This is a genomic window from Streptomyces sp. NPDC051582 (assembly GCF_040681715.1).
Lineage (GTDB): Bacteria > Actinomycetota > Actinomycetes > Streptomycetales > Streptomycetaceae > Streptomyces.
On record NZ_JBFAZJ010000041.1, the window covers coordinates 1 to 52,893 of the forward strand.

The 52,893-nt window shown below is 73.2% G+C and carries 48 protein-coding genes, 1 tRNA gene, 3 pseudogenes and 1 riboswitch; of the genes and pseudogenes, 35 read left to right on the forward strand and 17 right to left on the reverse strand.

Annotated elements, in window-relative coordinates; translation table 11 throughout:
* Nucleotides 1-159 precede the first annotated feature (159 nt).
* The 5 genes and pseudogenes from AB0M92_RS34835 to AB0M92_RS34855 all read left to right on the forward strand — a co-directional run.
* A complete protein-coding gene (locus AB0M92_RS34835) occupies nt 160-372 on the forward strand; it encodes a hypothetical protein (protein WP_366106360.1) in 213 nt (70 codons plus the stop codon).
* Nucleotides 372-596, forward strand: coding sequence for a hypothetical protein (locus tag AB0M92_RS34840; protein WP_366106361.1), 225 nt, complete (start codon nt 372-374; stop codon nt 594-596). The genes AB0M92_RS34835 and AB0M92_RS34840 overlap by 1 nt, the downstream gene beginning before the upstream one ends.
* A 50-nt stretch (nt 597-646) precedes the next feature.
* Complete coding sequence (locus tag AB0M92_RS34845; RefSeq protein WP_327361140.1) at nt 647-871, forward strand: DUF397 domain-containing protein; 225 nt, start codon at nt 647-649, stop codon at nt 869-871.
* A 74-nt stretch (nt 872-945) separates the two neighbouring features.
* Entirely contained in the window at nt 946-1,425 is a 480-nt protein-coding gene (locus tag AB0M92_RS34850) for a hypothetical protein (protein ID WP_366106362.1), read from the forward strand.
* Nucleotides 1,426-1,726: 301 nt separating this feature from the next.
* Nucleotides 1,727-1,885 (forward strand): annotated as a pseudogene (locus AB0M92_RS34855) (ATP-dependent DNA ligase); the annotation flags it as partial.
* Here AB0M92_RS34855 and AB0M92_RS34860 read toward each other — a convergent pair.
* Together AB0M92_RS34860 and AB0M92_RS34865 are read right to left on the reverse strand one after the other, a co-directional pair.
* Complete coding sequence (locus AB0M92_RS34860) at nt 1,843-3,267, reverse strand: NAD(P)-binding protein (RefSeq protein WP_366106363.1); 1,425 nt, start codon at nt 3,265-3,267, stop codon at nt 1,843-1,845. The pseudogene AB0M92_RS34855 and the gene AB0M92_RS34860 sit on opposite strands and share 43 nt — an antisense overlap.
* Before the next feature lie 104 nt (nt 3,268-3,371).
* Nucleotides 3,372-4,406: an NAD(P)/FAD-dependent oxidoreductase gene (locus tag AB0M92_RS34865; protein ID WP_366106364.1), complete on the reverse strand. Its 1,035-nt coding sequence runs from the start codon at nt 4,404-4,406 to the stop codon at nt 3,372-3,374.
* Nucleotides 4,407-4,471: 65 nt separating this feature from the next.
* Between AB0M92_RS34865 and AB0M92_RS34870 the strand changes: the two genes are divergently transcribed.
* The 3 genes from AB0M92_RS34870 (at nt 4,472) to AB0M92_RS34880 (ending at nt 5,562) form a co-directional block, all read left to right on the forward strand.
* Nucleotides 4,472-4,957, forward strand: coding sequence for an NUDIX domain-containing protein (locus tag AB0M92_RS34870; RefSeq protein WP_366106365.1), 486 nt, complete (start codon nt 4,472-4,474; stop codon nt 4,955-4,957).
* 85 nt (nt 4,958-5,042) lie between these two features.
* A complete protein-coding gene (locus AB0M92_RS34875; RefSeq protein ID WP_366106366.1) occupies nt 5,043-5,315 on the forward strand; it encodes a DUF6400 family protein in 273 nt (90 codons plus the stop codon).
* On the forward strand, nt 5,302-5,562 hold the full coding sequence (locus tag AB0M92_RS34880; RefSeq protein ID WP_366106367.1) for a hypothetical protein: 261 nt from the start codon (nt 5,302-5,304) through the stop codon (nt 5,560-5,562). Before AB0M92_RS34875 ends, AB0M92_RS34880 begins: the two co-directional genes overlap by 14 nt.
* A gap of 13 nt (nt 5,563-5,575) precedes the next feature.
* On the opposite strand, the gene AB0M92_RS34885 is transcribed toward AB0M92_RS34880, so the two are convergent.
* The 3 genes from AB0M92_RS34885 to AB0M92_RS34895 all read right to left on the reverse strand — a co-directional run bounded on the left by AB0M92_RS34885 (nt 5,576) and on the right by AB0M92_RS34895 (nt 10,041).
* The gene (locus tag AB0M92_RS34885; protein ID WP_366106404.1) at nt 5,576-7,558 is read right to left on the reverse strand and encodes an MDR family MFS transporter; all 1,983 of its coding nucleotides are present in this window, start codon (nt 7,556-7,558) and stop codon (nt 5,576-5,578) included.
* Between the two features lie 153 nt (nt 7,559-7,711).
* Nucleotides 7,712-9,067: a 6-phospho-beta-glucosidase gene (locus AB0M92_RS34890; RefSeq protein ID WP_366106368.1), complete on the reverse strand. Its 1,356-nt coding sequence runs from the start codon at nt 9,065-9,067 to the stop codon at nt 7,712-7,714.
* Between the two features lie 101 nt (nt 9,068-9,168).
* The gene (locus tag AB0M92_RS34895) at nt 9,169-10,041 is read right to left on the reverse strand and encodes a helix-turn-helix domain-containing protein (RefSeq protein ID WP_366106369.1); all 873 of its coding nucleotides are present in this window, start codon (nt 10,039-10,041) and stop codon (nt 9,169-9,171) included.
* Nucleotides 10,042-10,377: 336 nt separating this feature from the next.
* Between AB0M92_RS34895 and AB0M92_RS34900 the strand changes: the two genes are divergently transcribed.
* The 3 genes from AB0M92_RS34900 (at nt 10,378) to AB0M92_RS34910 (ending at nt 12,852) form a co-directional block, all read left to right on the forward strand.
* Nucleotides 10,378-11,043, forward strand: a complete 666-nt coding sequence (locus AB0M92_RS34900; RefSeq protein ID WP_366106370.1) for a helix-turn-helix transcriptional regulator — start codon at nt 10,378-10,380, stop codon at nt 11,041-11,043.
* Nucleotides 11,044-11,110: 67 nt separating this feature from the next.
* The gene (locus tag AB0M92_RS34905) at nt 11,111-11,668 is read left to right on the forward strand and encodes a toxin-antitoxin system, toxin component (RefSeq protein WP_366106371.1); all 558 of its coding nucleotides are present in this window, start codon (nt 11,111-11,113) and stop codon (nt 11,666-11,668) included.
* Entirely contained in the window at nt 11,665-12,852 is a 1,188-nt protein-coding gene (locus AB0M92_RS34910; RefSeq protein ID WP_366106372.1) for an MAB_1171c family putative transporter, read from the forward strand. The genes AB0M92_RS34905 and AB0M92_RS34910 overlap by 4 nt, the downstream gene beginning before the upstream one ends.
* A 37-nt stretch (nt 12,853-12,889) precedes the next feature.
* Here AB0M92_RS34910 and AB0M92_RS34915 read toward each other — a convergent pair whose 3' ends face one another.
* Entirely contained in the window at nt 12,890-13,669 is a 780-nt protein-coding gene (locus tag AB0M92_RS34915; RefSeq protein WP_366106373.1) for a hypothetical protein, read from the reverse strand.
* Nucleotides 13,670-13,771: 102 nt separating this feature from the next.
* Nucleotides 13,772-14,356 (reverse strand): hypothetical protein, encoded by a 585-nt coding sequence (locus AB0M92_RS34920; protein WP_366106374.1) that lies wholly within the window; start codon nt 14,354-14,356, stop codon nt 13,772-13,774.
* Nucleotides 14,357-14,729: 373 nt separating this feature from the next.
* On the opposite strand from AB0M92_RS34920, the gene AB0M92_RS34925 reads away from it, so the two are divergent.
* The 3 genes from AB0M92_RS34925 (at nt 14,730) to AB0M92_RS34935 (ending at nt 18,366) form a co-directional block, all read left to right on the forward strand.
* Nucleotides 14,730-16,268, forward strand: a complete 1,539-nt coding sequence (locus tag AB0M92_RS34925; RefSeq protein WP_366106375.1) for a Na+/H+ antiporter NhaC family protein — start codon at nt 14,730-14,732, stop codon at nt 16,266-16,268.
* Nucleotides 16,269-16,330: 62 nt separating this feature from the next.
* Nucleotides 16,331-17,710, forward strand: coding sequence for a sensor domain-containing protein (locus tag AB0M92_RS34930; RefSeq protein WP_366106376.1), 1,380 nt, complete (start codon nt 16,331-16,333; stop codon nt 17,708-17,710).
* Nucleotides 17,698-18,366, forward strand: coding sequence for a response regulator transcription factor (locus AB0M92_RS34935; protein WP_366106377.1), 669 nt, complete (start codon nt 17,698-17,700; stop codon nt 18,364-18,366). Before AB0M92_RS34930 ends, AB0M92_RS34935 begins: the two co-directional genes overlap by 13 nt.
* Here the strand turns inward: AB0M92_RS34935 and AB0M92_RS34940 are convergent.
* Both AB0M92_RS34940 and metG read right to left on the reverse strand, forming a co-directional pair.
* Nucleotides 18,342-19,511 (reverse strand): hypothetical protein, encoded by a 1,170-nt coding sequence (locus tag AB0M92_RS34940; protein WP_366106378.1) that lies wholly within the window; start codon nt 19,509-19,511, stop codon nt 18,342-18,344. The genes AB0M92_RS34935 and AB0M92_RS34940 overlap by 25 nt on opposite strands.
* 208 nt (nt 19,512-19,719) lie before the next feature.
* Nucleotides 19,720-21,435, reverse strand: coding sequence for a methionine--tRNA ligase (gene metG / locus AB0M92_RS34945; RefSeq protein WP_366106379.1), 1,716 nt, complete (start codon nt 21,433-21,435; stop codon nt 19,720-19,722).
* A 559-nt stretch (nt 21,436-21,994) separates the two neighbouring features.
* On the opposite strand from metG, the gene AB0M92_RS34950 reads away from it, so the two are divergent.
* Together AB0M92_RS34950 and AB0M92_RS34955 are read left to right on the forward strand one after the other, a co-directional pair.
* Nucleotides 21,995-22,522: a sigma-70 family RNA polymerase sigma factor gene (locus tag AB0M92_RS34950; protein ID WP_366106380.1), complete on the forward strand. Its 528-nt coding sequence runs from the start codon at nt 21,995-21,997 to the stop codon at nt 22,520-22,522.
* Between the two features lie 815 nt (nt 22,523-23,337).
* A pseudogene (locus tag AB0M92_RS34955) lies at nt 23,338-24,057 on the forward strand (IclR family transcriptional regulator C-terminal domain-containing protein); the annotation flags it as partial.
* Between the two features lie 383 nt (nt 24,058-24,440).
* Here AB0M92_RS34955 and AB0M92_RS34960 read toward each other — a convergent pair.
* Complete coding sequence (locus tag AB0M92_RS34960; protein ID WP_366106405.1) at nt 24,441-25,292, reverse strand: LysR substrate-binding domain-containing protein; 852 nt, start codon at nt 25,290-25,292, stop codon at nt 24,441-24,443.
* A gap of 143 nt (nt 25,293-25,435) precedes the next feature.
* Between AB0M92_RS34960 and AB0M92_RS34965 the strand changes: the two genes are divergently transcribed.
* Both AB0M92_RS34965 and AB0M92_RS34970 read left to right on the forward strand, forming a co-directional pair.
* Complete coding sequence (locus AB0M92_RS34965; protein ID WP_366106381.1) at nt 25,436-26,488, forward strand: bile acid:sodium symporter family protein; 1,053 nt, start codon at nt 25,436-25,438, stop codon at nt 26,486-26,488.
* Nucleotides 26,489-26,497: 9 nt separating this feature from the next.
* The gene (locus AB0M92_RS34970) at nt 26,498-26,941 is read left to right on the forward strand and encodes a (2Fe-2S) ferredoxin domain-containing protein (protein WP_366106382.1); all 444 of its coding nucleotides are present in this window, start codon (nt 26,498-26,500) and stop codon (nt 26,939-26,941) included.
* Between the two features lie 46 nt (nt 26,942-26,987).
* Here the strand turns inward: AB0M92_RS34970 and fdhD are convergent, their stop codons facing one another.
* Entirely contained in the window at nt 26,988-27,824 is an 837-nt protein-coding gene (fdhD, locus tag AB0M92_RS34975; protein ID WP_366106383.1) for a formate dehydrogenase accessory sulfurtransferase FdhD, read from the reverse strand.
* Between the two features lie 222 nt (nt 27,825-28,046).
* Here fdhD and AB0M92_RS34980 point away from each other — a divergent pair, with 222 nt between their 5' ends.
* Nucleotides 28,047-28,988: a beta-ketoacyl-ACP synthase III gene (locus AB0M92_RS34980; RefSeq protein ID WP_366106384.1), complete on the forward strand. Its 942-nt coding sequence runs from the start codon at nt 28,047-28,049 to the stop codon at nt 28,986-28,988.
* On the opposite strand, the gene AB0M92_RS34985 is transcribed toward AB0M92_RS34980, so the two are convergent.
* Nucleotides 28,972-29,376, reverse strand: coding sequence for a hypothetical protein (locus AB0M92_RS34985; RefSeq protein WP_366106385.1), 405 nt, complete (start codon nt 29,374-29,376; stop codon nt 28,972-28,974). The two genes, AB0M92_RS34980 and AB0M92_RS34985, sit on opposite strands and share 17 nt — an antisense overlap.
* 147 nt (nt 29,377-29,523) lie before the next feature.
* On the opposite strand from AB0M92_RS34985, the gene AB0M92_RS34990 reads away from it, so the two are divergent.
* The 9 genes from AB0M92_RS34990 (at nt 29,524) to AB0M92_RS35030 (ending at nt 40,419) form a co-directional block, all read left to right on the forward strand.
* Nucleotides 29,524-29,985, forward strand: a complete 462-nt coding sequence (locus AB0M92_RS34990) for a hypothetical protein (protein ID WP_366106386.1) — start codon at nt 29,524-29,526, stop codon at nt 29,983-29,985.
* A 143-nt stretch (nt 29,986-30,128) separates the two neighbouring features.
* A tRNA-Leu gene (locus tag AB0M92_RS34995) sits at nt 30,129-30,216 on the forward strand.
* Between the two features lie 107 nt (nt 30,217-30,323).
* A complete protein-coding gene (locus AB0M92_RS35000; RefSeq protein WP_366106387.1) occupies nt 30,324-31,964 on the forward strand; it encodes a serine/threonine-protein kinase in 1,641 nt (546 codons plus the stop codon).
* A 256-nt stretch (nt 31,965-32,220) separates the two neighbouring features.
* Nucleotides 32,221-34,044: a long-chain fatty acid--CoA ligase gene (locus tag AB0M92_RS35005; protein WP_366106388.1), complete on the forward strand. Its 1,824-nt coding sequence runs from the start codon at nt 32,221-32,223 to the stop codon at nt 34,042-34,044.
* A 112-nt stretch (nt 34,045-34,156) separates the two neighbouring features.
* A complete protein-coding gene (locus AB0M92_RS35010) occupies nt 34,157-35,419 on the forward strand; it encodes an ABC transporter substrate-binding protein (RefSeq protein ID WP_366106389.1) in 1,263 nt (420 codons plus the stop codon).
* Between the two features lie 10 nt (nt 35,420-35,429).
* On the forward strand, nt 35,430-38,234 hold the full coding sequence (locus tag AB0M92_RS35015; RefSeq protein ID WP_366106390.1) for an ATP-binding cassette domain-containing protein: 2,805 nt from the start codon (nt 35,430-35,432) through the stop codon (nt 38,232-38,234).
* A complete protein-coding gene (locus tag AB0M92_RS35020; protein ID WP_366106391.1) occupies nt 38,231-39,007 on the forward strand; it encodes an ABC transporter ATP-binding protein in 777 nt (258 codons plus the stop codon). Before AB0M92_RS35015 ends, AB0M92_RS35020 begins: the two co-directional genes overlap by 4 nt.
* 124 nt (nt 39,008-39,131) lie before the next feature.
* The gene (locus tag AB0M92_RS35025; protein ID WP_366106392.1) at nt 39,132-39,980 is read left to right on the forward strand and encodes an aldo/keto reductase; all 849 of its coding nucleotides are present in this window, start codon (nt 39,132-39,134) and stop codon (nt 39,978-39,980) included.
* A 7-nt stretch (nt 39,981-39,987) separates the two neighbouring features.
* Nucleotides 39,988-40,419, forward strand: a complete 432-nt coding sequence (locus AB0M92_RS35030; protein WP_366106393.1) for an RICIN domain-containing protein — start codon at nt 39,988-39,990, stop codon at nt 40,417-40,419.
* A gap of 6 nt (nt 40,420-40,425) precedes the next feature.
* Here AB0M92_RS35030 and AB0M92_RS35035 read toward each other — a convergent pair whose 3' ends face one another.
* On the reverse strand, nt 40,426-40,731 hold the full coding sequence (locus AB0M92_RS35035; protein WP_366106394.1) for a 4a-hydroxytetrahydrobiopterin dehydratase: 306 nt from the start codon (nt 40,729-40,731) through the stop codon (nt 40,426-40,428).
* Between the two features lie 231 nt (nt 40,732-40,962).
* Between AB0M92_RS35035 and AB0M92_RS35040 the strand changes: the two genes are divergently transcribed.
* Nucleotides 40,963-41,772, forward strand: a complete 810-nt coding sequence (locus AB0M92_RS35040) for a helix-turn-helix transcriptional regulator (RefSeq protein ID WP_366106395.1) — start codon at nt 40,963-40,965, stop codon at nt 41,770-41,772.
* A 101-nt stretch (nt 41,773-41,873) separates the two neighbouring features.
* On the opposite strand, the gene AB0M92_RS35045 is transcribed toward AB0M92_RS35040, so the two are convergent.
* Nucleotides 41,874-42,524, reverse strand: a complete 651-nt coding sequence (locus AB0M92_RS35045) for a DUF4145 domain-containing protein (protein WP_366106396.1) — start codon at nt 42,522-42,524, stop codon at nt 41,874-41,876.
* Between the two features lie 328 nt (nt 42,525-42,852).
* Nucleotides 42,853-43,512: a histone deacetylase gene (locus tag AB0M92_RS35050; RefSeq protein ID WP_366106397.1), complete on the reverse strand. Its 660-nt coding sequence runs from the start codon at nt 43,510-43,512 to the stop codon at nt 42,853-42,855.
* Between the two features lie 208 nt (nt 43,513-43,720).
* Here AB0M92_RS35050 and AB0M92_RS35055 point away from each other — a divergent pair, with 208 nt between their 5' ends.
* The 4 genes from AB0M92_RS35055 to AB0M92_RS35070 all read left to right on the forward strand — a co-directional run bounded on the left by AB0M92_RS35055 (nt 43,721) and on the right by AB0M92_RS35070 (nt 48,039).
* The gene (locus AB0M92_RS35055) at nt 43,721-44,740 is read left to right on the forward strand and encodes a hypothetical protein (RefSeq protein WP_366106398.1); all 1,020 of its coding nucleotides are present in this window, start codon (nt 43,721-43,723) and stop codon (nt 44,738-44,740) included.
* Nucleotides 44,737-45,300, forward strand: coding sequence for a toxin-antitoxin system, toxin component (locus tag AB0M92_RS35060; RefSeq protein WP_366106399.1), 564 nt, complete (start codon nt 44,737-44,739; stop codon nt 45,298-45,300). Before AB0M92_RS35055 ends, AB0M92_RS35060 begins: the two co-directional genes overlap by 4 nt.
* 109 nt (nt 45,301-45,409) lie before the next feature.
* Nucleotides 45,410-46,852, forward strand: a complete 1,443-nt coding sequence (locus AB0M92_RS35065) for an FAD-dependent monooxygenase (RefSeq protein ID WP_366106400.1) — start codon at nt 45,410-45,412, stop codon at nt 46,850-46,852.
* Nucleotides 46,849-48,039 carry an MAB_1171c family putative transporter gene (locus AB0M92_RS35070; RefSeq protein ID WP_366106401.1) on the forward strand — a complete coding sequence of 397 codons (1,191 nt, stop codon included), beginning with the start codon at nt 46,849-46,851 and terminating at the stop codon, nt 48,037-48,039. The genes AB0M92_RS35065 and AB0M92_RS35070 overlap by 4 nt, the downstream gene beginning before the upstream one ends.
* A 30-nt stretch (nt 48,040-48,069) precedes the next feature.
* On the opposite strand, the gene AB0M92_RS35075 is transcribed toward AB0M92_RS35070, so the two are convergent.
* Complete coding sequence (locus AB0M92_RS35075; RefSeq protein ID WP_366106402.1) at nt 48,070-49,359, reverse strand: NADH:flavin oxidoreductase/NADH oxidase family protein; 1,290 nt, start codon at nt 49,357-49,359, stop codon at nt 48,070-48,072.
* Nucleotides 49,360-49,510: 151 nt separating this feature from the next.
* A complete protein-coding gene (locus tag AB0M92_RS35080) occupies nt 49,511-50,356 on the reverse strand; it encodes a tetrahydrofolate dehydrogenase/cyclohydrolase catalytic domain-containing protein (protein ID WP_366106406.1) in 846 nt (281 codons plus the stop codon).
* A gap of 109 nt (nt 50,357-50,465) precedes the next feature.
* Nucleotides 50,466-50,563, reverse strand: a riboswitch (ZMP/ZTP riboswitch).
* Nucleotides 50,564-50,642: 79 nt separating this feature from the next.
* Between AB0M92_RS35080 and AB0M92_RS35085 the strand changes: the two are divergent.
* Nucleotides 50,643-50,918: pseudogene (locus AB0M92_RS35085) on the forward strand (SAM-dependent methyltransferase); the annotation flags it as partial.
* A 226-nt stretch (nt 50,919-51,144) separates the two neighbouring features.
* Nucleotides 51,145-52,737 (forward strand): RNA polymerase sigma factor, encoded by a 1,593-nt coding sequence (locus tag AB0M92_RS35090; RefSeq protein WP_366106403.1) that lies wholly within the window; start codon nt 51,145-51,147, stop codon nt 52,735-52,737.
* Nucleotides 52,738-52,893 lie beyond the last annotated feature (156 nt).

Here is a 52,893-nt window from a genome sequence, read left to right on the forward strand (position 1 = left end):
AGCGCGAACCCCCGCTCTGCCGCGGGCGAACACCGCAATCTGAAACAGGGGACGCCTCACGTGGCGACCCACGACCTCAAAACCAGGTCACTAGGAACGCCCCTCCGCCCTGGTCACTATTGCTGCCGAAGCAGCAACGGCGACCGCGAAGGGTGCGACATGGCGAGGACCAAGAAGGCGGAGGCACCGGCGTACGACCGGGACGCCTGGGAGTACCTGACCTACGCGCCCGGACAAAAGTGCTCCGCCTGCCTGCGCACGCTCAAGCCGATGGACCCCGCCCGCCGGGGAACCATCGACCGCACGTCGGGAGCACCCGCCGTCATCTACCGGCACAACAAGTGCCCCAGCACTCAGGCGGTGGCCGCCTGATGAAGATGCAGACCTGGCGAGCCGCCTGGGGCCGGGCCGAGGACGCCTCAGAGTCCATACGCGCAGCCCTGGCATCCCTCGGTATCCCGGAGTCCGTCTGGAGCGGCATACGCCCCACGGTGACCTACAACGGCCACGCCTACGTACACATGGCGATGCTCCCCGCCGACACGGTGGAGCAGATGGCAGAGGCAATGAGGGTCGCGGAAGCTTCCGCCCGCTGAGGGCGGGAGACGGCCCTCAGCGGGCCGTCGGATGATCAGGAAGGGCAACGATGACCGACCTGTACGCGCTCAACATCGACACGGCCGCCTTCTCAAAGGCGTGCGGCGGCAACACCCACCCGGACGGCGAGGCGTGTGTGACCCTCGCGAAGATCGGCCCGGACGCGTGGGCCATGGGTGACAGCAAGCGGCCGGACGCGGAGCCGCTGCGCTTCACCACGGCGGAACTGGACGCGGCGGGAATCGACCCCGCACGCTTCGACCTCTCCGCCTAGCACCACCTGAACTGACGGCCCTGCCCTGTACGCCGACGGGCGGGGCCGTCGCCATTCCCAGGAACGGAGCACCGGTGCACCACCATGGCTACGCATGGCTCGGGGAAAAGAAGGACTTCGACAGGGAAGGCGTCCGTCGGCCTCCCGGGGAGCCCCCGACCGTAGGGAGCCCTCAAGAGGTAATCGACCGGTACCGGCAGGCAACTGCCGAGTTTCCCGTGAGCGGGATGCCCCCGATTGAGACGGCGCATTGGCTGTTGAAGCCCGCCTCTGTGATTCGGGGAACGTGGTCTGAGCCCAAGGAGGCTGGGGAGTGGCTGGGGACTCAGCTCGCAGAGTTCGCGCCCCGGTACGCCTCCGAGAGCGACCGCGACACAACCCGCCTCGCGGTACTGGTGAAAGCCGCCGTTGAGCGCCTTGCCTGGGGCTGTGACGTGTCTCTGGGGCACTACCTCAAGGGCACCGTGTTCCACTCCGTCGCCCTGGTGACGTGCTCACCGAACCGCACGGAACCTAGCCTCGCTTGCCCACTGTCCGCTAGCGCGAGTGAGTAGCGAACACACCAGAAACCGCAGGTCCTGGGACCGCCGGCATAACCCAACTCGATACAGCGAGAGGGGCCCGCCGTTGACGGGAGCGGGGCCTCGCTTGGCCATGGGGGTACCTCCTGCGGGATGTGTCGGGATGCAGGTGCGGCAGCAGAGGCGCACACCAGTAGTGAGGGGACAAGCAGGTGATGGCATGGCTGATCAAGCGCGCCCTGGCGAACCGGCTCCCCAAGACCCCACGGTGTCGTGCCCGTATCTTCGGAGGGCGGGAGTGGCTCCTCACCTGCCTGCTGGGGGTCGGTACGCGGTCGCGTACGACCACATGGAGGGCGACCGCTTCCGGCACACCGCCCAGTTCCGCCGCTGGCGGCCCGACCGCGCACCGGACAGCTGTACGTACGTCCAGCTGGAGGAGGTCGTCGGCTACGACCTCGCCGAGGTCCTCGGCCCGACCGCCGGGTCGTAGACCAGCCTCTCCCACTCCTTCCGGTCCGGCCCCACCACGTGCGGCGCGTACCCGGGCCGGGCCGCCAGCCAGTGCTCCACCCGCGCCCGCACCCGGGGGTCCGCGTACGCCCGCTCCGGCGGTTCGACCAGGTGCCGCACCCGTGCCCGGGCCCGCATCACCTCGGGGTCATCCAGCGCGCACTCGAACAGCGCCGCCACCGCGCGCGCCGACTCCCTGCGGCCCGCCCGCGTCGCGAACCGCTCCCCGATGGCCGCGTCGGCCACCACCTGGAAGTCGAACCACGGCTTCAGGGTCCGCACGGCCCACGCGTGGTACGCGGCGGCGAACCGCACCGATCCAGGGTCCTGGTGCGCCGTACGGGCCACCCTGCACGCGGCCCACAGCGCCAGCGAGGTGCCCTGCCCCAGCGTCGGGTTGGTGTGCGTGATCGCGTCCCCGATCGGCACCAGGCCGGTGGCCACCGGCCCCCGCTCGTCGACCAGCGCGCTCCACCGGTTGTCCAGGCCGCCCGTCGCCAGCACCGCGCAGAGCGGTTCGGCGCCGAGGCCCAGCCAGGCCGCACCGGGCGGAAAGGCCCGCGCGGCGGCCTCGAACACGGCGGGGTCGCGCAGCGCGGAGCGGGTGGCGTCCCGGGTGTGGACGAACAGGGTCACCGCGAACACCCGGTTGTCGGCCGGGAAGACCGCGCACCCGGCAAAGGTGTTGCCGGTCACCGCCCACGGCCGGCGGGGCCCCTCCTCCATCCCTTCGGGCAGCCGGTACCAGCGGCAGAAGTACGCCAGCCCCGTCCGGTGCCGTTCCACCACCGCCGGCCGGCAGCCCGCCGCGGGCAGCAGGCGCTCGACGCCCCCGCGCCGCCCGCCCGCGTCCACGACGAGGTCCCCCGCGTACGCACCGCCCGGCGTGATCACGCCCCTCACCCGTACGGCGGAGCCCCGCGGCTCGGCCAGCAGCCCCGTCACCGGCTCGCCGTGGTGCATGACGGCCCCCGGCTCGGCGCGCAGCGCCGTGGCCAGAGCGCTCTCCAGGACGATGCGCCGGGCCTGGATCATCACCAGGTCCTCGTCGCCGGGCCGCGCGGGCGGGCGTACGTCGAACCAGTCCAGCTCGTGCCGCTCGCGGGCCCCGAGCCGCAGCATCTCCGCGTGGACGTCGGGCAGCTCCTGCCGCAGGACGGTGCGGGCCGCGCCCAGCAGGGCGTGCGGCTGCGTGGCCTGCGGGACGCCCGGCCGGTGCCAGCCGAAGAAGTCCCGGTCGAGCGCGGCGCCGGGTGCGCGGGCATCGCGCTCGAACAGCTCGGCGGTGTGGCCGTACCGCGCCGCGAGCAGCGCGGTCGCCAGCCCTCCGACACCTCCGCCGATGACCAGCACATGTGCCATTGCGAGCCCCCCGAGCCTCTGAGCCGATGAACGGTACGAAGATCAGACCGCTCAGAGCCTGCACGGACCCGCCCCGAGCGAAACCCGCACACCCGTCCGACGAACTAGGCCCCGCCCCCGCCCCCGTCCCCGCCCCGGCCCCGGCCCCGGCCCGCGGCACGGTGGGCTTCCAGGGCCCTGCGGCCCGCCTCCTCGATCAGGTCGCCGTTGATCGCCACGGCCGCCCGCACCCCGGCCGAGGCCGCCCCGGCCAGCTGCTCCATGGGACCGGCCACGTTCCCGGCCGCCCAGACACCGCGCAGCACGGTGGCCCCGGTCGCCGGGTCCGCCTCCAGGCAGGTGCCGATCTCCGCTCCGGCCCGCTCCACCGTGGCCACGGGCAGCCCCAGGCTCGCCGCCACCCCGGCGCGCGCGGTGAACCGCGGGCCCACCACCAGGGCCGTGCACGCCACGGTCGCGCCGCCGGCCAGGGTCACCCCGGCCAGCCGGTCGCCGGGGGCGTCCAGGCCGGTCACCTCGCCCTCCACCACCGTGATGCCGAGCGCGGACAGCAGCTCCCGCTCCTCCCCCGCGAGCCGCCGGGTGTGGGTCAGCAGGGTCACGCGGGCGGTCCAGTTCCGCCACATCTGCGCCTGGTGCACGGCGAAGGGACCGGTGGCCAGCACCGCGACCGGCTCGTCGCGGACCTCCCAGCCGTGGCAGTACGGGCAGTGCAGCACGTCCCGTCCCCAGCGCTCCCGCAGCCCCGGCAGCTCCGGCAGCTCGTCGACCAGCCCGGTGGCGATCAGCAGCCGGCCGGCCCGTACGGCGGACCCGTCGGCGCACCGCACGAGGAAGCCTCCGCCGGGCAGCCGGTCGGCGGCGAGCGCGGTGCCGGGCGCCCCGGAGCGGATCCGGCCCCCGTACCCGGTGACCTCGGCCCGCCCCACGGCCAGCAGCTCCGCCGGGCTCGCCCCGTCCCGGCCCAGGTAGCCGTGCAGGTGGGCGGCCGGGGCGTTGCGGGGGCTGCCGGAGTCGAGCACCAGCACGGAGCGGCGGGCCCGGGCCAGGGTGAGCGCCCCGGCGAGTCCGGCGGTCCCGCCGCCCACGACCACCACGTCGAACGAGTCCGCCGACGTGTCGTCCCTTGCGTTGTCCATACCGCAGAGGGTGCGGCCGGCCCACCCGCTTGACAAACTCCGTTGCCGAACCGGCAAATGGAACGATGACCACACCGAACGACCGGCCCGAACGACCGGCCCGGGCCGTCCCGCGGCCCAACGCCGTCGTCGGCGTCGGCCTCGTCGTCACCGACGCCGACGGGCGGGTGCTCCTCGGCCAGGCCCACGACGGCCGCTGGGAGCTTCCCGGCGGCAAGGTCGACCCCGGGGAGAGCTTCGAGCAGGCCGCCGCCCGCGAACTGGCCGAGGAGACGGATCTGCGGGCCGCCCCCGAGGACATCCGGATCCTGACGGTCCAGCTCTCCCCGAAACCGGAGATGACCCGCCTGACCGCGGGGGCCGTGACCGGCGCCGCCGAAGGCACCCCGAGGGTCACCGAGCCGCACAAGATCCTGCGCTGGCAGTGGTTCGCCCCGGACGCCATCCCAGGAGCCCTCTACGCGCCCTCGGTGACGGTCCTGCGCGCCTGGCGCCCCGAGCTCGGACCGACCCTGCCGCCCGTCCCCTCGTACGACTACCCGACGCCGTGATGCCGCGAGCAGGCGCCGCCGACCTGCTGTGACATCTCCCACCCCCTCTTGCCACAGCAAGGAAGGCATACCTAAGTTCGTATGCATGGCCCCCCACCACCCCACACCCCCCACCGGTCCTGGCACCCCCGAGCTCGTCGACTTCCACGTCGACCTCACCGCTCAGGAGGTCCTGCGGCGGGCCCAGGTCATGGCCGCCCTCGGCCCCGACTGGGACCCGATCGAGGTTCTGCGCGGTGAGGAGGCGGCGTACGACCTGCTGTACTCCGGCCTCGACGCCGAGCAACAGCGCGTCCACGACAGACTGGTCGAGGCCGGAGTGCTCGCCCCGCGCGGGGACGGCCATGCTGCCGCTTGACCCGCAGGCGGACCCCGGACGACGTGCCTGGGTGGCCTGCCCGAGCTGCGACGACGCCCGCGGCTGCGCGCCGTGCGAGGAGCGGCGCACCTGCTCCGCGCACTGGCGCTACCTGCTCACGAACACCGGCAGCCTGCTGCACCTGCAGTGCCCGTCCTGCACCCACGTCTGGGTGCACGAGAGCGGATTCGGCGCCACGCGCTCGCTGTGGAGCCGCATCACCGGCGTCCGCCCGTCCGGGCTCTGACCGGCCTCGCGGGTCACACCCCCGCCGAAGCCTTCTGCGCGAAGTAGCCCTCGCCCAGGTCCTCCGCGAGCAGCCGCTTGGCGATCGCGTCGGCCGCCGCCCTCAGTTCCTCGCTCCGCGGCCGGCCGCGGTCCTTTTCCAGCTGGTCGCCGAGCCAGTCCCCCCACGCCTTGGACAGGGTCGCCGCCTCCCGCCGCCCCGCCGGCGTGAGCGTGAAGAAGGAGCCCTCGCGGGTCACGTACCCCTCCTGCTCCATCCGGTCGAAGACCGGCACCAGGACCTCGGGCGGCAGGGAGCGGCGCGAGGCGATGAGGCCGAGGCTCGCGTGGCCGACCGTACGGGTCATGATCTCCACCTGCATCACCGCCCACACGCCCGCGATGTCCAGCCGGGTGTCGGAGCCGTTCACGATCGCCCGCGCCGTCTCCGGCCCCATGTTCCGTACGAGCTTGCCGACCGCCAGCTCCAGCAGCTTGGCCGAATCCCCGGAGGCCGAGGCCGGTGAGGCGAAGCCGTCGCCCATGTCCGTCGAGGCCGCGCGGGCGGAGTCCCGCAGGCGGACCTGCTTGAGGAAGAGGGCGACGACGAAGCCGGCCCCGGCCACCGGCACGGTCCACAGGAACACCGTGTGCAGGGCCTGCGTGTACGCCTCGACGATGGGCGCGGCCACCGCCGGATCGAGCCCGTGCACCCCCTGGGGGCTCCCGGCCGCCTTGGCCAGCTGCGCCGGATCCGCGCCGGTGGCCCGGGCGGCCTCGGCCACGGCCTTCTCCAGCGCGGGGCCCAGGGTGTTGGCGTAGATGGTCCCGAACACGGCGGTGCCGAACGAGCTGCCGAGCGTACGGAAGAACGTGACGCCCGATGTGGCGGTGCCCAGGTCGGCGTAGTCCACCGTGTTCTGCACGGCGATCGTCAGGACCTGCATGCACAGGCCGATCCCGGCACCGAGCACGAACATGTACAGCGATTCCAGCCAGGCAGCGGTCTCGGGGCCCATCCGCGACAGCAGGTACAGCCCGATGCCCATCACCGCGCTGCCGACGATCGGGAAGATGCGGTAGCGGCCGGTCTTGCTGGTGACGTTGCCGCTGAAGACCGAGGCGATGAGCAGGCCGATGACGAGCGGCAGGGTCCGTACGCCCGAGACCGTGGCCGAATCCCCGTCGACGTACTGGAGGTAGGTCGGCAGGAAGGTCATCGCGCCCAGCATGGCGAAGCCCACGACGAAGCTGAGCACGGAGCACACCGCGAAGACCGGATTGCGGAACAGCCTCATCGGCAGCATCGGTTCGACGGCGCGGACCTCGACGAGGCAGAAGAGGGCGAGGGCCACCACGCCGCCGGCGAACAGGCCGATGATCACGGCCGAGTTCCAGGCGTACTCGTTGCCGCCCCAGCTCGTGCCGAGGATGAGCGCGCTCGAACCGATCGCGACCAGCACGATGCCCAGGTAGTCGATGACGGGCCGGCCCCCGGCCCGCACGGCGGGGATCGTGCGCGCCGCCGCGATGACCACCAGGATCGCGATGGGCACGTTGACGTAGAAGCACCAGCGCCAGGACAGGTGGTCGGTGAACAGGCCGCCCAGGAGCGGGCCGATGACGGTCGCGACGCCGAAGACCGCCCCGATCGCGCCCTGGTACTTGCCCCGTTCGCGCAGCGGCACCACGTCGGCGATCAGGGCCATGGCGGTGACCATCAGCCCGCCGGCACCGACGCCCTGGACGCCCCGCCACAGGATGAGCAGGGACATGTTGCCCGCCAGCCCGCACAGGAAGGAGCCGGTGATGAAGACGACCGCCGAGATCTGGAAGATGAGTTTCCGGCCGAACATGTCGCCGAACTTGCCCACCAGCACGGTCGCGACGGTTTCCGCGAGCAGGTAGGAGGTGACCACCCAGGACATGTGGTCGCCGCCGCCGAGATCGGCCACGATCGTGGGCAGCGCCGTGCCCACGATCGTCTGGTCGAGTGCGGCGAGGAGCACGCCCAGCATGATCGTCCCGAAGATGACGTTGCGCGTCCGCCGGTCCGGCAGGGGCGGGGCAGCGGCGGGGACGACGGGGGCAGTGGTCACAGTCCGCACTCTCACAGCACGCCCGCGCCCCCGCACCCGCCGAGCGGCCGAACGGGTGACGCGCCCTCGGGATCAGCGCAGGTGGGCCAGGCCCGGATGCTCGGCCGCGTACCCGTCCAGCAGCCGCCGGGCCACCGCGACCGAGTCCACCAGCGGGTGCAGCGCGAAAGCCTTGACGGCGTCCGCCCGGGAGCCGCTGGCGGCGGCCGCGAGGACCTCCCGCTCGACCGCCTTGACGGAGGTCACCAGGCCCACCGCGTGCAGCGGCAGGGGGTCCACGGCCACCGGGTGCGCGCCGTTCGCGTCGACCAGGCAGGGCACCTCGATGACCGCGTGCGCGTCCAGCACGGACAGCACGCCGCGATTTCGGACGTTGAGGATCAGCGTGGCCCGCTCGTCGCGCGCGATGGCCCGCATCAGCGCGAGCGCGACCTTCTCGTATCCGCCGGACTCCAGATCGCTCTCGTCGCGCTCGCCCGTACCCGCCGCCTCGCGGTTCTCGGCCATGTACGTGGCCTCCCGCTCGGCCCTCGTACGGTCCCAGGCGGCCAGCGCCGCGCCGGGCGCCCGGTCCGCGCGGCCCGCCTCGGCGTAGAACCCGCGCTGCTGGTCGCGCAGGAAGGCGCCGCGGGTCTGCTTGGCCTCCGTGTACGCCCGCACGGTGTCACGGTTGAAGTAGTAGTAGTGCAGGTACTCGTTCGGGATCGCGCCGAGCGAGCGCAGCCACTCGGCCCCGAACAGCCGGCCCTCCTCGAAGGACTCCAGCGCCGCGGTGTCGGCCAGCAGCCGGGGCAGTTCGTCGCGGCCGCCGATGCGCAGCCCGCGGACCCAGCCCAGGTGGTTCAGGCCGACGTAGTCGATCCACGCCTCCTCGGGGCGGGCGCCGAGCAGCCGGGCGAGGCGCCGGCCGAGCCCCACGGGGGAGTCGCAGATCCCGATCACCCGGTCGCCGAGCTCCTCGGCCATGGCCTCGGTGACCAGCCCGGCCGGGTTGGTGAAGTTGATGACCCAGGCCTCGGGGGCGGTACGGGCCACCCTGCGGGCGATGTCGCGGGCTACCGGCACCGTCCGCAGGCCGTACGCGATCCCGCCCGCGCCGACCGTCTCCTGGCCCAGCACTCCCTCGGCCAGCGCGACCCGCTCGTCGGCGGCGCGCCCTTCGAGCCCGCCGACGCGGATGGCGGAGAAGACGAAGTCGGCCCCGCGCAGGGCCTCGTCGAGGTCACGGGTGGCGGTGACGGCCGGGGCGTCGGGCACCCCGGAGGCGGCCGCCTGGTCGGCGAGCACCCGGGCCATGGCGCCGAGCCGGGCGGGGTCCTCGTCGTACAGGGTCACGTGGGAGACCCGGCCCTCGGCATGGTCGCCGAGGAGTGCGCCGTAGACGAGCGGTACCCGGAATCCGCCCCCGCCGAGGATGGTCAGCCGCACGCCCTACCGCCCTTCGCCCGTGCCACGATCGGTGCCACGATCCGTGACATCCGGTCCCGCGACACGGGATCGACCCGTGTTGGAGGCTCCAGTGTCCCCGCCTAGTCCTCCAGCGACGGCACGGCGCGCAGCCGGGGTCCCTGCTGGAGGGGTGCGGCCTCGCCGCCCCGGACCGGGCCCGTCGCCGCGCCCTGCGGCGTGGACAGGACCATGGTGATCCGGGTGAGGCCCATCCCGTCGAGCATCCGGCTGGATTCGGCCACCATCCGGCAGCGCACGTGCCCCCAGCGCGGGTCCCAGTGGCGGACGGTCCGCACGGCCCCGTCGGGCTCGGCCGCGCCCTCCCCGTGGGTGCTCAGCCAGTGCGGCACCCCGTAGCGGTAGGCCGCCTCCATGAAGGGATCGCGGGCCACCTCCTGGCGGATGCTGGTGAGGCCCTCGTCCTCCGGAGCCGCGGCGAGCGCGGCGGCGAACTGGGCCAGCAGCGGTACGCACCAGGACGGTTCGTGGTCCTCCAGCACGGCGGCGGCGTCCGGGTGGAACAGCACGAAGCGCAGGAAGTTGTCGTCCGGCAGCGCGGTCGGGTGGGGTCGCACCGACTGGAAGAGCTTGTCGAACGCCGAGTTGGTGAGCGCCACGTCCCAGCGGTGGTCCACCAGGAAGCTCGGGTAGGGCACCGCCTCCATGAGCGCCGCGTAGTCGCACAGGTAGTCGCGCTGGTCGGGGTCCTGGGGCAGCCGGCTCTCCTCGGCCGCACGCCAGGTGGGCGGCGGGTCGCGGTCGACCATGACGCGGAAGAGCCAGAAGCACTGCCGCTCGCTCATCTCCAAGGCCTCGGCCAGGGCGAGGAGTTTGCGGTCCGTCCACTCCTTGACCAGGCCGCGTTCCCAATTGCCGTAGGCGCGGACGCTGATGCGCAGCCGGGCGGCGAGGTCTTCCTGGCTCAGACCCAGTTCCTCGCGCCGCTGGCGCAAAATCTCCTTGCGTCGCTCCGACCGCACTGCGCCGCGTGCGGACTCTTCGCCCGCAAGGCGCTCCTCAACGACTCGGGCGAGTCCGTCGGACGGGCCCACCGCTGCGAGATGTGGCACCGAGAGCTCCCCCTCTTCACGGTCTGGATCTTCAATTTCCTCTGGCGATCCTGCTACCGACTTCATTCGAGTGTCAACTATCGTGGCAATTCCAGCCTCCTGACAGCTCATTCCCGCCACAGCTGTGGCAAGTTCTGGCCCTGCGGCGGCTCCTCGGCTAGATTCCAAAAGCCGACCATGTGCCCGAACCGACCCCGCCGCGATCTAGGAGAACCACTGGTGACAGACGGCTTCCCGGCTCCCGTCGCGGTGGCCAACGCGCCCCTGGCAGCCACCGTCACGCGCGTCGCCGAACTCGCGGGCAAGATGGGCCGCGACCTGAACAAGGTCTTCGACCTGCGTCGCCTGTCCGAGGCTTCCGGCGTCCCCGCCGACGTGGTCAGGTCCCTGCTCGACGGCCGGCCCGCCGCCGAACCCTGTCTGCAGACGCGCTTCCTCCAGCGCCTCGACCTGCTCCGGCGCACCCGGCTGAAACCGAACGGGCGCCGCTACACGCAGCAGGAGATCGCGGACGGCGCCGGCATGTCGCGCCAGCAGGCGGGCGCCCTGATCAACGGCGACCGCCGGCCCACCATGGAGCACTGCGACGCGATCCAGCGCTTCTTCGGCGTCCACGCCGGCTTCCTCACCGCGCACGACGCCGAAGCCCTCACCGACGCCCTCCAGCGGACCGAGCAGCAGCTGCTCCAGGACTACGCGGTCCGTGCGCGCGAAACCGTACCCGCCCCGGTGGCTTCGACCGGCGATCCGCTGGCAAGACTCCTGCAGAACCACGGCGTCCGCGGCATCGCCTGGCGCGCGGCCCAACTGCCCAGCGACAAACACCGGGACAAGGTGACCGAGTGGCTGGACATGCTTCTCGAAAGCGTCAAACCGAATGAATGATGACCCGGTCGAGAGTCTGGGTCTGATCCTTGAGTCCTGATCCGGATCCGCGCCGACGGGGAGAACGGTGAGCATAGGCAGAGAGCAGCGCCGGTTGTGCGGCGAACTGGTGGCCGGGCTCCGGCTGACCGCGCCCGTGGAACCCGTGGACCTCTACGCCGCCCTCTGCGAGGGCATGAGCAAGCACCGCGGCCGCCGGGTGGACTTCCGGATGGCCTCGTTCCCGCCGGGGACGGCCAGCGGCCTGTGGCTCGACATGGCGGACCGCGATCTGGTGGTCATCGAGGAACGCACGGCACCCGACCACCAGCTGGTCATCCTGGGCCACGAGCTGTGGCACATGAAGGCCGGTCACTGCAGCCACCACGTCGACGGCGCCGCCGTCGCCGCCCGGCTGCTGTCCGACGGGGCCGACCTCGGCGAGACCGTCCGCAGCGTCGCCGCGCGCACGCGCGCCGACGTCTCGGAGGAGACCGAGGCGGAGACGTTCGGATTACTGCTGGGCAGCAGGTGCCGGACCTGGCTCGCCGGGTCCGCGAGCCACCGGGCGCCCGCACAGCGTGATCAGTTGGCGGGCCGCATCGAGGCCTCGCTCGGATACCGGGGGCACAGGAACGACCGTTGAACGGCCAGGACTACTACATACCGGCAGCCGCCCTGGCGGTCTCCCTCGCCTTCAAGCTGCCGGCGCTACGGCACAACTGGCGCGACCCGCTCCTGCGGTCGGTCTGCGCCCTGCTGGTCCTGGCCGGAGCGGTGTTCACCTTCGCCGCCCCGCCCACCATCGAAGCGGTCAACGAGTGGACCGGCATCACCAACGTCTCCGCCCCGCTCGTCTACTGCCTGATCACCCTCTTCAGCGCCGCCTGCCTGGTCCTGATCGTGAACTGGCGCGGCGGCCCTCCCGAGGAGACCCGGCGCATCTCGCGCCGCTGGATGACCGGCTACGCCGCGGTCGTCGTGGTGCTGGTGGCGCTCTTCGTCCTCGGAAAGACCCCGGTCGAGCGGCTGCGGGACTTCGACACGTACTACGCCAACACCCCGTACATCCAGCAGATGATCGCCCTCTACCTCACGGCGCACCTGGTGGCGGCCGTCGTGATGGTGGCCATGTGCTGGCGCTGGTCCCTCCAGGTGCACGGCTGGCTGCGGATCGGCCTGATGATCATCGTCTCGGGCTACGTGTTCAACCTCAGCTACGACGCCACCAAGATCGCCGCGGTCGTCGCCCGCTGGGCCGGCCACGACCTCGACGACCTGAGCACCTACATCGCTCCGCCGCTCGCCTCCGTCGGCGCGCTGATCAGCGCGATCGGCTTCGTCCTGCCCCTGCTGTGCCAGCGGCTGTCCGACAGCTGGCAGACCTGGACGACGTACCGGCGCCTGGGCGCGCTCTGGCACGAGGTGCAGATCGGCGCCCCCGGCGGCATGCACGTCGTGCAGATGTCCTGGTGGGCCCCGGCGGAACTGCGGGTGATCCAGCGCGAGTCGGACATCCACGACGGATTCCTGCACCTCGGCCCGTACTTCGAGCCGGCCCGCCGCGAGGACGCGTACGCGCGGGCCCTCTCGGCGGGGGCCGAGGAGGAAACGGCGCGGGCGGTCGCCGACGCGGCCATGGTCGCGGCCGCCGTCCAGGCCCGCCGGGCGGACCCGGAGGGCGCGGTCATCGGGGCGAGCGAGGAGAGCGTCCTCGACACCCTCGGGGGGCCGCGCGACCTCGTGCGGATCTCGCACGCACTGCGGCATTCGCCGGTGGTGGCGGCCGTACGGCGGCAGGTGGCGCTGTCGGGGAGCGGACCGGCCTGAGCCGGCCGGCCCGCCCGCGCCTCAGCGGGTCAGCGGGTCAGCGCTCGGCCGCGGCCAGCGCCACCTTCGGGAAGAGGTCCTGGAACGGGCCGGCGGAATCGATTCCCTCCCGGCCGTAGGGCGCGTCGAAGCTCCACACCATGAACAGCAGGAACACGATCAGCGCGCTGAACAGCCCCGCCAGCAACAGCTCCCGCCCGGAACGGCGGATCTGCAGGGTGAAGATCAGTCCCACCGTGACCAGCCCGCCGACCAGCAGCCCGAACCACACCACGCTCGGCAGGGTCGACTCGTCCGCCTGCATGCGCGAGTGCCGGGCGTCGTCGGCGGCCGCGATGTGGTCCAGCAGCGGCTGGTAGGCCTGCGCCTGGAGCTCGTTCGCCGGGCTCTGGTGGGTGACGTCGGTGCGCAGCTTGCCGAGCAGGTCGGCGCCCTGCGCCGAGGCGCCCTGGCCCGAGGTGAGCAGCGGCCAGTCCACGGCGACGGTGTGGGAGACGTACGCGTCCACCTCGCCGCGGATCCGGTCGCGGACCGGGGTCGGGTAGACGTCCGCGCGCTGGGTGACCTCGTACAGGGACTGGGCCTCGCGGCGCACGCTGTCCTCGGCCGCGCCGCGCGCCTCCCAGACGCCGGCGATGGCCAGGCCGAGCACGATCGCGTAGACCACGCCCACCATCATCGTCATGTACTCGATGACGTCGGGGGTTTCGCTGGTGTCCTCGTCCTCCGCGACCCGGCGGTGCCGGAGCGCGGTGCAGGCGAGGACGAGGGCGCAGACGAGCGCCATGGCGACGGCCAGGACCAGCCATTCGGACACGAGGGTTCTCCCGTTGACGGTTCGGTGGATCGGGTGGATCGGGTGGATCGGGTGGATCGGGTGGATCGGGTGGATCGGGTGGATCGGGTGGATCGGCGGGGGTCAGCTGCGGCTGCTCTTGGAACGCGGCCGCAGCGCGGCGGCGGCGAGGACGGCCGGGGTGGTGACGACGACCATGAGCATCACGGTGGACATCCCGCCCGGGGTGCGCCGCTCCAGGGCGATCGAGTGGTACGGGCGCACGTGGAAGGAGCGCGCGGGCGCGGCCACGGCTGCGGCCCGGGGCGGGGCGGGCGTGGTGGCCGGCGCCGGCCCGGCCACGAGGGCGGGCTCCGGCGCGGGCGGCGCGGGCTGCGCCTGCGCGGCCGAGGCCTTCGCCGTCGGCGAGGGGGGCGCCCCGGGGGCCGCGGCGGCCGGTACGGGCCCGCGCCCCGGGTGGTGCACGGTGGGCCGCTCGGCGCCGGGCACGGGGATCCGTACCGGGGGCCGCACGGCGGGCGGCACGGCGGCCGGGGGCACCGCGGCGGGCGGCCGCGGCTGCCCGCCGCGGACGCAGACGTCGAGCCGGGCGCCGTGACCGCGCAGGGGCTCGGGGCCCGTGCCGTCGTCCGCGACCGCCACGTGGCCGTACAGCGGGCAGAGTGCCGCCACCATGCCCGCTCCGGCGAGGTACTGCCAAGCCGTCACCGCGCGTCCTCCCGTTGTGAGGGTTCCGGCTGAAGAAACGATCACGACGGCGCTTCGATACGCCGCAGACGCGTCAAGATCTTCGACGGAGGGGTGACTTCAGGCCATCGACGCCGAAACCAGGCGCCGGCCGCAGGCGCCGGCCGGACACGCCACGTGCGCCGCACCGGCCGCCCGCCAGAGGACCATTCACCCGCCCGGCCCACTCCGCCACCGCACCCGCCGCCGCCCCGCCCCATGATCGGAGCAGCGGCTCGGCGGCTCGGCGGCTCGGCGGCTCGGCGGCTCGGCGGCTCGGCGGCTCGGCGGCTCGGCGGCGCCGAACGCCGAGCGGACCCGCCGGGGATCGGCCCGGCCCGGAGGGAGGTTCTCGGTGACGACGCCGCCCATCGCGCCCCCGGTCCCCGAGGAGGAGGAGGAGCCGCCGCCGGCGAAGAAGTTCGCCTTCCCGAGCGCGCTGACGATCCTGGCCCTGGTCACCGTGGCGGTCTGGGGGCTGGCCTTCCTCGTCCCGGCCGGCCAGTACGACCGCGACGAGGACGGCGCGCCCGTCTCCGGCACCTACCACCGGGTCGAGGGGACGCAGAGCTTCACCGACCGCCTGAACGACCTGTTCCTCTCCCCCGTCAACGGCCTGTACGGCATCCAGGACCTCAAGACCCACGAGGTCGGCCCGAGCCTGACCGGGGCCCTCTACGGCAGCGCGGGCGTGTTCCTCTTCGTCCTCGCCATGGGCGCGTTCATCACGGTCGTCTTCGCCACCGGCGCGCTCGACCGCGGCATCGCCCTCCTCGCCCACCGGCTGCGCGACCGCGGCGCGCTGCTGATCGCCGCCGTGATGCTGGCCTTTTCGGTCCTCGGCACCGTGGAGGGCTTCGCCGAGGAGACCCTCGGCTTCTACGGGCTCCTGGTGCCGATGATGCTGGCCCTCGGCTACGACCGGCTGGTCGCCGCCGGCTGCGCGATCCTGGGCGCGGGCATCGGGGTGCTGTGCTCCACGGTGAACCCCTTCGCCACCGGCGTGGCCTCCTCGGCCGCCGGCATCTCGCTGGGCGACGGCATCGCGCTGCGCTTCGCGATGTGGCTGGTGCTGACCCCCGTCACGATCCTCTACGTCGTCCGGTACGCGCGGCGCGTCCAGAGGGACCCGGCCAAGTCCCTGTGCGGTTTCCTGCCGGGCGACCGGGAGCAGAAGGCGACCGGGGCCGACGCCGTGGAGCCGGAACTGACGCGCCTGCACAAGACGGTGCTGGTCCTGCTCGTCCTCGTCTTCTCCTTCATGATCTTCTCGGTGGTGCCCTGGTCCGGTGCGCTGACCGGAAGGGCCGAAGCGCCCCCGTACTCCTGGGAGCTGGACTGGTCCTTCCCGCAGCTGGCCGCCCTGTTCATGTGCGCGGCGGTGCTCGTGGGCCTGGTGGCGCGGTTGGGAGAGGCCAAGCTCAGCTCCACGATCATCCAGGGCGCCGCCGACTTCATCTCTCCGGCGCTGGTCATCATGCTGGCGCGCGGCGTGACCGTCATCATGAACAACTCGAAGATCACGGACACGGTCCTGCACTCCATCGAGGGGGTGGTCGAGGGCACCTCGTCCGGGCTGTTCGCGGTGATCGTGTTCCTGGTGAACCTCCCGCTCGCCTTCCTGATCCCCTCCACCTCGGGCCACGCCACGCTGGCCATGCCCATCCTGGCCCCGCTCGCGGACTTCGCGGGGGTCTCGCGGGCCGTGGTGGTCACGGCCTGGCAGGCGGCGAGCGGCTGGATGAACCTCTGGGTCCCGACCACGGCCGTGACGATCGGCGGCGTGGCCCTGGCCAAGGTCGGCTACGACACGTACCTGCGCTTCGTCTGGCCGCTGCTGGCCATCCTGCTGGTCCTGATCTGCGGCTTCCTGGTCCTCGGCGCCACGGTCTGACGTCCGCGGGACCTCCCGCACCTGCGCGCCGGGCCCGAGCCGCCCTCGCCTACGCTGACCGCATGTCAGCCCGCACGCCCCCCACGCCCGAATCCACCGCCCCCCGGGAGGCGCGCGAGCCGTCCCGGGGCGCCGAACGACAGGGCGCCGAACCGCAGCGCGGTGCACCGCCGGTGGCCGTATGGGCCGCGCTGAAGGCACCGGCCCGCTTCCTCGTCTCGTGGTGGCCGTGGCGCTGCTGGGCGTACCTGGGCAGCGGAACGGTCCTCGGGTACGGGGTCCTGCTCGCGCTGGCGGTGCTCCTCGGGCTGGGGGTGCTCCTGGCGGTGGCCGGGATCGGGCTGCTCCTGCTGCTCGGCGCCGTCGCGGGCGGGGTGCCGCTCGGCGCCCTGGAGCGGTGGCGGCTGCGGTGGGTGGAGCCGGTCCCGGTGCCGGATCCGCACACCTCGCTCGCCGGAGCCGGTGCGCTCGCCTGGCTGCGGACCCGGCTGCGCGAGCGGGCCACGTGGCGGGAGTTCGGCTACGCGGCCCTGCTCGGCCCGGCGTTCGGCGCGGCGGGCTTCGCGATCGTCGGCCTGCTCGCTCTCTCCCTGATCCTCGTGGCGAGCCCGGTCGTCGTGTGGGCCCTCGCCCCCGAGACCGTGATGCTGATCCCCGGCAGGGCCGCCTCCGGCCCGCTGGAGGCCCTGGGCGCCACCGCCGTCGGACTGGCCGGGCTCGTGCTGGCCGCGTACGCGGCCGGGCTGCTCGCGGGGGCGCAGGTGAAGACGGCGCGTTCGCTGCTCGGGGCACGCGAGGAGGACCCCCGGGTGCTGGAGCTCACCCGCTCCCGGGTGCGTCTGGTGGAGGCCTTCGAGGCCGAACGGCGGCGGATCGAGCGGGACCTGCACGACGGCGCGCAGCAGCAGCTGGTCGCCCTGGGCATGACCCTCGGCCTCGCCGAGCTGGAGCTGCGCCGGGTGCCGCAGGCCGCCGACGCGGCCGCGCTGGTGGCCCGGGGCCGCGGGGAGGCACGCCGGGCGCTGGAGCAACTGCGGGACCTCGTGCGGGGGATCCATCCGCAAGTGCTCACCGACCACGGGCTCGCGGCCGCCGTCGCGGAGGTCGCGCTGCGCTATCCCGTACCGGTCACGGTCGACCTGGACGGGGTGCCCCGGCTGCCCGAACCGGTGGAGCTCACGGCGTACTTCACCGTGACCGAGGCCCTGGCCAACGCGGCCAAGCACAGTGGTGCCTCCCGCATCGGCATCGCCGGTAGGGTCGACGGTGGCCGGCTGACCCTCTCCGTCACCGACGACGGCCGCGGCGGGGCGGATCCCGGCGCGGGAGCGGGCCTGGCGGGTCTCGCGGACAGGGTGGCCATGTTGCAGGGCAGGCTGGTGGTGTCCAGTCCGGTGGGCGGACCGACGGAGCTCCGCGTGGAGGTGCCGTGCTCCGGCTGATCCTCGCGGAGGACTCGGTCCTGCTGCGCGCCGGGCTGACGGAACTCCTGACCCGCGGCGGCCACCGGGTCCTCGCCGCCGTGGCCGACGCCGACGCGCTGGTGCGGGCGGTGGAGGCCGAACGGCCCGATGCGGTGGTCACCGACGTCCGGATGCCGCCCGGCTTCCGCGACGAGGGGCTGCGCGCCGCCCTGGAACTGCGCTCCCGGGACGGCTCGTTGCCGGTGCTGGTGCTCTCGCAGTACGTCGCGACCGCGTACGCGACCCAGCTGCTCACGGCCGGCGCGGCGGCGGGCGACACGGGCGGGCTGGGCTATCTCCTCAAGGACCGGGTCGGGGAGGTCGCGGAGTTCCTCGACGCCCTGGAACGGGTGGCGGCCGGCCGGACGGTCATCGATCCCGAGGTGGTGCGCGTCCTGCTGGGCCGGCAGGCGGCGGACCGGCCGCTCGCCCGGCTCACCCCGCGCGAGCGCGAGGTGCTGGCCCTGATGGCCGAGGGCCTCAACAACCAGGCCCTGGCCGCCCGGTTGTTCGTCAGCGAGGCCGCCGTCGTCAAGCACGCGAGCAGCATCTTCATGAAGCTGGATCTCGACCCATCCCAGGGCAACCGGCGCGTCCTGGCCGTACTGGCTCATCTGCGGGGCGCGGAGGGCTGACCCCGTTCCGCGCGGCCGGCCGCGGATCCGGCCACGACGAGGGAGGAACCGGGCAGGGCCACCGACCGTGCCCAGACCGCCAGGAGCACCGGCAGCGCGAGGTAGCCGAAGCGGCCCGCCGGGGCCAGGGCGAAGGCCAGCGCGAGGCCGATCGCGAGGCGGTCGGCGGCGGCGACCACCGTACGTGGCGGGCGCAGCGCCAGGGAGGCGGCCACCGCGAGGCCCCCCAGCGCCAGCAGGGCCACCGTCAGGCACCAGCCCCACGGACCCAGTTCGGCCAGCAGGTGCCCGGGGAGCGGGCTGCCCGCCGGGGTCGGGACCTCGGCCCGCCCGGTCGGGAACGCGAACACCTGCCGCCACAGCTCCGCCGGCTGGAGCACCGCACTGGGCAGGATCAGCGCGGCCGTGCCCGACAGGGCCACCAGCGCGCAGCGCACCGCGGCCCGTCGGCCGCCGAGGACGGCGAGCAGCGCGACCGCCACGGCCACCGCGGGCAGCGCCGTCCACTTCAGCGCGCAGGCCGCGGCGAGCACCGCTCCGGTCAGGACCGGCCGCCCGGCCGCCGCGGCCGCCAGCGCCAGGCAGAGCAGCCCGGCCAGCGGGAGGTCCACCCCGCTCACGGTCAGCGGCAGGGCCACCACCGGCGAGGCCACCAGCAGCGGCAGCCAGGGGGCGGGCGTGGCGCCGAGCAGCCGGCGTCCGGCCCACAGGCCGCCGAACAGCGCGGCGGCGCACCAGAGCCGGGCATCGCCCAGCGGCCCGCCCAGCACGGCGTGCGGGATGCCGAAGACCGCCATGCCCGGCAGGTACGGGGTGTACTCCCCGACCCCCGCCGGCCGGTCCACGTACATCCGCCCGGTCTCCAGGAGCAGCCGGCCGGAGCGCTCGATGACGCTCACCTCGGACTGGCCCTGCCCGCTCAGGACGAGCCACAGCAGGGGGACGGCGATCGCGCCCGTGAGGGCGGCGGCGACGGCGGCGCGCGGCCGGCGGGCGTCGAGGGCCGCGGCGCAGAGGTAGCCGGCCGCCGCGCAGCAGCCCCACAGCCGGTGCGGTCCCAGCGCGGACACGAACGGGAAGGACAGTGCCCAGGCGGCCGCCACGAGCCAGCCGAGGGTCCGCAACACGGGAGGGGAAGGGGTCATGGGCCCATTCCAGCCGCTCGGCCGCGCCGGGTCGGTCCCCCCAGGTGGACACTTCGCGGTCGGGTTTTCCCTACCCCACCCGCCCACTCACCCCGCCCACCGTCCCGCCCACCGTCCCGCCCACCCGCCGGGGCGGGGGTACGGCGAAGGGGCGCGGCCTCGGAAGGTCGCGCCCCTTCGGCTCGGGCCCGGGACCGGGCAGGGCCGGTCAGGCGGTCTCGGTGCCGCCGAAGCGCTCGCGGTAGGACTGGAGGTCCTCCTCGGCGATGCGCGCGAAGAGCACCGGCGGCACGGTGAACGGCGTACCGGCCGGGACCGCGTCCAGGGACTTGGCCTGCTCCGGGCTGATCCACGTCGTCGTGTCGTCGGCCAGCGCGAACGAGGAGCGCATGGTGCGCGCCGAGGCCGGGATGAAGGGTTCCGAGACCACCGAGTAGAGGTGGATCAGGTTCATGGCGGTGCGCAGGGTCAGCGCCGCGCCGTCCAGGTCGGTCTTGACCTCCAGCCAGGGCGCCTTCTCGTCGAGGTAGGCGTTGCCGGCCGACCACAGGGCGCGCAGCGCGGCCGCGGCCTTGCGGTACTGGAGGGAGTCCATGTGGCCCTCGTACTCGGCCAGCAGCTCGGCGATCTGCTCGCCCAGCTTGGCCTCGGCCTCGCCGGCCGGGCTGCCCGCCGGGACCTCGTCGCCGAACTTCTTGCGGGAGAAGGTCAGCACGCGGTTGACGAAGTTGCCGAGGGTGCCGCCCAGGTCCTTGTTGACCGTGGTGGTGAAGTGCTCCCACGTGAAGGAGGAGTCGTCGGACTCGGGCGCGTTGGCGATGAGGAAGTAGCGCCAGAAGTCGGCGGGGAGGGTCTCCAGCGCCTGGTCGGTGAAGACGCCGCGCTTCTGCGAGGTGGAGAACTTGCCGCCGTAGTACGTCAGCCAGTTGAAGGCCTTGACGTAGTCGACCTTCTTCCACGGCTCGCGGGTGCCGATCTCGGTGGCCGGGAACATCACCGTGTGGAACGGGACGTTGTCCTTGGCCATGAACTGCGTGTAGCGCACGTCCTCGGCCTCGTACCACCACGACTTGTAGTCGCGGTTCGCCGGGTCGGCGTCCGCCCACTCCTTGGTGGCGGCGATGTACTCGATCGGGGCGTCGAACCAGACGTAGAAGACCTTGCCGTCGGCGGCCAGTTCGGGCCAGGTGTCGGCCGGTACCGGCACGCCCCAGTCCAGGTCGCGGGTGATGGCGCGGTCGTGCAGGCCCTCGGTCAGCCACTTGCGGGCGATGGAGGAGGCCAGCTGCGGCCACTCCTCCTCGTGCTCGGCCACCCAGGCCTCGACCTCGACCTGGAGCTTGGACTGGAGGAGGAAGAGGTGCTTGGTCTCGCGGACCTCCAGCTCGGTGGAGCCGGAGATCGCCGAGCGGGGCTCGATCAGGTCCGTGGGGTCCAGGACGCGGGTGCAGTTCTCGCACTGGTCGCCGCGGGCCTTGTCGTAACCGCAGTGCGGGCAGGTGCCCTCGACGTAGCGGTCCGGCAGGAAGCGGCCGTCGACCGGCGAGTACACCTGTCGGATCGCGCGCTCCTCGATGAACCCGTTCGCCTGGAGCTGCCGCGCGAAGTGCTGGGTGATCTCCCGGTTCTGCGCCGAGGAGCTGCGGCCGAAGTGGTCGAAGGACAGCTCGAAGCCGTCGTAGACCGCCTTCTGGGCGTCGTGGGCCTGCGCGCAGAACTCGGCGACCGAGAGGCCGGCCTCCTTCGCGGCGAGCTCGGCGGGGGTGCCGTGCTCGTCGGTGGCGCAGATGTACAGGACCTCGTGGCCGCGCTGGCGGAGGTACCGGGAGTACACATCCGCCGGAAGCATCGACCCGACCATGTTGCCCAGGTGCTTGATCCCGTTGATGTAGGGAAGCGCGCTGGTGATCAGGTGTCGAGCCATCCTCGGATGCTCCATTTCATATATGCGGTGACAACGTGACGTGACGGATTGTGATGCGGTTCATCGTATCGAACCGCCGAAAGGCCACGTGCCGCATTTTCGGGGGGTGGACGTCGGTGGGCGTAACGCAAAAGCGAGGGTGGTGACCTCTGCGTCACGGCCCTCGCAATGGGCCCATGTTACAGCCGGAGCGGATCACCGCGGACACCGGTCCGGCGGGCGTACGCCGGTGCACGGCGGCCCCGCTTGGCCCCGGCATATGCGTACACACCGACTGGGCACACGGGTGGTCGAAGTCGGTCATCCGTCGATCATCACCGAACGTAATCCCTCGACGTCGTTCTTCTGCGCTCCCGGGGTGCGCCCGCACTGCCAGGCTGTCCGCGCACAGGGGACGAGGTGAGGTGGAACGGTGAGCGATGGCGGACCAGAGGAGTCCGGCGGGGCGGTGGGACTGCCACTGCCCAGCCGGCGGCGGCGGCCGACGCCCATGAGCCAGTGGGACCCGACGGCACGCCTGTCGTACTGGGCCTTCCACGCGAACCGGCGGCCTTCGTACATGCGTTTCGCTTACCTGCAGCTGGGTTCCGACGCGGCGGCCGAGGACGCGGTGGACGCCACCTTCGACTCGATCATGAACGAGTGGTTACGCATGCTCCACATGGACCGGCTCGACGCCTACGCCTGGACCATCCTCAAGCAGCGCCTGGTCGACCGCCAGCAGCGGCGCGGCGCCTGGGCGCCCGAGCCCACCGCCCCCGAACCCATGGACATCAGCGCCTTCGAGGCCGCCCTCAAGGAGGCCCGCGCCGATCAGCAGTGCGAGGTGCTGACCGACACGATCCGCTTCTACTGCGCCGTCTCCCGGCTCGCCGAGCGCCAGCGCGACGCCGTGCTGCTGCGCTACGGGCTCCAGTGCACCCCCGGGGAAGCGGCCTCGGTGATGGGCGTCGACGAGGCCACCGTCCGCTCGCAGCTCGGCCAGGCCCACCGGCGGCTCGCGCGCATGCTCGACGCCTCCGCCGAACCGGCCGGCCCGGCGGGCCGCGCCCACTCGGCCGGCCCGGCCGAATCACCCGAGTCATGAGGCGCCGCGAGGGCAAGGAGGAACGCGGCGGCGAGGCCGGCCGCCGTTCCCTGGCCGAGTTCCTGACCCGGGCCGGCGTCCGCGACCGCTACCCGCACTACGACCTGGGCGCCGCCGAGGCCCGCCTGCTGCGCGCCTCCCGGGGACGGTCCGCCGCGTCCCCCTCCCGGCGCCGGGCCGCGTACGGGTGGAGCGATCCCGCGCGGGACTGCCCGCTCGACTCCGAACGCGCCCGGCGCGACCTCAAGGCCCTCTGTCTGGCCACCGTCTGCGCCCCGAAGGCGGAGGCACAGCTCACCGCCTTCACCGAGCCGGAGGGCGGGCACGCGGATCTGGCCGGGGCCGTGGTCTTCGGCTGCCTGCTGCACCTGGCCGGGCTGCGCGAGGGCGCCCGCTTCTGGTGGCAGTTCGCCGCCGGTTCGGGCCGGGCGCGGACCGCTTCGGCCGCGTACTGCCTCTTCCTCGACCACTCCCGGCGCGGGGAGCACCACGACGCCCGGTTCTGGGCGCGCGAACTGGGCCGCCGGGGCTACCGGCCGAGCGGCCGGCGGGACCTGCGCGAGGTGCGCCTGTGCGCGCAGGCGACCGTGCTGCGCTACGTCGACCAGCTCGACGACGCCGACCTGGGCCCGGTGCCGCTGCCCAGGCCCGGGCTGCCTTCGGTGCTGGCCGCGTTCCGCCCGACGCCGCCGGCCGCGGCGGAGCCGGAACCGTCCGCGGCGCGGCGGCGCGCGGCGTCGGGGTCGGGATCGGGATCGGGGTCGGGGTCGGGGTCGGGGTCGGGTGTGCTGCGGCCCCCGGGCACGGGCGAGGCCATGGCGCAGGCGCGGCGCGCGCTGGCCGTCGTACGGGTCCTGGAACGGCATCCGCTGGGGGTGCGGGCCGCCCAGCTGCGGCGGGAGTCCGGCCTGGCCGAGGCGGAGCTGCGGCCGCTGCTGGCGATGCTGTGCGAGGAGGAGTACGCGTACCGGCCCGGCGCGGGCGTCTACGCGCGCGGGCCCGCCCTCGACCGGCTCGCCGCGCCCGGCGGCGGGGGGCTGGCGGGCCAGCTCCAGCGCACCCTGGCCCTCGCCCGGGACAGCGCGGGCGCGGCGGTGTACCTGAGCCGGTACGCCGAGGGGGAGGTCAGGATCACGCAGATGGCGGACGGGCCGGGAGCGCCGCCGGTGCGGGAGTGGGTGGACTTCAAGGCGGCCGCGCACGCCAGCGCGGTCGGCAAGTGCCTGCTGACGCAGCTCGACGCGGACCGGCGCCGCGACCACGTCGCGCGGTACCGGCCGGCCCGGCTCACCCCCCGGACGATCACCGACAGCCGGGCCCTGTTCAGCGCCCTCGACGCGGTGGCTCCGGGGGCGCCGGTCTTCGACCTGCGCGAGTACTCCCCCGGCGTGGTCTGTTCGGCGGTCCCGATCGCGACCGGGGACGCCGCCGGAAGCCTCGCGCTGTCGCTGCCCGCGACGCACGCCCACCGGCTGCACGAGGCGACCGAGGCCCTGCGCCGCAAGGCGGTCCCGGTGCTCTTGGCGCTGCTGCTGTCGGGGGCGATCCCGCCGGACGCCCCGGCCGCGCCGAACGCGCCGAACGCCGACGCCGCGACCCCGCCGCGGCCCTCCGGGGTCGCCCCGGAGACCCTGCGCCACCTGCGCATGCTGTTCCGCACCCCGCTGACCCGTTCGACCGCTTCGCCGGCCGACCCCCACCTGGTCAGTGACACGGCATCGGAGGCGGCGTACTTCTTCGGCCCCCTCCCCGAGTCCGAGGAGCCCCGCCTGTCCCTCCCGGTCACCTTCGCCCCGCTGAGCCGGGGCACCCTCCCCACGGCGGAGGGTCTGGTGGTTCTGAGCACCTGAGCCCCTGAGCGCCGGGGCCCCGAGCGCCGCCGCGCCTGACCGCCCCGCCCGGACCGCCCGCGCGGCGGTCAGGCGGGCCGGGTCAGGCGGTCCGCGCCGGAGAGGATCGCGGAGGCCAGGGCCTCCGCCGCCGCAGAGCCGCGCCCGCCGCGCAGCAGCGCGAACTCCACCGACCCGAGCTCCGGCAGCCCCGGAACCCGGACCAGCCCCGGCGGGACGAGCCCCCGGGTGTGGGCCATTACGCCGAGCCCGGCCCGGGCCGCCGCGACCAGCCCGCTCAGGCTGCCGCTCGTACAGGCGATCCGCCAGCCCCGCCCGTCCCGCTCCAGCACCTCCAGCGCCCGGGCCCGGGTGATCCCCGGTGGCGGGAAGACGATCAGCGGGACGGGCCGCTCCGGATCCACCCGCAGCCCCTCCGCCCCGATCCACACCATCCGGTCCCGCCACACCAGCCGGCCCCGCTCGTCCCCCGGTCCGCGCCGCTTGGCCAGGACGAGGTCGAGCCGACCCGCATCGAGCCGTTCGTGCAGGGTTCCGGACAGCTCGACCGAAAGCTCCAGGTCCACCTCGGGGTGTTCGTGGCGGAAGCCCTCCAGGATCTCCGGCAGCCGGGTCAGCACGAAGTCCTCCGAGGCCCCGAACCGCAGCAGCCCGCGCAGGCGCGTCCCGGTGAAATAGGCCGCCGCCCGCTCGTGGGCCTCCAGGATGGTCCGGGCGAAGCCCAGCAGTGCCTCCCCGTCCTGCGTCAGCTCCACGCTGTGCGTGTCCCGCAGGAAGAGCGGCCGGCCCGTCGCATCCTCCAGCCTCCGTACCTGCTGGCTGACCGTCGACTGCCGCACGCCCAGGCGTCCCGCGGCCTGCGTGAAGCTGAGCGTCTGGGCCACGGTGAGGAACGTGCGCAGCTGGACCGGGTCGTACATGGCTCCCATGGCTCCATGCTGCCATCGTCATCACGGAACGAGATGACAGTCAGTGCGGTGTGCGGGTTTCCCGATCACCGTCCCACCCGTGACGATGAGAGGGCCCCAGCCGCGCCGCCCACCGACCGGAGAGTCCCCCGTACATGCGCCGCCCGCAGATACCCGCCCGGCCGCCCCTGGACCCGTGGATCCTGGCCCTGCTCGGCGCCGTAGGCCTCGCCGCCCTGCTACCGGCCCGCGGCCCGGCCGCCTCCATCGCCGACGGCGCGGCCACCGGGGCCGTGGCCCTGCTCTTCTTCCTCTACGGCGCCCGGCTCTCCACTCGCGAAACGCTCGACGGCCTGCGCCACTGGCGACTCCACCTCACCGTGCTGGCCTGCACGTTCGCGCTCTTCCCGCTGCTCGGCCTGGCTGCCCGCGGCCTCGTCCCCACCCTCCTGACGCCCCCGCTCTACAGCGGACTGCTCTTCCTCTGCCTGGTCCCCTCGACCATCCAGTCCTCGATCGCCTTCACCTCGATCGCCCGCGGCAACGTGCCCGCCGCGATCTGCGCGGGCTCCTTCTCCAGCCTCGCCGGGATCGTCCTCACCCCGCTGCTCGCCGCCGGCCTGCTGGGCGGCGGCGCGGGCGGGTTCTCCCTCGACTCACTCCTCAAGATCGTCCTCCAGCTGCTGCTGCCGTTCCTGCTGGGGCAGGTGCTGCGCCGCTGGGTCGGCGGCTTCCTGGTCCGGAACAAGAGGGTCCTCGGGTACGTGGACCGCGGCTCGATCCTGCTCGTCGTGTACACCGCCTTCGGCGCGGGCATGGTCGCCGGGGTCTGGCACCAGGTCAGCGCCGCGCGGCTGGGCGCGCTGATGGCGGTGGAGGCCGTACTGCTGGCCGTCATGCTGCTGGTCAGCTGGTACGGGGCGAAGCGGCTCGGGTTCGGCCGGGCGGACCGGATCGCGATCCAGTTCGCGGGGTCGAAGAAGAGCCTCGCGGCCGGACTGCCCATGGCCAGCGTGCTGTTCGGGGCCCAGGCGAGCCTCGCGGTGCTGCCGCTGATGCTGTTCCACCAGATGCAGCTGATGGTGTGCGCGGTGCTGGCGCGCCGCCGGGCCCGGGACTCCGGTCCGCAGGCGGACGCCGAACTGCCCGCCGGGCATGTGGCGGAGGTCTCGTCGGCGCTCCAACACCCCGCGCCGCAGGGCCGGTAACGTGCGGCGGTGACCTGGATACGCCCGCTCGCCGCCCATGCCGAACGCCCCTGCACCCTGGTGGTCTGCCGGGGCTGCTGCTGCGGCGACCCGCGCAAGAACCCTGGCTCTGACCACGCCGGCCAGCTGGCCCGGCTGCGGGAGGCCGCGGCGGCGTCGCAGGGCCGCCTGGCCGTCCGTACGAGCGACTGCCTCGGGCCGTGCGCGCAGGCCAATGTGATCGTGGTGCAGCCCACCACCGAGGCGCGCCGCCGGGGCGCCCGCGCGGCCTGGTTCGGCTGGGCCCTGGACGACACGGCGACCGACGAGGTCATCGCGTGGGCGCAGTCCGGCGGACCGGGCGTCACGCCGGTCCCGGCGACCCTGGACCTCCACCGCATCGACCCGCCGAAGCCCGAGGCCGAGACCAGGTCCGGGGCGCGGACCAAGGGCCGCACGCGCCGGAGCCGCTGACCCGCGGCAGGCGGCAGGCGGCAGGCGGCAGGCGGCCCACGGACCGCTACAGCGTGATCCGGTCCTCTCCCGCGTAGATGTTCATGTTCGGCCCGCGCAGGAAGCCGACCAGCGTCAGGTCCGACTCCAGGGCCAGGTCCACGGCCAGCGAGGACGGGGCCGAGACGGCGGCCAGGACGGGTATGCCCGCCATCACCGCCTTCTGCGCCAGCTCGAACGAGGCGCGGCCCGACACCAGCAGGACCGCGCCCGCCAGGGGCAGGCGCCCCGCCTGGAGCGCCCGGCCGACGATCTTGTCCACGGCGTTGTGCCGGCCGACGTCCTCCCGTACGTCCAGCAGCTGGCCCTCCGGCGAGAACAGCCCTGCCGCGTGCAGCCCGCCGGTGCTGTCGAACACCTTCTGCGCCGCGCGGAGCCGGTCGGGCAGTTCGCCCAGGAGCCGCGCCGGAATCCGCAGGGTGTCCTCGGCGGCGCTCCGCCGGACCGGGAAGCGGGTCGCCGTGCGCACCGCGTCGAGGCTGGCCTTTCCGCAGAGGCCGCAGGAGGAGGTGGTGTAGACGTTGCGTTCGAGGGTGATGTCGGGCACCGGGACCCCGGGGGCGAGCTGCACGTTGACCACGTTGTAGGTGTTGGAGCCGTCCTCGCCGGCCCCCTCGCAGTAGGTCACCGCCCGTACGTCCGCCGCGGAGCCGAGTACGCCCTCACTCACCAGGAAGCCCACGGCCAGCGCGAAATCGTCGCCGGGGGTGCGCATCGTGATGGCCAGCGGCTTGCCGTTCAGCCGTATCTCCAGCGGCTCCTCGGCGACCAGTGTGTCGGGGCGGACCCCGGCCTTCCCGTTCCGCACCCGGATGACACGACGGCGCTCGGTGACCCGTCCCATGGTGATCAGCCCGCCCGTTCTGTCTGTCCTCGTCGCGCACTCGTTCGTGCGGCTGACGAGCCCATTCTCGCGGATCGGCGCCGTGCGGCGCTCCCGGCAGGAAGATCCTCCGGAATCTCCAAATTAAGGGGCGGTAATCCTGTCGGGTCACGTGCACCCGTACCCATCGGTAGCAGGTCAAGCTGGGTGATCCTGACATCCGCACCAAGGGGGACCCCGCCCATGACCGGTTCACGCGTGGTGGCGCTAGGGCACTACCAGCCCGCAAAAGTGATCACCAACGAGGACCTCGCGGCGATGGTCGACACCAACGACGAGTGGATCCGCTCCCGGGTCGGCATCAAGACCCGGCACATGGCGGGCCCCGACGAACCGGTGGACGAGCTGGCCTTCCACGCCGCGGGCAAGGCCCTGGCCGGCGCCGGGCTGACCCCCGACGACATCGACCTCGTCCTGGTGGCCACCTCCACCGCGATCGACCGTTCGCCCAACATGGCCGCCCGTGTCGCGGCCAAGCTGGGCATGGGCGGCAGCCCCGCCGTCATGGACCTCAACGTCGTCTGTTCGGGCTTCACCCACGCCCTCGCCACCGCCGACCACGCGATCCGGGCCGGCTCGGCCACCCGCGCCCTGGTCATCGGCGCCGACAAGATGACCGAGATCACCGACTGGACCGACCGGACCACCTGCGTGCTGACCGGCGACGGTGCGGGCGCGGCCGTGGTCGAGGCCTGCGAGGATCCGGGCATCGGTCCGGTCCTGTGGGGTTCGGTCCCGGAGATGGGCCACGCGGTCCGCATCGAGGGCTCCCCGCCGGTCTTCGCCCAGGAGGGCCAGTCCGTCTACCGCTGGACCACCAGCCAGCTCCCGGCGCTCGCCCGCAAGGTGTGCGAGAAGGCCGGGATCACCCCCGAGGAGCTGGCCGCCGTCGTCCTGCACCAGGCGAACCTGCGGATCATCGAGCCGCTCGCCGCCAGGATCGGCGCCGTGAACGCGGTCGTCGCCCGCGATGTGGTGGACTCCGGCAACACCTCGGCCGCGAGCATCCCGATGGCGCTGTCGAAGCTGGTCCAGCGCGGGGAGATCCCCACCGGGGCCCCGGTCCTCCTCTTCGGCTTCGGCGGCAACCTCTCGTACGCGGGCCAGGTCATCCGCTGCCCGTAGCCTCGGCCGGGCGGCCCGGGGTCCAGCGGACCTCGGCGCCGGGCGTCCCGAGCAGCATGGGCGGGAAGGCGTAGTAGTAGTAGTACGCGAGCATCGCCAGCTTGAAACGCTTCTCCGGGGCGGTCTCGGCGAAGACCTCCTCGGCCCGGCCCTCGTCGCGCACGCAGTACGTCCACCACAGCGCCGACGCAACGGCCGGCGCGAGGAAGGCGCCGCCGGCGATGCCCGGGGACAGCGGCAGCGTGCCGTGCCGATGCCGATCGCGATGACGGACTCGCCGGAGACGATCATCAGCAGCACTCTGCGCACGGTCCGGTCGGGCGGGGCGCCACTGGTTGGTCAGATGCGCGTGGCCGCCGTACGTCCAGAACAGCACGGTGAAGATCACCACCACCTGGCCCGCGCCCCGGAGGTCTCCTCGGGGACGTACGACCTGAGGTGTACGCGGATCCCGCCCGGCGGAAGGACGCGCGGCCGCCGGGCGGGGCCGCAGGATGAAGGCACGCCGTCAGCCGCCGAGGGAAGCGAAAGCCCCATGATCCGCAGGTCCGTCATCCTGACCGTCGCCGCAGTCGTCTCGGCCGTGGGGCTCGCGGTCGTCGTCGCCCTCCCGGCCGCGGCCGACCGGTACGGGAACCGCCACCAGGAGTCGGACGCGTACGCGACGGGAGCGGAGGCGAAGTCGGCCCGGGCCTCGGTGCCGCGCTGGCTGGCGGACGAGGCGGAGTCGGTGCGGTACGCGATGCGGACGACCGGCGGCGACCGCCTGCTGAAGGCGACCCTGCCGGACGAGCGGCTCCCGGACGCGTGCACGACCGGGCCGCGGCCGCAGGAGGAGGAGGTCGCGCTCAAGGAGGACTGGTTCCCCGCGGACGCCCGGGGGAAGGCCACCGCGCGTTGCGGGCTCTACTACGCCTACATGGACGGCACCACCCTCTACGCGTGGCAGCGCAACGACGACTGGCTGAGGGCCGAGCGCGGCGAACCGGCCCGCTGACGGCGAGACGCGAAGTCTCACCGAGACCCCGGGGACATGCGTGCAGGTCAGCGAGCGGCCCGGCCCGAATACCTGGTCGGAGGCACGCCGATCCTTTGCTATTGTTGTCCTTGTCGCCGCGGGAAACCGGGGCCGACCACCTGGTCCGGGTGGCGGAATGGCAGACGCGCTAGCTTGAGGTGCTAGTGCCCTTTATCGGGCGTGGGGGTTCAAGTCCCCCCTCGGACACCAGCGGGAACCCCACTTCGGTGGGGTTCTTTTGCGTTTCCGGCTCCTGTTCGCGGGGGTGGATCCGGCGGTACGGCATCATGGGCGCACGGGGTCGGAGGGGAAACAACGTGTCGCACGACGGGCCGGGCAGCAGCAGCGTGATCGCCGGGCGGTACCGCCTGGAGAAGCGGTTGGGCCGAGGTGGCATGGGGACCGTCTGGCAGGCCTCCGACGAGCTCCTCGGCCGCCCCGTCGCCGTCAAGGAACTCCACGTCGACGGGGGCACGGAGACCAAGGGCGCCCTGCGGGAGGCCCGGACCGTCGCGAAGGTCCGGCATCCGCACGTGGTGGTGGTGCACGACGTCGTGGAGCACGACGGGCGCCCCCACATCGTCATGGAACTCGTCGAGGGCGGCTCGCTGGCCGACCGGCTCGCCGCCGAGGGGCCGCTGGGCCCCGCCGAGACCGCCCGGACGGGGCTGGCCCTGCTCGGCGCCCTGCGCGCGGCGCATGCCCGCGGGGTACTGCACCGGGACGTCAAGCCGGCCAACGTGCTCCTGGAGGCCGGCACCGGCCGGGTGGTCCTCACCGACTTCGGCATCGCGAGCCTGGCCGGCTCCACCACCGTCAGCGAGACCGGCGCGTTCGTCGGCTCGCCCGAGTACACCTCGCCCGAGCGCATGCGGGGAGCCGCCGCAGGCCCCGAGTCCGACCTGTGGTCGCTCGGCGTCCTGCTGTGCGCGGCGCTCACCGGGAAGTCGCCGTTCCACCGCGATTCGCTCGGCGGGGTCCTGCACGCCGTCGTGTTCGCCGAGTTCCGGGCACCGGCGCAGGCCGGGCCGCTGGCCCCGGTCGTCCGCGGCCTGCTGGAGCGCCTCCCGGAGCGGCGGATGGACGCGGCGGAGGCCGAGCGGCTGCTGTCGGCGTACGTGAGCACCGGTACGGTCCCCGCCGTGGCCGACCGGGCGCCCGGGCCGGATGCGGAGACCGCCTCCGCGACCTCAGCCGCGCCCGGGGACGGCGCGGGCGGACCCGGTGGGACGGTCGCCCACTCCCCGACCGAGCACGTCGCACGGCCGTCCGCGCCGGTGCGCCGGACCCGGCCGGCCCTGCGGGCGGGGCTGATCGCGGCGCTGTGCGCCGCCGCCGTCGCCGGGGCCGTGGCCGTCACCTCACAGTTCGGCGAGCGGTCGGCTCAGGGCTCACGGCAGACGCCGCAGGCCGGCGCGTCCGCATCGAGCCGGGCCACCGCCCCCTCCCCTTCCCCCGCCGACGCCAAGCCCGCCCGTACCCCGTCGCCGGCCGCGCCCGCGGCGGCCAGGCCCGCACCCGCCGGGTACCGGTCGGTGTCCGACGCCGAGGGCTTCAGCCTCGCCGTACCGGACGGCTTCCAGCGCAGCACCGACGACCAGCGCGTCTTCTACGTGTCCCCGGACGGGGCCTTCCGCATCGGCGTCAAGGTGAAGCCCGCGGGGTCCGAGGGGCCGGTCACCGTCATGCGGCTCTCGCACGCGAGCGGACCGGCCACCAACCCGGGCTACCGCGACGGCACGGTCGTACCGACCACCCACAACGGGCTGCCCGCCGCCCTGTGGGAGTTCACCTGGGACGGCTTCACCGCCGCCGAAGGCGCCCGGCACACCTTCGACGTGTGCTGGCAGGAGGACGGGCACCTGTACGACGTCTGGGTGTCCGCGCCCACCAGCCGGCTCGCGCAGGCGCGCAGCCACTTCGACGCCGCGCTGGACTCCTTCGTTCCGGGGAGCTAGCGGGCGTCCGAACAGTCCCGCCTGCCCCGCGGCGCCCGGCACGCGCTCTCGCCGCACCGGGCACGCACGCCGCACCGTCCCGCCCCCGCGCGGGATCGGGGCGGTGTTCGGCGTTTCCGGGGCCGTGGGCCGGGGAGTTTCCCTTCCGCCGGGCCTCCATGCCTCCCTGAGGAGGTCTTGTGGAGGTCTTCGCTCGGTGATCAACCCTCATGAGGTGTGGGGTAGCGTCGCCGCGCTGCGCGGAGAGGAGCGGGGCATGCGCGAGATCACCGTCCCACCAGTCGTTGTTGCGGCGCCCGTCGGCGGGCTCGCCGACGCCGTGTTCCACCATGCCCAGGAGGACCCCGGCCGGGTGGTGCTGGGCCGCAAGACCGACGGGGTCTGGCGGGACGTGACCTCCGGGGAGCTCGCCGCCGAGGTGCTCGCGCTGGCGAAGGGGCTGCTGGCCCAGGGGGTCCGGTTCGGGGAGCGGGTCGCCGTCATGTCCCGGACCCGGTACGAGTGGACCCTGTTCGACTTCGCCCTGTGGGCCATCGGCGCCCAGCCCGTGCCGGTCTACCCGACCTCCTCCGTCGAGCAGGTGCACTGGATCCTCCAGGATTCCGACTGCACCGCCTGCGTCGTCGAGGACGAGGACCAGGCCATGACCGTCGGGTCCGTCATCGAGCGGCTGCCGCACCTGCGGCGGCTGTGGCAGCTCGACGCCGGAGCCGTCGACGCGCTCGTGGCGGACGGCCGCGGGGTCGCCGAGGACCTGGTGCACCGGCACCGGGCGGCGGTGACGCCCGACGCCGTCGCCACGATCATCTACACCTCGGGGACCACCGGGCGCCCCAAGGGGTGCGTGCTCACGCACGGCAACTTCATGTACGAGGCCGACACGATGGTGGCCCGCTGGGAGTCGGTCTTCCAGGCCGGGCCCGGGGAGCAGCCCTCCACCCTGCTGTTCCTGCCGCTCGCCCACGTGTTCGGGCGGATGGTGGAGGTCGCGGCCGTGCGGGCGCGGGTGAAGCTGGGGCACCAGCCGGTGCTGGCGGCGGCCGAGCTGCTGCCGGACCTCGCCGCCTTCCGGCCGACGTTCGTGCTGGGGGTCCCGTACGTCTTCGAGAAGGTCTTCGCGGCGGCCCGCCGCAAGGCGGAGGCGGAGGGCCGCACGGGCCCCTTCGACCGCGCGGTCGAGACGGCCGTGCGGTACGCGGAGGCGCGCGAGCAGAAGGCGTTCGGGACCGGGCCGGGCCCCTCGGCGGGGCTGCGCATGGAGCACCAGCTCTTCGAGAGGCTGGTGTACGGGAAGGTCCGCGAGGCGATGGGCGGCCGGGTGCGGCACGCCATGTCGGGCGGGTCGGCGATGTCGCGCCGCCTGGGGCTGTTCTTCGACGGCGCCGGGATCACGGTGTTCGAGGGCTACGGCCTGACCGAGTCCTGCGCTGCGGCCACCGCGAACCCGCCGGGCGCGACGAAGTACGGCACGGTGGGCCGGCCGATCCCCGGCAGTACGGTGCACATCGCCGAGGACGGGGAGGTGTGGCTGCACGGGAGCCACGTGTTCTCCGGCTACCTGAACGACCCGCGCGCGACGGAGGCGGTGCTGCGCGACGGCTGGCTGGCGACGGGGGACCTGGGGCGCCTCGACGAGGACGGGTACCTCACGATCACCGGGCGCAAGAAGGAGATCCTGGTGACGTCCAACGGCAAGAGCGTCTCCCCGACCGCCCTGGAGGAGCGGGTGCGCTCGCATCCGCTGGTCGCGCAGTGCGTGCTGGTGGGCAACGACCGGCCGTACGTGGCCGCCCTGCTCACGCTGGACATGGAGGGGATCGCGCACTGGCTGTCGATGCGCGGGCGCCCGCAGCTGCCGGCGGCGCACCTGGTCCACGACCCGGATCTGACGGCGGAGGTGCGGCGCGCGGTGGTGGCCGCGAACACGCTGGTCTCGCAGGCCGAGGCGATCCGCACGTTCCGGGTGCTGGCGGAGCAGTTCACGGAGGAACGGGGGCTGCTGACGCCCTCGCTGAAGCTGAAGCGGCGGGCGATCGAGAAGGCGTACGCGCAGGAGGTGGCGGCCCTCTACCAGCCCTGACGGGCCGCTCCGGCAGTATCTGACGCATCGTCATTTGACCATGCCGGTCGTATTGACGAGTCGTCAGGTCGCCCACAGAATGCGGGGATTCCGACCGGAGGGGATCCCACACATGCTGCGACCGATCCGCACCCTGGCCGCCGCGGCGGCGGCGCTCGCGCTCGTCTCCGCCTGCAACTCCGCCTCCGACGGCTCCTCCCCCGGCAAGCCCGGCACCGCCGGGAACTCCCGCGGGGTGAGCGCCGACTCGATCAAGGTCGGCGGGATCGTCTCGATGACCTCCGCCGGCGGATACAGCAAGAAGGACACCGATCTCGGCGCGAAGGCCCGGTACATGAGGGCCAACGCCGAGGGCGGGATCAACGGGCGCAAGATCGACTACCTGGGCGCGGAGGACGACGGGCAGGACCCCGCCAAGAACATGGCCGCCGCCCGCAAGCTGGTCCAGCAGGACAAGGTCTTCGCGGTCGCCCCGATGAGCTCCGTCACCTTCTCCGGCGCCGACTTCCTGGAGCAGGAGAAGGTGCCGACCTTCGGCTGGGGCACCCTGCCCTCCTTCTGCGGACCCGAGTACATCTACGGGTTCAACGGCTGCCTGGTCCCCTCCCCCGGCGGCACCCTCAACCAGACCTGGCCCGAGGGGATCGGCCAACTCCTCGGCGGCGCGCAGGGCAAGTCGGTCGCGGTCATCGCCAACGACAGCGACGCCGGGAAGTTCGGCATCCGGACCTTCCGGCAGGGCTTCGCGGCCGCCGGATTCAAGGTCGCCTACGCCAAGCCCTCCGTACCGGCGACGGCGGTGCCCAGCGACTGGTCGGCGTACGTGAAGGAGATCCTGGAGAGCAACGACGGCAAGGCGCCGGACGCCGTGGTCTCGGTCATGCAGACGCCGAACAACATCGGCCTGTTCACTGCCCTCAAGCGCAGCGGCTACCGGGGGCTGCTCTCCGACCCGACCGACTACGATCCCGGGCTCCTCGCCAAGGACGCGACCAAGCAGGCCCTCGACGGGGTGCACGTGCTGCTGCAGTTCCAGCCGTTCGAGTCCTCGGACGCGAAGATGGCCCAGTTCAAGGCCGACATCAAGGCGGCTTCGGGCGGGCAGGACGTCCCCTTGAGCATGCACGCCCTCACCGGGTACATGTCGGCGGACCTGTTCGTCTCCATCGCGCAGAAGGCGGGCAGGGAGCTGACCGTCGAGTCCTTCCAGGCCGCCGCGCAGGGCTTCTCCGACACCGGCACGCTCGTCGGCGACCGCGCGGAGCCCAAGGGGCAGAAGGACAGCTTCGGCTGCGGGGCGCTCGTCCAGCTGCGCGGCGGGGCGTACGAGGTCTCCGTACCCTTCGCGTGCCGTCAGCCCGTCCCCTTCGCGTAGGGGACCCGGCATGGGAGATCTGCTCGTCTTCGTGCTGAGCGGTCTGGTCTCCGGCGCCCTGTACGCACTGCTGGCCACCGGGCTGGTGCTGTCGTACTCGGCGTCCGGGCTGTTCAACTTCGCGCACGGGGCCACCGCCTACCTGTGCGCGCTGACCTTCTACGAGGTGCACTCCGGGCTGGGCTGGCCCGCCGTCCCGGCCGCCCTGCTGGTGGTGTGCGTACTGGCCCCCGGGCTCGGGTGGGGGCTGGACCGGCTGATGTTCCGGCGGCTCGCGCGGGTCGGCGAGACGGCTCAGATCGTGGCCACGATCGGGCTGCTGGTGGCCCTGCCGGCGGCCGGGCTGTGGACCGTCGAGCTGCTGGGGGACGCGGGCGCGCCGGTGAAGCCCGCGGAGAACCAGTTCGGGCTGGCGGGGGTGGGGCCGAGCCCGGCGCACGGCTGGCAGCTGTTCGACGGCGTGGGCGTCGACTCCGATCAGCTGATCACGTGGGTGGTGACGGCCCTGGTGGCGGTGGGGCTGTGGGTGCTGATGCGGCACACGCGGCTGGGCCTGCAGCTGCGGGCGGCCGTCGACAACCGTTCGCTGACCGAGCTGCGCGGGATCAGCGCCGACCGGCTGTCGTCGGTGGCCTGGATGATCTCGTCGGCACTGGCGGGGCTGGCGGGGGTGCTGGCGACGCCGCTGCTGGGGCTGTCGGCGCACGACTTCACCCTGTTCCTGTTCGTGTCGGCCACCGCGGCGGTGATCGGGCGGTTCGCGTCGGTGCCGCTCGCGTTCGCGGGCGGGCTGGGGCTGGGGGTGCTCCAGAACCTGGTGGCCGGATACGCCTCGTTCGCCGAGGGGATCACCGGCTTCCGCACGGCGGTGCCGTTCCTGATCCTGTTCGGCGGGCTGCTCGTACTGGCACGGCGGGGACGGACGGCGGGGACCGCGGCGGGGGACGCGGACGCCGCCGCGCCGGACCATCTGGCGGGGGCCCCTTGGGCGCGGCGGTGGGGGCCGTGGGCGGTGGCCGCCGGGGCGCTGGCCGTGGCGTTCTACACCGTGACCACCCCGTTCTGGAGCGGCCTGCTCGCGCAAGGGCTGGCCCTCGGGCTGGTGTTCATGTCCTTCACGGTGGTGACGGGGCTCGGGGCGATGGTCTCGCTGGCGCAGGGCACCTTCGTGACGGGGGCCGCGCTGGTGGCGGGGCTGCTGATGAGCCGGGGCTGGCCGTTCGTGGCCGCGCTGGCGGTGGGCACGTGCGCAGCGGCGGTGCTGGGGGCGCTGGTCGCACTGCCGGCGCTGCGGCTGGGCGGGCGGACGCTGGCCCTGGCGACGCTGGCCCTGGCGTTCCTGGCGGACCAGGTGCTGTTCCAGATGCGGTGGCTGCGCAACGGGGACTCGGGGTGGTCGGTCCCGCGGCCGGTGTTCGGGCCGGTGGACCTCGGCGACGACCGGGCGCTCGGGGTGGCGCTGGTGGTGCTCGTCGCGGTGTGCGCGGCCGCCCTGAGCGCGCTGCGGAACTCCCCGTCGGGGCGGGCGATGCTGGCCGTACGGTCGGCGCCGGCGGCCGCGCTGGCCTCGGGGGTGTCCGTCCTGCGGACCAAGCTGCTGCTGTTCACGGTGTCGGCGGGGCTGGCGGGGTTCGGGGGCGTGCTGCTCGCCTCGTACAACACCCGGATCACGGCGACGGACTTCACGGCCATGACGGGGCTGGTGTGGCTCGCGGTGGTGGTGGCCGCGGGGGTCCGGCGGCCGCAGTACGCGGTGGTGGCGGGGGTGGTCTTCGCGGTGGCCCCGCGGGTCCTGTCGGACTACGTGACGCAGTCCGCGCACCTGCCGGTGATCCTGTTCGGCCTGGCCGGGCTGGCCCTGGCCAACGATCCGGACGGGTACTGCGCGGCGGTCGCGGTCCGCCTGGCCAAGCGCCGGGCGACGATCGCCGGGCAACGGCCGGACCCCTCGCGGGAGTTCCTCCCCCGTACCCCCGGACCTCGGACGCCGGCCGGGCCGGGTGGAGGGGGGTCCGGCGCCGGGCAGGCCGGTTCGGCCTCGCCGGCGCTCGGGGCGCGGGCCGGGGAGGCGCCCGGGAAACGGCGACCGGGCGGGGTCGGGGAAAGCCCCGCGGAGCCCGCGCGGCCCGCCCTGGAGCTGCGCGACGTCACCGCCGGGTACGACGGCGGGCTCGTCCTGCGCGGGGTCGGTCTCGCCGTCCGCCCGGGGGAGATCCTCGTCGTGCTCGGGCCGAACGGGGCCGGGAAGAGCACCGCCTGCCGGGTCGCCGCCGGATCGGTGGCGGCCACGGGCGGGAGCGTCCTCGTGCACGGGCGGGACATGACCCGCGACGGGCCGGTGCGGCGGGCCCGGAGCGGGGTGCTCCTCGCGCCCGAGGGGCGGGGGGTCTTCCCCGCGCTGACCGTCGAGGAGAACCTCGCGCTGTACCTGCGCGACGCGGACGCGCGGGCCGCCGTCTACCGCCGCTTCCCCCGGCTCGCCGAGCGCCGCGGGGTGGCCGCCGGGTCCCTGTCCGGCGGGGAACAGCAGATGCTGGCCCTCGCTCCGCTGCTCCAGCGCCCGCCCGGGGTGCTGATCGCCGACGAGCCTTCGATGGGGCTGGCACCGCGGGTGGTGGAGGAGGTGTACGCGCTGCTCACCGAGCTCCGCGACGCCGGGACCGCGTTGCTGCTGGTCGAGGAGAAGGCCGCCGGGATCCTCGGGGTCGCCGACACCGTCGCCTACCTCTCACGTGGCCGGGTCACCTGGTGCGGGCCGCGCGCCGAGGTGGAGGCCGACCGGCTCACCGCGGCCTACCTGGGGAGGGCCACATGACGGCGCGCCCGTACGTGCTGGAGTGCTCCGGCATCAGCGTCCGCTTCGGCGGGGTGAAGGCGCTGACCGGGGTGGACCTCGGGGTCCGGGCCGGGGAGGTGTGCGCTCTGATCGGGCCGAACGGGGCCGGGAAGACCACCCTGTTCGACGTGCTGTCCGGGATCCGGCGGCCCGACCGGGGGCGGATGCTGCTCGACGGGGTGGACATCACCCGCCGCTCCCCGGTCTGGCGGGCCCGCCACGGGATGCGCCGGACGTTCCAGCGGCAGCAGTTGTTCGGGCAGCTCAGCGTGGCCGAGAACCTGCTGGTCGCGCAGGAGTGGCGGGGCGGCGGGGGCGGGTTCGCCGCCGACCTCGTGGGGTCCCCGGCGCGCCGCCGCCGGGAGCGGGAGCGGCGCGAGCGCGGCGCGCGGGTGCTCGCCGCCTGCGGGATCGGCGCGCTGGGGACCTCGTACGCGGGCGGGCTGCCGGTCGGTCAGGCCCGCATGGCCGAGCTGGCCCGGGCGGTGGCCGATCCGCCGCGCGTCCTGCTGCTGGACGAGCCCGCGTCGGGATTGTCCGCGCCCGAGCGGGAGCAGCTCGCGGCGGTCGTGCGCCGGCTGGCCGAGGAGGAGGGGTGCGCGGTGCTGCTGGTGGAGCACGACGTGGCCTTCGTCATGGACCTCTGTACGCGGGTGGTGGTCCTGGACCTCGGCGCGGTCCTCGCCGAGGGCGCGCCCGCCGGCATCCGGGCCGATCCGCGCGTCCGGGAGGCCTATCTGGGGGTGTCCTGACGGTGTGTCCGGTCCGGGCGGGCCGCCTTGGCGGGAATACGCTCGCCCGGGGCGGCCGGTTTCCGTCGTTGTTGCCCCGCTGCCGCCCCGTACCCAGGCCCCCGACGAAGGAACCGCACCCGACGTGAACGAAGTCCCCGCCATCCGGCTCAACAACGGCACGCTCATGCCCCAGCTCGGGTACGGCGTCTTCCAGGTCCCGGACTCCGAGGCCGCGCAGGCCGTCGGGACGGCACTGGAGGCGGGGTACCGGAGCATCGACACGGCGGCCGCCTACCGCAACGAGAAGGGCACCGGCCAGGCGATCGCGGCCTCCGGGGTTCCGCGCGAGGAGCTCTTCGTCACCACCAAGCTGTGGAACGACCGCTCCCGGACCTGGCGCCGCGAGGACGTGCTGGGCGCGCTCGACGCCTCCCTCGCCAAGCTGGGCCTGGACCACCTGGACCTGTACCTGATCCACTGGCCCCGCCCGATGCGCGACGACTTCCTCACCATCTGGAAGACCTTCGAGGAAATCGCGGAGAGCGGCCGCGCCCGCGCCGTCGGCGTCTCGAACTTCCGCCCCGCCGACCTGGAACGGCTCGGCGCCGAGAGCCCGCTGGTCCCGGCCGTGAACCAGATCGAGCTGCACCCGCTCTTCCCGCAGTCCGAGCTGCGCGCCGTGCACTCGACGCTGGGGATCGCCACCGAGGCCTGGTCCCCGCTCGGCCAGGGCAAGGAGCTCCTGGTGCTCCCGGCCGTCACCGAGGCCGCCGACCGGCACGGGCGCTCCCCCGCGCAGGTGGTGCTGCGCTGGCACCTCCAGATGGGGAACGTCGTGATCCCGAAGTCGGTGACCCCGTCGCGGATCCGCGAGAACCTCGACGTGTTCGGTTTCGAGCTGGACGCCGCCGACCTCGCCGCGCTGGACGCGCTGGGCCGGGGCGCGTCGGCCGGGCGGATCGGGCCGGACCCGGCCGTCTTCGACGCCTGAGCCGCGGATGAGCCTGCCCGACGGGGTCTACCGGATCCGGAACGTCGCGAGCGGCCTGCTGCTCCAGCTGGAGGGCAGTACCCGGGTGGGGGTGGGCCCGGACGGCCCGCCCGCGCCGCCGGCCGCCCGGCAGTGGCGGATCTCGCCGGTCCACAGCGGCGGCGGGATCGTCCACATCGTCTGCGTCCACAACGAAAGGCGGCTGGACGTCGCGAACGCGTCGACGGAGAGCGGCACCCGGGTCCAGGTCTGGCGGGCCAACGCGTTCGGCGCGCAGGAGTGGATCGTCGAGGAACACCTCGACGATCCCGGCGTGGTGTCCCTCATCGCCTGCATCAGCGGCCTGCCGCTGGAGGCGGACGATGAGGGCCGGGCCCGCCAGTGCGAGGACACCGACTCCCCCGCCCAGTGGTGGCGCCTCGAAGCCTCCGGCGGCTGACCGCCGTCAGCTCGCGCCGTGGGAGGGGGCCAGGGCCTCGACGCGTTCGGCGAGCTCGAAGTCGGCGCCGGTGACGGCGTCGCCGGCGCTGTGCGTGTTCACGGACACCCGCACCGTGTTGTAGCCGAGGGTCAGGTCGGAGTGGTGGTTCAACTCGTCCTGGACGCCTGCGATGTGGGCGACGAGGGCGCTCGCCGCGAAGTGGCTGCCCAGCCGGTAGGTGCGGATGATCCGGTCGTCCTCGAAGGCCCAGCCGGGGAGCTCCCGCAACCGGTCCTCGATCTCCTTCTGCGAAAGCGGCTCGTCTGCCATCGGCATGCTCCTTCACCGTTCGGTCCGGACTCGTTTCCGACGTGGGGTCAAGGCTGCCACAGCGCGGGCCCCTGGAAGGGTTTCGCGCCATAGTGCGTGCGGGTTCTTCCGCGCCTTCCGGGTCCGTCGCGGCGGCCCTGCGCTCCTGCGCGACCTGCGGCGCCACCGGCTCGGCCTGCGCACCGCCTTCGACCTGGGCTGAACCGCCGGACACCCCCTATCGTCGCGGGCATGACCTCCACCCCGTCCGTCGGAGCCCTGCTGCGCACCTGGCGGGAGCGGCGCGGCATCAGCCAGCTGGCGCTGGCGGGCCGCGCCGACTCCTCGTCCCGGCACATCAGCTTCATCGAGACCGGCCGGTCGCGGCCGAGCAAGGAGATGGTCCTGCGGCTCGCGGACCACCTCGACGTGCCGGTCCGCGAGCGCAACACGCTGCTGCTCGCGGCGGGTTACGCCCCGCACTACGCACAGACCCCGCTCGACGACCCCTCGATGGGGGCGCTGCGCGAGGGCCTGGAGCGGCTGCTGACCGGCTACGAGCCGTATCCGGCGCTGATCGTGGACGCCGCGTACGACGTCCTCGCCGCCAACCGCGGCATCTCGATGCTGCTCGACGGGCTGCCCGAGCACCTGCTGGTCCCGCCGCTGAACGCCATGCGGATCACCCTGCACCCGCAGGGCCTGGCCCCGCGGATCCGCAACCTCGTGGAGTGGCGCGGGCACCTGCTGGCCCAGATGGAGCGGCAGCTCGCGCTGTCCCGCTCGGCGGCTCTGCGCGCGCTGTACGAGGAGGTGTCCGGGTATCCGGTGGACGCCGGGCCGCAGGACTCCGGGGCCGGTCCCGGTGCCGGTCCCGGGGAGGGCTCCGCGTGCCTCGCGCTGCCGCTGCTGATCGAGCACGACGGGCACCTGCTCTCCTTCGTGTCCTCGATCGCCACGTTCAACACGCCGATGGACGTGACCGTCTCCGAACTGGCCGTCGAGACGCTGCTCCCGGCCGACGCGGCGACGGCGAAGTACCTGCAAGCGGCGACACCCTGATCCGGACGCCCCCACCACCGGCCACCGAACGCACCGGCCCCGCAGTCGAACGCACTGATGGGTCGGGTCTTGAGCAGTACCGCGCATACGTCGTGGGACGATCAGTCATTCGACCCTTCTGGCACAGCGACGTTCGGTGCGGTGGGTGTCGCTTGGGACCGCTCAAGGCGGCGCTGACGGGCACGCGCCACGCGAGCCGGCGACTGAAACAGCTCGTTCAGCACCTCATCCATGAGCGTCAAGATCTCTTCTGCCGCCTCGTGATCCACTGGATCGAGATCACCATGAGCCGCCTCGTTCCCACCGAAGCGCACTTCGTCTGCCGCCTCTTTGATGTGGTCGCGCAGTAGACCCAGCCTGTGAAGCTCACCAATCTTGGCCATGAGACTCCCCTTGGCAACACCCTTATCCTTCGCCGACGCGTCGACCACTGCACGGGCGAGTGCAACGGCGGCCCGGTCAGCCTTGATTGCCAGACAATCGTGTGCCTCAACCGCGAGCGACTCGATGGCGGCGGGGACATCTGGGAAGGTCCTGTTGGATTTCGCGGGAGGAAGCCATCTTGGCTCCCGCGCTTGCGGGTGGTCCCACAGATCAGAGGGAGCCTGGTCCCAACCGTTCGTGGGCTGGAAGTCAGTCCATCCATAGGCGAGGACCAGACGACGGCAGTTCGCACATTGATAGGTCTCGAACCCTACGTTGAGACGGCTGTTCTGATCACGGACCACCTCAGGGGCGCTGACAGGTCGCATGTGAGCCAACCGTCCGCACCATCCACATGTCGTGCTCGCCATGGCCGGAGATTAGCGCGCAACGCGCTCCAAGACTACGAGGGGCCGACGACGTGACGCAGGCGCGAAATCGCGCCGAAGATCGAGCGGGAGGTGCCGCAGGACACGTGCCAAGCTCTGCAGATGTCGAGCGCCATCGATCCAGGATCCACGGATGATCCCGTGGTGGTACAGGTTGACGATGTCCTCCACGCGGCGATTCAGGAGCTCGTCTCCCGCAACCGCAAGTCGAGTCCGCCATCCCCGTACCGGGTTCCGGGCTGACTTCGGTGGTCAGGTGGTCAGGTGGTCAGGTAGTCAGCAGGTGCAGGACCTGATGGGCCGTCCAGTTGCCTGCGGCGCCCGGGCATGCGGCCAAGTAGTGCGCGATGTCCTGCTCCTCCCACGGTCCCGTTTCCAGGAGTCCGCCGGCGAGGTACCGCAGGTACGCCGCGGATGGCGTTCGGGCCGCCACGTCCCTGAGCGTCCACGGCGCCGTGAACGTCAGGACGGGGATGCCCTCGATCGCTCCGGGACAGATCAGGGTCTCGTACCGTCCCGGGCCCACCGCGTGGCGGCCCTCCCGAAGGACGGTCGTCAGATCGAGGTCGTGCCCGGGTTCCGCGTACATCTCCTGGGCGGCGATGTCGGACATCTGGCCGACGGTGACCAGGTGCGCCCGGCCACGCATGCGGCCCGGGGCGGTCGGATCGTAGAACCCGCGCCCTCCCGTCCACACGGGCGACTCGGTCGCGAAGTAGAGGCGACCGGCCAACTCCACCGCGACGGACCGCTCCGGCGCCCGCCGGTCCCGGCAGCCCGGGTACGTCCGCGCTGCCCCGGCGGGAGTGCCTCCCGCGAGGTACGCGGCCAGGCGGTCCATGTGCATGTTGGACCCGTACGAGGCGTACCAGACCCGCTCCGGCGCGGGGAGCGCTCCGCCCAGCGGCGTCGCGGTGTGCACGGTCATACGCGTTCCCTCGGGGGAGGTTGCGGGGTCGCCATCGGTGCGCCGGCACGCAACACCGTATGGCACGCACGGCGACCGGGGGTGCCAACCTTCTTTGACCCACACCGCAAGAAACGTTGGGATTCTCCTGTCTCGGTGCGGGGCGGACGGCTACGCTTCTGGCAGCCGAAGCTCTCGAACGTCCTCTCGACATACGGAGAACCTCACGGTGCCAGCCGTCGACCGATCCGACCTGGGCTCCGCCTGGGCCCGCGTCGCGGCATTGGCCGAGCGGAGCGGCCGGGACCCGGCCGCCGTCCTGTGCCCGGAGCGGCTGAGCCGCCTGTGCGGGGTCGAACCGGCGCTCGTCCCGCAGGTCGTGGCCGGAACCGCGCCCGAAGTACCGCTGTGCCTACGGGTCCACCGGCGCTTCCTGCGGCTGCGGGCCACCCGCCGAGACAAGCACGGCCGGGAGTGGCCGCTGGCCGCCATAGCCGAGGACTTCCAGGCGCCCGGCGCCTCCCTCGGACCGCTCAACGCGGGCACCGGACTGCCCCGGCTCGGCCACGCGGCCGGCGTGCAGCGGTTCTTCGGGGTCTACGCCGGCTTTCTCCTCGCCGACAGCCAGAGCGCCGTGGCACACGCCCTCGCCGCCGTCGGCCCCGGCGCTCCGGCGGACCTCGGGCACCTCTCGTACCTCACGGGCATGGACCCGCGCGACATCCGGCTCACCCTCGACGGCGCTCCGCCCCGGCTCCCGCTGAAGGAGCAGGTCCACCAGCGCTTCGAGCACCTGCGGCGCACCCGGCTGCGCGCGGACGGCCAGGTCCACTCCCTGGCCGCCATCGCCCGTTCCTTCTACGCCTCGGGCCAGTCCCTGACCCGCCTCACACGCGGCGGCGGGCTGCCCAACCTCGCGGCGGCCGCCGGGATCCAGCGCTTCTACGGGGTCGACGGCGGCTTCCTGCTGGCCGACGACACCGAGGCGCTCGCCACCGCCCTCGCCGGGATCGAGCAGGAGCTGGAATCCGCCGAACGCCGCACGGAAAACCCGATGCTGGCCGTCCTGCGGGCGCACGATGTACGGAGCATCGTCACGCGGGCCGGGCGGCTCTCCCCGGCGGGCTGGAAGTCCCTGGCCGACCACCTGGACGACCTGCTGGCCCGCGAGGGACAGCTGACACGCGAGAGCACGGGCCGCGTGGCGGTGCCGGACGACCGGAAGGCTGCCGAGGGGGGAGCGCCATGAGGACCACACGCACCATGCGGAAACTCGGGGGGGATCTGCTGACGGAGGCGCGCCTTGCGCAGCCGGCCGATTCCGCCGAGATCATCGGGAGCCTGTGCGCCGCGTACGGCCGCCGGCGCGGCGGGCGGCCGGTGGAGTTCCGGTTCGCCAAGTTCCCGCCCGACACGGCCAGCGGACTCTGGCTGGAGATGGAGGAGCGCGACCTGCTCGTCATCGAGGAACGCACCCGCCCCGAGCACCAGCTCGTGATCGCCTGCCACGAGTTATGGCACCTGGAGGAGGGCACCTGCGACAGTCACGGCCCGGGCATGGCCGTGGCGGCCCGGCTCACGGGAGCCCGGGGCGACCTCGCGGAGCTGCTGCACTCGGAGACCGGACTGGGCAGCGTGGTCCGGCAGGCGGCCGCTCGCGCCGACCGGGAGGATCCGGCGGAGATCCGGGCCGAGACCTTCGGCCTGTACCTCGGCCAAGTCCTGAAGGCGTACCTCCCGGGGCCCCGCGAGGAGCGGTTCCCCGAGGCGATCGAGCGCATCAAGTCCTCGCTCGGCTGGGGCCGTTGAGTGCACGCCCCCGCGGCGTACCGATGACGCCCCGGTGACCGGCGCCACCCCCTCCCGACGCACCTCACGCGCGCCGCTGCCCCGCACGGCCCCGACAGAGAGCACCACGATGACCCAGTCCTCCCCGCCCCGCCACGCCGTCGTCATCGGCGGCAGCATGGCCGGCCTGCTCGCGGCGGCCGTGCTCGCCGAACACGCGACGGTCACGATCATCGACGCCGACACCCTGCCCGACAGCCCGGCGCCGCGGCGCGGACTCCCGCAGGCCCGGCACGTCCACGTCATGTGGTCGGGAGGGGCGCGCGCCATCGAGATGATCCTGCCGGGCATCACCGGCGCGTGGACGGCCGCGGGGGCGATCCGCCGCAGCCTGCCCACCGACCTGGTCACCATGACGGCCCAGGGCTGGATCCCGCGCTGCGGGGAGAAGCAGTTCAACATCTCCTGCAGCCGCGACCTCCTCGACGCCGTGGTCCGCGCCCGGGTCACCGGTCTGCCCGGCGTCAGCACGCTCCAGCAGAGCCGCGTACGGGCCCTGGAGGGGACGGCGGCCCGCGTCACCGGCGTCCGCGTCGACACCCCGCGGGAACAGAACCGGCTGGTGACCGCCGACCTCGTGGTCGACGCGAGCGGGCGCGGCTCGCGGGCCCGTTCCTGGCTCCAGCAGCTGGGGGTCGGCGGGATCAGACAGGCCCAGGTCGACTCCGGCCTGGTGTACGCGACACGGATCTTCGAAGCCCCGGCCGGGGCCCACGAGATGGGCTTCCCGATCGTCAACGTGCAGTCCGATCCACGGGTGTACGTACCCGGCCAGACCGCGACGATCGTCCCCATCGAGAACGGCCAGTGGCAGGCCACCCTGTCCGGCACCCGCGGCGGCCAGCCCACCGGCGACCCCGAGCAGTTCATCCCGTTCGCCAAGGGGCTGCGCGACCCGATCGTCGGCGAGCTCCTCGCCGGCAGGAAGCCCCTGACCGACATAGCCGTCACCCAGGGCACCGCCAACCGCCGGGTCTACTTCGAGAAGGCGGACCTGCCCGACGGATTCTTCGCCGTCGGCGACTCCGTCGCCACCTTCAACCCGCTGTACGGGCAGGGGATGACCGTCGCCGCGCAGGGGCTGCTGGCCGTACGGGCCCTGCTGCGCGCCCAGGGCCTCGCCCACCCCTCCTTCGGCCGCGAGGCGCAGCGCGCGCTCGTCCCCCAGGTGTCCACCGCCTGGGCACTCGCCACCTCGCAGGACATCCTGTACCCGGGAGCCACGGGCATGAAGCCGCGCGCCGGTACGGGGCTGCTCAACTCGTACGTCAGCCGGCTGATGACCGGGGCCACCACGCGGGAGGCGCTGACCGCCGCGTTCCTCCAGGTCATCACCATGAGCAGGACGCCCGCGTACTGGCTGCGCCCCTCGGTGGTCTGGCACGTGCTGCGCGCCTCGGACCGGGGTGCGCTCAAGGCGCCGCCGCTGACGGCGGCCGAGCGCTCCGTCGCGGGGCTCGACCAGGGGTCCGGACCGGTCGATCCCGTGGGTCCCGTCGGTCAGGCGCGATGAACGACGGTCTCATCCTCTACGTTCCCGGGTCGGTGATGATCCTGGCGCTGCTGATCAAGGCGCCGACCCTGCGCCGGGGCTGGGACCAGCCGCTCATGCGGGCGGTGTGCACCCTGCTCGTCGTCGGCTGCATGGTCATGTTCCTGGCGGCCCCGCCGACGATCTCCACGGTCAACCGGCTCACCGGGATCGTCAACTTCTCGGCACCCCTGGTGTACAGCGTGCTGACCGCCTTCTCGGGCTCGTGCATCGTCCTGGTCCTGCAGTGGGGCGGCGGCCCGCCGGCCGTGGTACGGCGGGCGACCCGGCTGACGGTGGCCGTGTTCGGCGCCGTCACCCTCCTCATCGTCCTCCTGTTCGCGATCGGTGACGCGCCCGTGGAGCGCCTGCGCGACCTGGACACGTACTACGCCAACACGCCCTGGTTGCGCGAGATGATCGTCTGCTACCTGCTCGCGCACACCGTCGGCAGTTCGACCCTGACCCTGCTGTGCTGGAAGTGGCTGCTGCGCGTACGCCCCTCGCTGCGCCCGCTGCGCACCGGGCTGGCCCTGATCGTGCTCGGCGGGGCGCTGGACCTGGGCTACCTGGTGGCGAAGTGGGCCGCGGTGGGAGCCCGCTGGGCGGGCCGCGACTGGGACGGGCTCTCCACCTACGTGGCCCCGCCGTTCGCCTCCGCCGCGGCCCTGATGGTGGGCTCGGGGTTCATCGTCCCGCTGGTCGGCGGCTCGGCGGCCTGGCGGGACTTCAGCCGGTACCGGCGACTGCACCCGCTGTGGAAGGCGCTGCACGGCTTCGCCGCGTCGAGCGTGACGACGGTGCCGCTGACCTGGTGGTCGCCGATCGGGATCCGGCTGATCCACCGCGAATCGGTGATCGACGACGGGATCCTGGCGCTGGCCCGCTGGTTCGATCCGGCCGTACGGGAAGCGGCGTACGAGACCGCCCTCGGCCAGGGCCTGTGCCCCGCGAGGGCTTCGCTCGTGGCGGACGCGGCCATGCTCGCCGCTGCCTGCCGGCGCCGGGAGGCGGCCGTCGCCGCCGAGGCCGCCGACCGCGCGGCCGCGGCCGACCAGGGCCTGTCCGAGCCGTACCGGCTGGATTCCCGGCCGCTGGCCGCGCTGGCCCGGGAGTTCCGCACCTCCCCGATCGTGGCGGCCGTACGAAGGGAGCCGGCCCCGCTCTGAACGGCCCGGCCGGGGCGCCGGCGGCCGGTCTCAGCCCACGAGGGCGTGGACGTCCTCGGGCTCGGGATTGCGGGCGAGCCAGGCCCCGTACGCCCGCACCCGGCGCCAGTGCTGGAGCTGGTCGAGGGCGAACGCGGCCCGCGGGGAGGCCTTCGGGCGCGGTTCCAGGCCGCGGGCCAGCCGGTGCAGCTGGAACCGTACGAAGGCCAGCAGCCCCGCCCCGGCCAGGTCCCGGTCCTTCCACCCCAGCCGCTCCACGGTCACCCGTACGTCCTCCCCGGCGCGCCAGCGGGCCGGCAGGTCGGGGCGGAACGCCAGCGCGGAGGCGAGCCCGACGACGGAGACCCCGCGCGCCAGGACCTTGCGCGCGGTCTCCTGGCGGGCTATCCCGCCGGTCAGCATCAGCGGCATCGTGGCCGCGTCCAGGAACCCCTCGGCGAAGGAGAGGAAGTACGCCTCCCGTTCGAGGGTCCGCAGGTCGGCGGTGCGGCCCAGGGTGGCGGGACTCTCGACGCTGCCGCCGGACAGTTCGACCAGGTCGACGCCGAGGCCGTCGAGGGCGGCGAGGACCTGCGCGGCGTCCTCCGTGTCGAAGCCGCCGCGCTGGAAGTCGGCGGTGTTGAGCTTGACGCCGACGGCGAAGCCGGGGCCGACCTGCGCGCGGACGGACCGGACGACCTCGGTCAGCAGCCGGACCCGGTTCTCCGGGCTGCCGCCCCAGCGGTCGGTGCGCCGGTTGACCAGCGGGGAGAGGAACTGGCTGATCAGATAGCCGTGGGCGGCGTGGATCTGCACCCCGTCGAAGCCCGCCTCCTCGGCCCGCCGGGCGGTGACCGCGAACCGGGCGACGGTGGCCTCGATGTCGGCCTCGGTCATCGCGGTGGGGCGGGCGAAGCGCTTGGTGTGCTTGCCGAGGCTCACCCCGATGTCGGACGGCGCCCAGGCCGTGCCGGGCATCTCGGAGCCGACCTGCCGGCCGGGGTGGTTGATCTGCATCCAGACCCGGCCGCCGCCACCGGAGGCCGCCTCGGCCCAGCGGCGGAAGGGGTCGAGCGGGGAGTGGGCATCGAGGACGATGGTGCCCGGGGCGGTCAGCGCCCGCCGGTCGACCATCACGTTCCCGGTGATCAGGAGGCCGGCGCCGCCCCGCGCCCAGCGGCGGTAGAGGAGCTCGATGCGCTCGTCGGGCAGCTGGCCCGCCCCGGCGAGGCTCTCCTCCATGGCCGCCTTCGCCAGGCGGTTGGGCAAGGTGGCGCCGCCCGGCAGCTCCAGTGGCGTGAACAGGTCCATCAGCAGTTCCCCCCAGGAAACGTGTTGCACGTGTCATCCCGCGCCCCGGCGCAAAGATACCGCCCGCTCCCCGGCGCCCGTCAGGCTCCGTACGGAAGAATCCGGACACCCCCGGAACGCGGATGCGCCCCGGGCAGAGGGCCCGGGGCGCATCCGTACGGGGCGTCCCCGCGGGCGGCGGTCAGAGGTCCGCGAGCTCCAGACCGGCCTGTGCGGCGGCCGCCTGCACGGTCTGCTCCAGCAGGACGGCGATGGTCATCGGGCCGACGCCGCCCGGGACCGGGGTGATCAGCGAGGCGCGGGCGGCGGCCGACTCGAAGTGGACGTCGCCGACGTTGCCCTCGTTGTAACCGGCGTCCAGGACGACGGCGCCGGGCTTGATGTCCTCGCCGCGGATGAACTCGGCCTTGCCCACGGCGGCGACCAGCACGTCGGCCTGGCGCACGATCGAGGGGAGGTCCACGGTGCGGGAGTGGCAGTAGGTGACGGTGGCGTTCTGCTCCAGCAGCAGCATGCCGGCCGGCTTGCCCAGGATCGCGCTGCGGCCGACGACCACGGCGTGCTTGCCGGTCAGGTCCACGTCGTACTCGGCGAGCAGCCGCATGATGCCGCCGGGGGTGCAGGACACGAAGCCCGGCAGCCCGAAGCCCATGGCGGCGAAGGAGTGCATGGTGACGCCGTCGACGTCCTTGCCCGGGGCGATGGCCTCGAAGGCGGCGCGCTCGTCGATGTGGTGCGGGACCGGGTGCTGGAGCAGGATGCCGCTGATCTGCGGGTCCTCGGACAGGGCGGTGAGGGCGGCGACGAGCTCCTGCGTCGTCGTCGACGCCGGCAGCTCCACGTGGCGGGAGGTGATCCCGGCCTTGGCACAGCGGTTCTGCTTCATCTTCACGTACGTCACGGACGCCGGGTCCTCGCCGACCAGCACGGTCGCGAGGCAGGGGGCGGTGCCGGTGCGCTCGGTGATCTTCGCCGCGAGAACGGCGGTCCGCTCCGAGACGCGGCGGGCGAGGGCGGTGCCGTCCATCAGCCGGGCGGGGCCGACGGCGGTGGCGGTGGCGGTCTGGGCAGTCGTCAACGGGGCTCCTGGGCGTCGCTGCGGATCGCGGTGCGCGGATTCGCGTGTCGCGGGGTTCGCGGTTCGCCCAGGCGCGCGGCAGGAGACGTACGTACGGACATACGCCGGGCCGCTCCCCGGTGGTGATCCACCCGAACGCCAGTCACGGCCCGCCTCCACTCTAATGGACCCCGCTCGGATGTGCGGTGGTGCGCGGCGGCCCCCGATCCGCGGGATCAGGTCAAACCGGTCGCGGGAGGTCCGGCGCAGCCGCCACCCCGACGACGCCGTCACGGGCGCGGGCAGGGCGGGACTCGAAGTGGTGGATCTGCGCTCCGAAAGACTGCGTACGGAGTTCCACGACGTCGGAGCCGTGATCTACTTTCTCCGGAAGGTGATCTGGATGGTGCCCGGCTTCACGGTCGGGCAGTACCGGGACCGGTTGCGCGAGCTCCACGAACAGATCGAACGTGACGGCCCGTTCGTGGCGCACACCGCCCGTTTCCTCACCGAGGCCCGCAAAACGGGCTGACGGAGAAGGGGGCGCGGGCGCGGACGGATCCACGGCCGAATGGTTGCGCGCCCACAGCGTGGCGCAGGTCACTCAATTCAGCGCGTAACGAATCGACTCGGGCATGCGATGAACCGACAGGTGTCCTCGCGCGGCCCCGGAATACAGACCCCCCTCGGGTCTGTTTCCCGAGTCCGCGCGAAGATGTCCCGCCCACTCCCTATCTGTTCGCAACGAGAGGCTCCTTGTGTCGCTCAGCCCGTCCCGTACGTTCCCTCCGGAGATCGCCGAATCGGAGGCCCTCGTCGCGCTCGTCGAGCGCGGCCGCGAGCAGGGTCACATCAACGGTGACGACGTGCGCCAGGCCTTCGAGGCCGGCCGCATCCCGGTGGACCAGTGGAAGCGGGTCCTGCGCAGCCTGAACCAGGTCCTGGACGAGGAGGGTGTCGCGCTGCACGTCAGCGCCGCCCCCGCCACGAAGGCTGCCGCGAAGAAGCCCCGCAAGGCGGCCGCCGCGCCTGCCCGCACCGTGACCAAGAAGGCGGCCGCCGCGCCGCGCCCCATCGGTGCGCGCAAGACCTCGGCCACCAGCGCGGCCCCCGCCACCGCGGCGGCGATATCCGCTTCGCCGGCCGCGGCCACCGAGGACGAGGTGACGGCCGACGCCGTCGCCGAGCCGAAGAAGCGGACGGTCAAGAAGACCGCCGCGAAGAAGACCGCGGTGAAGAAGACCGCCGCCGCGGCCAAGAAGACCAGCGCCAAGGACGCCGACGAAGGCGAGACCCCGGCCGCCGAGGGTGAGGACTGGGCCGCCGAGGACCTCGTCGACGACGTCGAGGAAGAGGCCCCCAAGCCCGGCGGCACCCAGGGCTTCGTCCTGTCCGACGACGACGAGGACGACGCCCCGGCGCAGACGGTCATGGTGGCCGGCGCCACCGCCGACCCCGTCAAGGACTACCTGAAGCTGATCGGCAAGGTGCCGCTCCTCAACGCCGAGCAGGAGGTCGAGCTCGCCAAGCGGATCGAGGCGGGTCTCTTCTCCGAGTACAAGCTCGAAGAGGAGGAGGACCACAAGCCCGCGTTCAAGCGCGAGCTGGAGATCCTCGTCGAGGACGGCCGTCGTGCCAAGAACCACCTGCTGGAGGCCAACCTCCGCCTCGTGGTCTCGCTGGCCAAGCGCTACACCGGCCGCGGCATGCTCTTCCTGGACCTGATCCAGGAGGGCAACGTCGGTCTGATCCGCGCCGTGGAGAAGTTCGACTACACCAAGGGCTTCAAGTTCTCCACGTACGCGACCTGGTGGATCCGGCAGGCGATCACGCGTGCCATGGCCGACCAGTCGCGCACGATCCGCATCCCCGTCCACATGGTCGAGATCATCAACAAGCTGGCGCGCGTCCAGCGCCAGATGCTCCAGGACCTCGGCCGGGAGCCCACTCCGGAGGAGCTGGGCAAGGAACTCGACATGACCCCCGAGAAGGTCATCGAGGTCCAGAAGTACGGCCGCGAGCCGATCTCCCTGCACACCCCGCTGGGTGAGGAGGGCGACAGCGAGTTCGGTGACCTCATCGAGGACTCCGAGGCGGTCGTGCCGGCCGACGCGGTGTCGTTCACCTTCCTCCAGGAGCAGCTCCAGTCGATCCTGGGGACGCTCTCGGAGCGCGAGGCGGGCGTCGTCTCGATGCGTTACGGCCTGAACGACGGCCAGCCGAAGACCCTGGACGAGATCGGCCGCGTGTACGGGGTCACCCGTGAGCGCATCCGTCAGATCGAGTCCAAGACCATGTCGAAGCTGCGCCACCCGTCGCGTTCGCAGGTGCTGCGCGACTACCTCGACTAAACCGTACGCCGGGGGCCGTCGGCCCCCGGTGTACGGCGGCTCGTCGCGGAGTGCGTGGTGTCCCAGTGCCAGGGCTTCGGCACCGTGGTCCCGACCCCGTGCCCCGAGTGCGCGGGCGACGGCCGGGTCCGCTCCCGCCGCAGCCTGACGGTCAAG

What these genes read in the sequence shown, in the direction of transcription:
- AB0M92_RS35030 (WP_366106393.1), top strand. Translation starts at nt 39,988, where the DNA reads ATGAGCCTGCCCGACGGGGTCTACCGGATCCGGAACGTCGCGAGCGGC.
- AB0M92_RS34845 (WP_327361140.1), top strand. Translation starts at nt 647, where the DNA reads ATGACCGACCTGTACGCGCTCAACATCGACACGGCCGCCTTCTCAAAG.
- AB0M92_RS35065 (WP_366106400.1), top strand. Translation starts at nt 45,410, where the DNA reads ATGACCCAGTCCTCCCCGCCCCGCCACGCCGTCGTCATCGGCGGCAGC.
- AB0M92_RS34875 (WP_366106366.1), top strand. Translation starts at nt 5,043, where the DNA reads ATGGCCCCCCACCACCCCACACCCCCCACCGGTCCTGGCACCCCCGAG.
- AB0M92_RS34990 (WP_366106386.1), top strand. Translation starts at nt 29,524, where the DNA reads ATGATCCGCAGGTCCGTCATCCTGACCGTCGCCGCAGTCGTCTCGGCC.
- AB0M92_RS34930 (WP_366106376.1), top strand. Translation starts at nt 16,331, where the DNA reads ATGTCAGCCCGCACGCCCCCCACGCCCGAATCCACCGCCCCCCGGGAG.
- AB0M92_RS35060 (WP_366106399.1), top strand. Translation starts at nt 44,737, where the DNA reads ATGAGGACCACACGCACCATGCGGAAACTCGGGGGGGATCTGCTGACG.
- AB0M92_RS35020 (WP_366106391.1), top strand. Translation starts at nt 38,231, where the DNA reads ATGACGGCGCGCCCGTACGTGCTGGAGTGCTCCGGCATCAGCGTCCGC.
- AB0M92_RS34865 (WP_366106364.1), bottom strand. Translation starts at nt 4,406, where the DNA reads ATGGACAACGCAAGGGACGACACGTCGGCGGACTCGTTCGACGTGGTG.
- fdhD (WP_366106383.1), bottom strand. Translation starts at nt 27,824, where the DNA reads ATGGGACGGGTCACCGAGCGCCGTCGTGTCATCCGGGTGCGGAACGGG.
- AB0M92_RS35070 (WP_366106401.1), top strand. Translation starts at nt 46,849, where the DNA reads ATGAACGACGGTCTCATCCTCTACGTTCCCGGGTCGGTGATGATCCTG.
- AB0M92_RS35005 (WP_366106388.1), top strand. Translation starts at nt 32,221, where the DNA reads ATGCGCGAGATCACCGTCCCACCAGTCGTTGTTGCGGCGCCCGTCGGC.
- AB0M92_RS35015 (WP_366106390.1), top strand. Translation starts at nt 35,430, where the DNA reads ATGGGAGATCTGCTCGTCTTCGTGCTGAGCGGTCTGGTCTCCGGCGCC.
- AB0M92_RS35040 (WP_366106395.1), top strand. Translation starts at nt 40,963, where the DNA reads ATGACCTCCACCCCGTCCGTCGGAGCCCTGCTGCGCACCTGGCGGGAG.
- AB0M92_RS34950 (WP_366106380.1), top strand. Translation starts at nt 21,995, where the DNA reads ATGCGTTTCGCTTACCTGCAGCTGGGTTCCGACGCGGCGGCCGAGGAC.
- AB0M92_RS34880 (WP_366106367.1), top strand. Translation starts at nt 5,302, where the DNA reads ATGCTGCCGCTTGACCCGCAGGCGGACCCCGGACGACGTGCCTGGGTG.
- AB0M92_RS35010 (WP_366106389.1), top strand. Translation starts at nt 34,157, where the DNA reads ATGCTGCGACCGATCCGCACCCTGGCCGCCGCGGCGGCGGCGCTCGCG.
- AB0M92_RS34940 (WP_366106378.1), bottom strand. Translation starts at nt 19,511, where the DNA reads ATGACCCCTTCCCCTCCCGTGTTGCGGACCCTCGGCTGGCTCGTGGCG.
- AB0M92_RS34980 (WP_366106384.1), top strand. Translation starts at nt 28,047, where the DNA reads ATGACCGGTTCACGCGTGGTGGCGCTAGGGCACTACCAGCCCGCAAAA.
- AB0M92_RS35050 (WP_366106397.1), bottom strand. Translation starts at nt 43,512, where the DNA reads ATGACCGTGCACACCGCGACGCCGCTGGGCGGAGCGCTCCCCGCGCCG.
- AB0M92_RS35035 (WP_366106394.1), bottom strand. Translation starts at nt 40,731, where the DNA reads ATGGCAGACGAGCCGCTTTCGCAGAAGGAGATCGAGGACCGGTTGCGG.
- AB0M92_RS34840 (WP_366106361.1), top strand. Translation starts at nt 372, where the DNA reads ATGAAGATGCAGACCTGGCGAGCCGCCTGGGGCCGGGCCGAGGACGCC.
- AB0M92_RS34835 (WP_366106360.1), top strand. Translation starts at nt 160, where the DNA reads ATGGCGAGGACCAAGAAGGCGGAGGCACCGGCGTACGACCGGGACGCC.
- metG (WP_366106379.1), bottom strand. Translation starts at nt 21,435, where the DNA reads ATGGCTCGACACCTGATCACCAGCGCGCTTCCCTACATCAACGGGATC.
- AB0M92_RS34965 (WP_366106381.1), top strand. Translation starts at nt 25,436, where the DNA reads ATGCGCCGCCCGCAGATACCCGCCCGGCCGCCCCTGGACCCGTGGATC.
- AB0M92_RS34885 (WP_366106404.1), bottom strand. Translation starts at nt 7,558, where the DNA reads ATGCTGGGCGTGCTCCTCGCCGCACTCGACCAGACGATCGTGGGCACG.
- AB0M92_RS34960 (WP_366106405.1), bottom strand. Translation starts at nt 25,292, where the DNA reads ATGTACGACCCGGTCCAGCTGCGCACGTTCCTCACCGTGGCCCAGACG.
- AB0M92_RS34870 (WP_366106365.1), top strand. Translation starts at nt 4,472, where the DNA reads ATGACCACACCGAACGACCGGCCCGAACGACCGGCCCGGGCCGTCCCG.
- AB0M92_RS35080 (WP_366106406.1), bottom strand. Translation starts at nt 50,356, where the DNA reads ATGGACGGCACCGCCCTCGCCCGCCGCGTCTCGGAGCGGACCGCCGTT.
- AB0M92_RS34860 (WP_366106363.1), bottom strand. Translation starts at nt 3,267, where the DNA reads ATGGCACATGTGCTGGTCATCGGCGGAGGTGTCGGAGGGCTGGCGACC.
- AB0M92_RS35045 (WP_366106396.1), bottom strand. Translation starts at nt 42,524, where the DNA reads ATGCGACCTGTCAGCGCCCCTGAGGTGGTCCGTGATCAGAACAGCCGT.